General features: G+C 69.5%; 60 protein-coding genes, 1 pseudogene and 2 riboswitches (2 of these 63 running past the window's edge). Of the genes and pseudogenes, 23 read left to right on the top strand and 38 right to left on the bottom strand.

The genetic code is table 11. From position 1 onward, the window contains the following. Together FVO59_RS10990 and FVO59_RS10985 are read right to left on the bottom strand one after the other, a co-directional pair. Positions 1-296, bottom strand: partial view of a DUF4870 domain-containing protein gene (locus tag FVO59_RS10990; protein ID WP_182252674.1) — the 5' portion only. It extends 112 nt beyond the left edge of the window; 296 of the gene's 408 nt are visible here — the first part of the coding sequence; its start codon is at positions 294-296; its stop codon lies off the left edge, out of view. After that, complete coding sequence (locus FVO59_RS10985; protein WP_259363173.1) at positions 293-1,102, bottom strand: YflT domain-containing protein; 810 nt, start codon at positions 1,100-1,102, stop codon at positions 293-295. Before FVO59_RS10985 ends, FVO59_RS10990 begins: the two co-directional genes overlap by 4 nt. Before the next feature lie 76 nt (positions 1,103-1,178). Between FVO59_RS10985 and FVO59_RS10980 the strand changes: the two genes are divergently transcribed. From FVO59_RS10980 to FVO59_RS10970, 3 genes are read left to right on the top strand one after another with little or no spacing between them, the layout of a single operon-like run. After that, entirely contained in the window at positions 1,179-2,438 is a 1,260-nt protein-coding gene (locus FVO59_RS10980) for a magnesium transporter MgtE N-terminal domain-containing protein (RefSeq protein ID WP_182252673.1), read from the top strand. Further along, a complete protein-coding gene (locus FVO59_RS10975; RefSeq protein WP_182256728.1) occupies positions 2,438-2,965 on the top strand; it encodes a DUF1003 domain-containing protein in 528 nt (175 codons plus the stop codon). Before FVO59_RS10980 ends, FVO59_RS10975 begins: the two co-directional genes overlap by 1 nt. Further along, positions 2,952-4,073, top strand: coding sequence for an Mrp/NBP35 family ATP-binding protein (locus FVO59_RS10970; RefSeq protein ID WP_182252672.1), 1,122 nt, complete (start codon positions 2,952-2,954; stop codon positions 4,071-4,073). Before FVO59_RS10975 ends, FVO59_RS10970 begins: the two co-directional genes overlap by 14 nt. A gap of 24 nt (positions 4,074-4,097) precedes the next feature. Here FVO59_RS10970 and FVO59_RS10965 read toward each other — a convergent pair whose 3' ends face one another. Then, positions 4,098-4,487 (bottom strand): twin-arginine translocase TatA/TatE family subunit, encoded by a 390-nt coding sequence (locus FVO59_RS10965; protein WP_182252671.1) that lies wholly within the window; start codon positions 4,485-4,487, stop codon positions 4,098-4,100. 87 nt (positions 4,488-4,574) lie between these two features. Between FVO59_RS10965 and FVO59_RS10960 the strand changes: the two genes are divergently transcribed. Beyond that, a complete protein-coding gene (locus FVO59_RS10960) occupies positions 4,575-5,207 on the top strand; it encodes an O-methyltransferase (RefSeq protein WP_182252670.1) in 633 nt (210 codons plus the stop codon). Positions 5,208-5,279: 72 nt separating this feature from the next. Here the strand turns inward: FVO59_RS10960 and FVO59_RS10955 are convergent, their stop codons facing one another. The 3 genes from FVO59_RS10955 to dapE form a co-directional block, all read right to left on the bottom strand. Continuing rightward, on the bottom strand, positions 5,280-5,450 hold the full coding sequence (locus FVO59_RS10955; protein ID WP_182252669.1) for a DUF3117 domain-containing protein: 171 nt from the start codon (positions 5,448-5,450) through the stop codon (positions 5,280-5,282). Positions 5,451-5,530: 80 nt separating this feature from the next. After that, positions 5,531-6,745: a putative hexosyltransferase gene (locus tag FVO59_RS10950; RefSeq protein ID WP_259363172.1), complete on the bottom strand. Its 1,215-nt coding sequence runs from the start codon at positions 6,743-6,745 to the stop codon at positions 5,531-5,533. After that, positions 6,727-7,800 (bottom strand): succinyl-diaminopimelate desuccinylase, encoded by a 1,074-nt coding sequence (gene dapE / locus FVO59_RS10945; protein ID WP_182252668.1) that lies wholly within the window; start codon positions 7,798-7,800, stop codon positions 6,727-6,729. The genes FVO59_RS10950 and dapE overlap by 19 nt, the downstream gene beginning before the upstream one ends. Positions 7,801-7,865: 65 nt before the next feature. Between dapE and dapD the strand changes: the two genes are divergently transcribed. Both dapD and FVO59_RS10935 read left to right on the top strand, forming a co-directional pair. Continuing rightward, positions 7,866-8,819, top strand: a complete 954-nt coding sequence (gene dapD, locus FVO59_RS10940) for a 2,3,4,5-tetrahydropyridine-2,6-dicarboxylate N-succinyltransferase (RefSeq protein WP_182252667.1) — start codon at positions 7,866-7,868, stop codon at positions 8,817-8,819. Between the two features lie 224 nt (positions 8,820-9,043). Then, entirely contained in the window at positions 9,044-10,582 is a 1,539-nt protein-coding gene (locus FVO59_RS10935) for a DEAD/DEAH box helicase (RefSeq protein WP_182252666.1), read from the top strand. Positions 10,583-10,683: 101 nt separating this feature from the next. Here the strand turns inward: FVO59_RS10935 and FVO59_RS10930 are convergent, their stop codons facing one another. The 6 genes from FVO59_RS10930 to FVO59_RS10905 all read right to left on the bottom strand — a co-directional run bounded on the left by FVO59_RS10930 (position 10,684) and on the right by FVO59_RS10905 (position 15,076). Further along, complete coding sequence (locus FVO59_RS10930; RefSeq protein ID WP_182252665.1) at positions 10,684-11,973, bottom strand: citrate synthase; 1,290 nt, start codon at positions 11,971-11,973, stop codon at positions 10,684-10,686. A 158-nt stretch (positions 11,974-12,131) separates the two neighbouring features. Next, the gene (dapC, locus tag FVO59_RS10925) at positions 12,132-13,241 is read right to left on the bottom strand and encodes a succinyldiaminopimelate transaminase (RefSeq protein ID WP_182252664.1); all 1,110 of its coding nucleotides are present in this window, start codon (positions 13,239-13,241) and stop codon (positions 12,132-12,134) included. Beyond that, positions 13,242-13,562, bottom strand: coding sequence for a ferredoxin (gene fdxA / locus FVO59_RS10920; protein WP_182252663.1), 321 nt, complete (start codon positions 13,560-13,562; stop codon positions 13,242-13,244). 4 nt (positions 13,563-13,566) lie between these two features. After that, complete coding sequence (locus FVO59_RS10915; RefSeq protein WP_259363544.1) at positions 13,567-13,974, bottom strand: histidinol dehydrogenase; 408 nt, start codon at positions 13,972-13,974, stop codon at positions 13,567-13,569. Between the two features lie 53 nt (positions 13,975-14,027). Then, positions 14,028-14,342 carry an AzlD domain-containing protein gene (locus tag FVO59_RS10910; RefSeq protein WP_182252661.1) on the bottom strand — a complete coding sequence of 105 codons (315 nt, stop codon included), beginning with the start codon at positions 14,340-14,342 and terminating at the stop codon, positions 14,028-14,030. Further along, positions 14,339-15,076, bottom strand: a complete 738-nt coding sequence (locus FVO59_RS10905; protein ID WP_182252660.1) for an AzlC family ABC transporter permease — start codon at positions 15,074-15,076, stop codon at positions 14,339-14,341. The genes FVO59_RS10910 and FVO59_RS10905 overlap by 4 nt, the downstream gene beginning before the upstream one ends. Before the next feature lie 65 nt (positions 15,077-15,141). Here FVO59_RS10905 and relB point away from each other — a divergent pair, with 65 nt between their 5' ends. Beyond that, complete coding sequence (gene relB, locus FVO59_RS10900) at positions 15,142-15,687, top strand: type II toxin-antitoxin system RelB family anti-toxin (protein ID WP_182252659.1); 546 nt, start codon at positions 15,142-15,144, stop codon at positions 15,685-15,687. A gap of 33 nt (positions 15,688-15,720) precedes the next feature. Here relB and FVO59_RS10895 read toward each other — a convergent pair whose 3' ends face one another. Together FVO59_RS10895 and typA are read right to left on the bottom strand one after the other, a co-directional pair. Continuing rightward, complete coding sequence (locus FVO59_RS10895; RefSeq protein WP_182252658.1) at positions 15,721-16,581, bottom strand: aggregation-promoting factor C-terminal-like domain-containing protein; 861 nt, start codon at positions 16,579-16,581, stop codon at positions 15,721-15,723. A gap of 264 nt (positions 16,582-16,845) precedes the next feature. Beyond that, positions 16,846-18,755, bottom strand: a pseudogene (gene typA, locus FVO59_RS10890) (translational GTPase TypA). A 124-nt stretch (positions 18,756-18,879) separates the two neighbouring features. On the opposite strand from typA, the gene FVO59_RS10885 reads away from it, so the two are divergent. Continuing rightward, complete coding sequence (locus FVO59_RS10885; RefSeq protein ID WP_182252657.1) at positions 18,880-19,638, top strand: CPBP family intramembrane glutamic endopeptidase; 759 nt, start codon at positions 18,880-18,882, stop codon at positions 19,636-19,638. Between the two features lie 3 nt (positions 19,639-19,641). Here FVO59_RS10885 and FVO59_RS10880 read toward each other — a convergent pair whose 3' ends face one another. From FVO59_RS10880 to FVO59_RS10835, 10 genes are all read right to left on the bottom strand, one after another. Further along, on the bottom strand, positions 19,642-19,962 hold the full coding sequence (locus FVO59_RS10880) for a TFIIB-type zinc ribbon-containing protein (protein ID WP_182252656.1): 321 nt from the start codon (positions 19,960-19,962) through the stop codon (positions 19,642-19,644). Between the two features lie 42 nt (positions 19,963-20,004). After that, entirely contained in the window at positions 20,005-20,517 is a 513-nt protein-coding gene (locus FVO59_RS10875; RefSeq protein WP_182252655.1) for a PH domain-containing protein, read from the bottom strand. Positions 20,518-20,573: 56 nt separating this feature from the next. After that, positions 20,574-22,223, bottom strand: coding sequence for a dipeptide ABC transporter ATP-binding protein (locus FVO59_RS10870; RefSeq protein ID WP_182252654.1), 1,650 nt, complete (start codon positions 22,221-22,223; stop codon positions 20,574-20,576). Then, positions 22,220-23,164 carry an ABC transporter permease gene (locus FVO59_RS10865; protein WP_182252653.1) on the bottom strand — a complete coding sequence of 315 codons (945 nt, stop codon included), beginning with the start codon at positions 23,162-23,164 and terminating at the stop codon, positions 22,220-22,222. Before FVO59_RS10865 ends, FVO59_RS10870 begins: the two co-directional genes overlap by 4 nt. Then, complete coding sequence (locus FVO59_RS10860) at positions 23,151-24,083, bottom strand: ABC transporter permease (RefSeq protein ID WP_182252652.1); 933 nt, start codon at positions 24,081-24,083, stop codon at positions 23,151-23,153. Before FVO59_RS10860 ends, FVO59_RS10865 begins: the two co-directional genes overlap by 14 nt. Before the next feature lie 96 nt (positions 24,084-24,179). After that, positions 24,180-25,817 carry a peptide ABC transporter substrate-binding protein gene (locus FVO59_RS10855; RefSeq protein ID WP_182252651.1) on the bottom strand — a complete coding sequence of 546 codons (1,638 nt, stop codon included), beginning with the start codon at positions 25,815-25,817 and terminating at the stop codon, positions 24,180-24,182. Between the two features lie 169 nt (positions 25,818-25,986). Continuing rightward, the gene (gcvP, locus tag FVO59_RS10850) at positions 25,987-28,833 is read right to left on the bottom strand and encodes an aminomethyl-transferring glycine dehydrogenase (RefSeq protein ID WP_430736350.1); all 2,847 of its coding nucleotides are present in this window, start codon (positions 28,831-28,833) and stop codon (positions 25,987-25,989) included. A gap of 56 nt (positions 28,834-28,889) precedes the next feature. Next, positions 28,890-29,267: a glycine cleavage system protein GcvH gene (gene gcvH / locus FVO59_RS10845; RefSeq protein WP_182252649.1), complete on the bottom strand. Its 378-nt coding sequence runs from the start codon at positions 29,265-29,267 to the stop codon at positions 28,890-28,892. Beyond that, positions 29,264-30,454: a glycine cleavage system aminomethyltransferase GcvT gene (locus FVO59_RS10840; protein WP_182252648.1), complete on the bottom strand. Its 1,191-nt coding sequence runs from the start codon at positions 30,452-30,454 to the stop codon at positions 29,264-29,266. Before FVO59_RS10840 ends, gcvH begins: the two co-directional genes overlap by 4 nt. Before the next feature lie 53 nt (positions 30,455-30,507). After that, positions 30,508-30,616: riboswitch (glycine riboswitch) on the bottom strand. A 1-nt stretch (position 30,617) separates the two neighbouring features. After that, positions 30,618-30,711: riboswitch (glycine riboswitch) on the bottom strand. A 78-nt stretch (positions 30,712-30,789) separates the two neighbouring features. Further along, positions 30,790-32,403, bottom strand: coding sequence for a response regulator transcription factor (locus tag FVO59_RS10835; protein ID WP_182252647.1), 1,614 nt, complete (start codon positions 32,401-32,403; stop codon positions 30,790-30,792). A gap of 297 nt (positions 32,404-32,700) precedes the next feature. Between FVO59_RS10835 and FVO59_RS16560 the strand changes: the two genes are divergently transcribed. The 8 genes from FVO59_RS16560 to FVO59_RS10800 all read left to right on the top strand — a co-directional run bounded on the left by FVO59_RS16560 (position 32,701) and on the right by FVO59_RS10800 (position 40,558). Continuing rightward, entirely contained in the window at positions 32,701-32,934 is a 234-nt protein-coding gene (locus tag FVO59_RS16560) for a hypothetical protein (RefSeq protein WP_259363171.1), read from the top strand. Between the two features lie 20 nt (positions 32,935-32,954). Next, a complete protein-coding gene (locus FVO59_RS10830) occupies positions 32,955-33,620 on the top strand; it encodes an NUDIX hydrolase (RefSeq protein ID WP_259363170.1) in 666 nt (221 codons plus the stop codon). A 214-nt stretch (positions 33,621-33,834) separates the two neighbouring features. Continuing rightward, positions 33,835-35,133 carry a quinolinate synthase NadA gene (gene nadA / locus FVO59_RS10825; RefSeq protein ID WP_182252645.1) on the top strand — a complete coding sequence of 433 codons (1,299 nt, stop codon included), beginning with the start codon at positions 33,835-33,837 and terminating at the stop codon, positions 35,131-35,133. Next, positions 35,130-36,608: an L-aspartate oxidase gene (gene nadB / locus FVO59_RS10820; protein ID WP_182252644.1), complete on the top strand. Its 1,479-nt coding sequence runs from the start codon at positions 35,130-35,132 to the stop codon at positions 36,606-36,608. Before nadA ends, nadB begins: the two co-directional genes overlap by 4 nt. Further along, positions 36,605-37,456 carry a carboxylating nicotinate-nucleotide diphosphorylase gene (gene nadC / locus FVO59_RS10815; protein ID WP_182252643.1) on the top strand — a complete coding sequence of 284 codons (852 nt, stop codon included), beginning with the start codon at positions 36,605-36,607 and terminating at the stop codon, positions 37,454-37,456. Before nadB ends, nadC begins: the two co-directional genes overlap by 4 nt. 1 nt (position 37,457) lies before the next feature. Then, entirely contained in the window at positions 37,458-38,606 is a 1,149-nt protein-coding gene (locus FVO59_RS10810; protein WP_182252642.1) for a cysteine desulfurase family protein, read from the top strand. A 182-nt stretch (positions 38,607-38,788) separates the two neighbouring features. Then, positions 38,789-39,727 (top strand): glycosyltransferase family 2 protein, encoded by a 939-nt coding sequence (locus tag FVO59_RS10805; RefSeq protein ID WP_259363169.1) that lies wholly within the window; start codon positions 38,789-38,791, stop codon positions 39,725-39,727. Between the two features lie 57 nt (positions 39,728-39,784). Continuing rightward, a complete protein-coding gene (locus FVO59_RS10800; protein WP_182252641.1) occupies positions 39,785-40,558 on the top strand; it encodes an SDR family NAD(P)-dependent oxidoreductase in 774 nt (257 codons plus the stop codon). 5 nt (positions 40,559-40,563) lie between these two features. Here the strand turns inward: FVO59_RS10800 and FVO59_RS10795 are convergent, their stop codons facing one another. Then, on the bottom strand, positions 40,564-42,447 hold the full coding sequence (locus FVO59_RS10795) for an ABC transporter ATP-binding protein (RefSeq protein ID WP_182256721.1): 1,884 nt from the start codon (positions 42,445-42,447) through the stop codon (positions 40,564-40,566). Positions 42,448-42,603: 156 nt separating this feature from the next. Between FVO59_RS10795 and FVO59_RS10790 the strand changes: the two genes are divergently transcribed. Together FVO59_RS10790 and FVO59_RS10785 are read left to right on the top strand one after the other, a co-directional pair. Continuing rightward, positions 42,604-44,079, top strand: coding sequence for an MDR family MFS transporter (locus FVO59_RS10790; protein WP_182252640.1), 1,476 nt, complete (start codon positions 42,604-42,606; stop codon positions 44,077-44,079). A 41-nt stretch (positions 44,080-44,120) separates the two neighbouring features. Beyond that, a complete protein-coding gene (locus FVO59_RS10785; RefSeq protein ID WP_182252639.1) occupies positions 44,121-44,789 on the top strand; it encodes a carboxymuconolactone decarboxylase family protein in 669 nt (222 codons plus the stop codon). Here FVO59_RS10785 and FVO59_RS10780 read toward each other — a convergent pair. Next, positions 44,711-44,905 carry a hypothetical protein gene (locus FVO59_RS10780; RefSeq protein ID WP_182252638.1) on the bottom strand — a complete coding sequence of 65 codons (195 nt, stop codon included), beginning with the start codon at positions 44,903-44,905 and terminating at the stop codon, positions 44,711-44,713. The genes FVO59_RS10785 and FVO59_RS10780 overlap by 79 nt on opposite strands. 106 nt (positions 44,906-45,011) lie before the next feature. Between FVO59_RS10780 and FVO59_RS10775 the strand changes: the two genes are divergently transcribed. After that, a complete protein-coding gene (locus FVO59_RS10775) occupies positions 45,012-45,497 on the top strand; it encodes a DUF6328 family protein (protein WP_182252637.1) in 486 nt (161 codons plus the stop codon). A gap of 147 nt (positions 45,498-45,644) precedes the next feature. Then, positions 45,645-45,935: a Fe-S cluster assembly protein HesB gene (locus FVO59_RS10770; RefSeq protein WP_182252636.1), complete on the top strand. Its 291-nt coding sequence runs from the start codon at positions 45,645-45,647 to the stop codon at positions 45,933-45,935. 63 nt (positions 45,936-45,998) lie between these two features. Here FVO59_RS10770 and FVO59_RS10765 read toward each other — a convergent pair whose 3' ends face one another. Further along, positions 45,999-46,553 (bottom strand): Dps family protein, encoded by a 555-nt coding sequence (locus tag FVO59_RS10765; RefSeq protein ID WP_182252635.1) that lies wholly within the window; start codon positions 46,551-46,553, stop codon positions 45,999-46,001. 129 nt (positions 46,554-46,682) lie between these two features. Here FVO59_RS10765 and FVO59_RS10760 point away from each other — a divergent pair, with 129 nt between their 5' ends. Both FVO59_RS10760 and FVO59_RS10755 read left to right on the top strand, forming a co-directional pair. Next, entirely contained in the window at positions 46,683-47,249 is a 567-nt protein-coding gene (locus FVO59_RS10760) for a 1-acyl-sn-glycerol-3-phosphate acyltransferase (protein WP_182252634.1), read from the top strand. A 7-nt stretch (positions 47,250-47,256) separates the two neighbouring features. Further along, on the top strand, positions 47,257-47,730 hold the full coding sequence (locus tag FVO59_RS10755) for a GNAT family N-acetyltransferase (RefSeq protein WP_182252633.1): 474 nt from the start codon (positions 47,257-47,259) through the stop codon (positions 47,728-47,730). A gap of 7 nt (positions 47,731-47,737) precedes the next feature. Here the strand turns inward: FVO59_RS10755 and FVO59_RS10750 are convergent, their stop codons facing one another. The 7 genes from FVO59_RS10750 to FVO59_RS10720 all read right to left on the bottom strand — a co-directional run bounded on the left by FVO59_RS10750 (position 47,738) and on the right by FVO59_RS10720 (position 51,651). Continuing rightward, the gene (locus FVO59_RS10750) at positions 47,738-48,307 is read right to left on the bottom strand and encodes an alpha/beta fold hydrolase (RefSeq protein WP_182252632.1); all 570 of its coding nucleotides are present in this window, start codon (positions 48,305-48,307) and stop codon (positions 47,738-47,740) included. 97 nt (positions 48,308-48,404) lie between these two features. Then, the gene (locus tag FVO59_RS10745; RefSeq protein ID WP_182252631.1) at positions 48,405-49,097 is read right to left on the bottom strand and encodes a cation efflux transmembrane domain-containing protein; all 693 of its coding nucleotides are present in this window, start codon (positions 49,095-49,097) and stop codon (positions 48,405-48,407) included. Further along, positions 49,094-49,453, bottom strand: a complete 360-nt coding sequence (gene cmtR, locus FVO59_RS10740; protein ID WP_182252630.1) for a Cd(II)/Pb(II)-sensing metalloregulatory transcriptional regulator CmtR — start codon at positions 49,451-49,453, stop codon at positions 49,094-49,096. Before cmtR ends, FVO59_RS10745 begins: the two co-directional genes overlap by 4 nt. Before the next feature lie 66 nt (positions 49,454-49,519). Then, complete coding sequence (locus FVO59_RS10735) at positions 49,520-50,122, bottom strand: dihydrofolate reductase family protein (protein ID WP_182252629.1); 603 nt, start codon at positions 50,120-50,122, stop codon at positions 49,520-49,522. 47 nt (positions 50,123-50,169) lie between these two features. Further along, positions 50,170-50,334, bottom strand: coding sequence for a hypothetical protein (locus FVO59_RS10730; protein ID WP_182252628.1), 165 nt, complete (start codon positions 50,332-50,334; stop codon positions 50,170-50,172). Between the two features lie 29 nt (positions 50,335-50,363). Beyond that, positions 50,364-50,807 carry a hemerythrin domain-containing protein gene (locus FVO59_RS10725; protein WP_259363168.1) on the bottom strand — a complete coding sequence of 148 codons (444 nt, stop codon included), beginning with the start codon at positions 50,805-50,807 and terminating at the stop codon, positions 50,364-50,366. A 19-nt stretch (positions 50,808-50,826) separates the two neighbouring features. Continuing rightward, positions 50,827-51,651: a DNA-formamidopyrimidine glycosylase family protein gene (locus FVO59_RS10720; protein ID WP_182252626.1), complete on the bottom strand. Its 825-nt coding sequence runs from the start codon at positions 51,649-51,651 to the stop codon at positions 50,827-50,829. A 147-nt stretch (positions 51,652-51,798) separates the two neighbouring features. Here FVO59_RS10720 and FVO59_RS10715 point away from each other — a divergent pair, with 147 nt between their 5' ends. Then, positions 51,799-52,188, top strand: a complete 390-nt coding sequence (locus FVO59_RS10715; RefSeq protein WP_182252625.1) for a barstar family protein — start codon at positions 51,799-51,801, stop codon at positions 52,186-52,188. Positions 52,189-52,260: 72 nt separating this feature from the next. Here the strand turns inward: FVO59_RS10715 and FVO59_RS10710 are convergent, their stop codons facing one another. The 4 genes from FVO59_RS10710 to ychF form a co-directional block, all read right to left on the bottom strand. Beyond that, positions 52,261-52,809, bottom strand: coding sequence for a GNAT family N-acetyltransferase (locus FVO59_RS10710; RefSeq protein ID WP_182252624.1), 549 nt, complete (start codon positions 52,807-52,809; stop codon positions 52,261-52,263). Between the two features lie 167 nt (positions 52,810-52,976). After that, entirely contained in the window at positions 52,977-53,507 is a 531-nt protein-coding gene (locus FVO59_RS10705; RefSeq protein WP_182252623.1) for a VOC family protein, read from the bottom strand. Positions 53,508-53,588: 81 nt separating this feature from the next. Further along, positions 53,589-54,113, bottom strand: coding sequence for an AraC family transcriptional regulator (locus tag FVO59_RS10700; RefSeq protein ID WP_259363167.1), 525 nt, complete (start codon positions 54,111-54,113; stop codon positions 53,589-53,591). Between the two features lie 204 nt (positions 54,114-54,317). Next, positions 54,318-54,740: the end of a redox-regulated ATPase YchF gene (gene ychF / locus FVO59_RS10695; protein ID WP_182252621.1), read on the bottom strand. 651 nt of this gene lie beyond the right edge of the window; the window shows 423 of its 1,074 coding nt (coding positions 652-1,074); its start codon lies beyond the right edge, outside the window; its stop codon occupies positions 54,318-54,320.

Below are 54,740 nucleotides of genomic sequence, written 5' to 3'. Positions count from 1 at the left end.
GGGATGCCCTGCGGGAAGAAGCCGGTGGCCGGAGCGCTCGGCTGCGTCATCCGCACCAGCCCCACCACCAGCTGCACCACGAGCAGAGCCGTCGAGACGAACAGGAACAGCCGACCCCAGGAGCGCGCCGCGGCGGCGTTCCGCTTCGCCAGCGGCCCCTGCCGTGACAGCGACCCGTAGGCGGCGATCATCCCGCCGCCGGCGGCGAGCGGGCCCAGAAGGGGGATCGGCAGCAGCACGAGCAGCCCCAGCGCCCAGGCCGACGCACCCGTCGCCGGAGCGCTCGTCGCGGTCATCGCGACTCGGTCGGCTCGTCGCCGTCGGCGTCGGATGCCGGCCCCGACTCTGTCGTCGGGTCGGACGGAGTTCGGGGTGCCGAAGGCTTTGCACCGGGGAGCGGCGGCTTCGGAGGGATCACCGGCCCGTCGTCGGAGCCAGGAGCCGGAGCCGGCCGCACCGGAGTCGGCGACGCCGGAGTCGGCGACGCCGGAGTCGGCGACGACGGAGCGGGCTCAGTCACCGACGGCTGCGACGCCGGGCTCTGCGGCGCGGGACCTCCGGTCTGTCCGGCCGGCGGAACGCGCTCGCCGTATCGGGGCGGCTCGCTGAGGTCGACGGGCGGGCGCACCGTCTGGGGGCGCTCGGGCCCGACGACGCCGCGAGCCTTCACCAGAGAGGCGGGCTGCACACGCACCTCGTAGTGGTCGGCGAGCATCTGCATCATGCTCGCGAAGTCACGACGGCGGCGCACGATCGAATACGTGACCAGGCTCATGATCATGCCGAGTGCGACGCCGATGAGCAGGAAGCCGAGGAACAGCGAGATCGGGGCGTCGGGCGTGCCGAAGAGCATGATCGCCGAGAGCAGCAGGCCGATCAGCACGCCGTTCGTGGCTCCCGAGCGCGCGGCGGCGGCGTAGCCGAGCTTGCCGGTGACCCTCTCCACCGTGCGGACGCCCTCGCCCACGATGGCGATGTCGCGGGCCGGCACCTCACCGGCGATCAGCTTCGACACGATCTTCTGGGCCGCCTCGTAGTCCTTCGTCGAGGCGATCACCTCACCGAGGTCGGTCCCGTTTCCCGGTCGATTCAGCATGCTCATCCGGCCATTGTCCCATCGTCGGCGATGAGCCGTCACCCGCCAGGACGACACGGGGCGTGCGGACTACGCTGGAACGGTGAGCACACAACGGGTCTTCGTCGCACGTCTGGCTGGTTGCGCCGTGTTCGATCCCGTGGGCGATCGTCTCGGCAAGGTCCGCGATGTCGTCATCGTCTATCGCAAGACGGCCTCACCGCGCGTTATCGGCCTGGTGATCGAGATCCCCGGTCGCCGCCACGTCTTCCTCTCGATCGGGCGCGTCACCTCCATCCGATCGGGTCAGGTCATCAGCACAGGCCTCATCAACGTGCGCCGGTTCCAGCCCCGGCCCGGTGAGGTCCGGGTGGTCGCCGAGTTCCTCGGCCGGCGGGTGAGCCTCACCGACGGCGGCGGAACCGCGGTCGTCGAGGACGTCGCGATCGAGCAGGACCGCCACGGCGAGTGGGGCATCACCCAGCTCTTCCTCCGCAAGGCCAAGACCAGCGCGTCGCCGTTCGCCAAGGGCCCGACCGCGTTCGCCGCGTGGAACGAGGTCGCCGAGCTGCGCGAGCCCGGCGAGTCGCAGTCCGCCGAGCAGCTGGTCGCCACATACTCCGAGATGCACGCCGCCGACCTCGCCACCACCCTGCTCGACCTTCCACAGGAGCGCCGCATCGAGGTGGCAGAGGAGCTCCCCGACGAGCGTCTCGCCGACGCGCTCGAGGAGATGCCCGAGGACGACCAGGTGGGCATCCTCGATCGGCTCGGCGACGAGCGCGCCGCCGACGTGCTCGACGAGATGGAACCCGACGATGCGGCCGACCTCCTCGCTCAGCTGCCCCCCGAGCGACTCGAGCACCTGCTCGCTCTCATGGACCCGGAAGAGGCCGAGGACGTCAGGATGCTGCTGCGCTACGGCGCCGACACCGCCGGCGGCCTGATGACGCCCGAGCCGATCATCCTGTCGGCGGATGCGACGGTCGCCGAGGCGCTCGCGCTGATCCGCCGCCACGAGCTGCATCCGGCGCTGGCAGCGGCCGTGTTCGTCACCCTCCCGCCGTTCGAGACCCCGACAGGACGGCTGCTGGGCGTCGTGCACTTCCAGAAGATGCTGCGCTATCCCCCGCACGAGCGGCTCGGCGCGATCCTCGACGACTCCGTGGAGCCGGTCGCCGTCACCGCATCCGCCGCCGAGGTGGCCCGCATGCTCGCCAGCTACGACCTCGTCTCGCTGCCCGTGATCGACAGCGCGCACCGCCTGGTCGGTGCCATCAGCGTCGACGACGTGCTCGACTACCTGCTGCCCGACGACTGGCGCACGCACGACGCCGACGAGCCGACGGCGAGCGCACGATGATGGCGCGCGCCTCGCGCACGGCGCGTCTGGACACCCCCGGCACCCGCGGCGCCACGCGCGCGCAGGCGCCGTCACGCGACAGGTTCGGTCGCTTCACCGAGTGGGTCGCCCGCGCCATGGGCACGCCCGCCTTCCTCGTCATCCTGACGCTGTTCTGCCTCGCGTGGATCGTCTGGAACACCCTGATGCCCCGTCATCTGCGCTTCGACGACGCGGCACTCGGCTTCACCGCGCTCACCCTCATGCTGTCGCTGCAGGCCTCGTACGCCGCCCCCCTGATCCTGCTCGCGCAGAACCGGCAGGACGACCGCGACCGGGTGCAGATCGAGCAGGACCGCCAGCGCGCGGAGCGCAACCTGGCCGACACCGAGTACCTCGCCAGGGAGATCGTGGCTCTGCGCATGGCTCTCGAGGAGCGCTCGAACCAGCAGGTCACCCGCGACGTGCTGCGCCAGGAGCTGAAGGCGCTGCTCGCCGAACGGGGCGACGACGAGGGCGCGCCAGAGAACAGCCATGACGCTCGCTGACCGGGTGCGTGTGGCGGTCTCGGCGGTCACCGACCCCGAGCTGCGGCGCCCGATCGGCGACCTCGACATGGTGCGTGACATCGCCGTCGAGGGCGACTTCGCGCAGGTGGGGATCGTGCTCACGATCGTCGGCTGTCCCGCCGCCCAGCGCATCGAGCAGGATGTGCGGGATGCCGCGGCATCCGTCCCCGGCATCGGCGAGGTCTCCGTCGAGGTGGGCGTCATGACCCCCGACGAGCGCCGAGCGCTCACCGAGAAGCTGCGCGAAGGGCGGCCCGCCCGACAGATGCCGTTCGGAGCCGACTCCCTCACCCGCGTCATCCTCGTCTCCAGCGGCAAGGGCGGCGTCGGGAAGTCGACCGTCACCGCGAACCTCGCCGTCGCGCTCGCCCGTCAGGGTCTGCGGGTCGGACTGGTGGATGCGGATGTGCACGGCTTCTCGATACCCGGGCTGCTCGGGATCGCTCCCGGCACCCAGCCGACGCGCATCGACGACCTCATGCTGCCGCCCGTCGCACACGATGTGAAGACCGTGTCGATCGGCATGTTCCTGCGTGACGGGGAAGCGGTTGTCGCATGGCGCGGGCCTATGCTGCACCGCACCGTGCAGCAGTTCCTCACCGACGTGTTCTTCGGCGACCTCGACGTGCTGCTGATCGACATGCCCCCGGGGACGGGAGACATCGCGATCTCGATCGGCCAGATCCTTCCGCACGCCGAAGTGCTCGTCGTGACCACACCGCAGCCGGCGGCGGCCGACGTGGCGATCCGCAGCGGGCTGGTCGCCAGGCAGACGGGTCAGCGGGTCATCGGCGTGATCGAGAACATGGCGGCATACGCCCTTCCGGACGGCACCCTCCTCGACCTGTTCGGCGAGGGCGGAGGAGCCGAGGTCGCCCAGGCGCTCAGTGCCGACGGCGATGAGGTGCCGCTGCTGGCATCCATCCCGCTCAGCCCTGCACTGCGCCGCGGCGGCGACGAGGGCGTGCCGGTCGTGCTCGGCGAACCCGACGATGCGGCGGCCCGCGCCATCACCGGGCTGGCCGAGCGCATCGCTCACCGCGGGCGGGGCCTCTCCGGCCGAGCTCTGCCGCTGCGCCTGCGCTGAGCGGCGCGACCGCGCGGCGCCGACTCAGGTGGCTTCGGCGTCGAACGGCGGCGGTGTCTGCCGCGAGAAGTGCGTGCGGGTCATGGGCGGCCGCGCCGGGGCGACAGGATCGGTGGCCACAGCGGTGGCCGCGGGAGCGGGCGCCGCATCGAACTCCGGCTCCTCGAACAGCGCATCGCGGATGATCCGCCGCGGGTCGTACTGCCGAGGATCGAGCTTGCGCCAGTCGACCTCGTCGATCTCGGGCCCGAGCTCGTCGCGCATCTTGCTCTTCGTCTCGCGCAGGTACTCCCCCGCACGGCGCACGAACCTCGCGAACGTCTCAGCCGCCTTCGGCAGTCGCTCAGGGCCGATGATGATGACAGCGACAAGACCGATCAGCAGCAGCTTGTCGAAGGTCAACCCCAGTTCCATCCCCCCAGGCTACCCGCCGCGCCTCCCCTTGTGATCCGCCATGGCCGCTTACGCTTGTGATCACGACCTTCTGCAAGGAGAGACCCCATGAGCGAGCACGACGCGAACGCCCGATTCGCGCGCGAGACCATCGTGGAACCCGCCGCGATCGCCCGAGCGCGCGCCCACGCGCTGGAACTCGGAGCCGCTCCGATCAGCCCCGCCGTCGGAGCCCAGTGCGCCGTGCTCGCTGCGGCGACCGCTGCCAGGTCGATCGTCGAGATCGGCACCGGCGCCGGCGTCTCGGGCCTGTGGCTTCTTCGCGGCGCGCCCCAGGCTGTGCTGACCACGATCGACAACGAGCCCGAGCACCTCGCCGCCGCGCGCCAGGCGTTCGCCGATGCGCGCATCCCCGCCGCACGCGGCCGGTTCATCACGGGTCGCGCTGCCGACGTGCTGCCTCGTATGAACGAGGGCGCCTACGACATCGTCCTGATCGACGCGGACGCAGAGAACGTCATCGAGTACGTCGAACACGGCCTGCGCCTCGTGCGCACCGGCGGGCTCGTGCTCGTGCCGCGCGTGCTGCACGGCGGCAAGGTGGCCGACCCCGTCCAGCGCGACGCGGTGACCACGGCCTATCGATCGCTGGTGCAGGAGACCCAGGAGTCCCAGGCGGTGCTCGCCGCGCTGTCGACCGTGGGCGAGGGGCTGCTGCAGCTGACCCGCATCGCCGAATAGGCGGGGCGCGGGCCCGAGAACGCAGAAGAGGGGCGGTGGATCCGAAGATCCACCGCCCCTCTTCTCAGCCGGTCAGGCGTTCACGACGGCTGCCAGCACGTCGTGAAGCTCCTTCGCCTCTGCGTCGTTCACGGAGACGACCAGTCGGCCGCCGCCCTCGAGCGGAACCCGCACGATGATGAGTCGCCCCTCCTTCACGGCCTCCATCGGTCCGTCGCCGGTCCTCGGCTTCATCGCTGCCATCGTGGCACCCTTTCCCTCGGTGGTATGGATCAAGTTTATCGGTAGGCTCCCAGGTTCGGCGTCCGCGCGTCATCGGGAGGTCACGGCACCTGCCAGTAGGTCTGCGCCGAGCCGTACATCGCAAGGATCCACAGCCACTGCAGCAGCAGGCACACGAGCAGCATCCCCCACCGGTACACCCGTGAGCGCGGCACGGCCAGCGCCCCGGTGAAGGGGGTGAGCGGGAGCAGCAGGCGGAACGTGCTCGACTGAGGGAAGAACACCGCGAGCAGGTACAGCACGTAGCTGGCGCCCCATAGCCGGATGTCCGCACCGAGCCTGCGCACGGGGCGCGCGCGCAGCAGGGCGAGGCCCGTGGCTACCACCAGCGCCGCCAGGATCACCCAGCCCGCCCAGGCCGGCATCCCCCACTGCGTCGCCCAGAACTCGGCGCCGCGCACGAATCCCTCGAACGGGATGAAATGAGCACCGGGCTCTGCCAGCCAGTTGCGGCGCCACGACAGCTCGGTCTCGAGGTAGGCCCCCGGATCGCCGGTGACGACCGCGGCGATCACCTGCCAGGAGAAGCCGACTGCGGTCGCCAGCCCTCCGAGCGCGACGATGTGCACGACGTGGGATGGGGGCAGCGGATCCCGGTGCCTCGCCACCCACCGGGAGATGCCGTGCAGCCCGAGGAACAGCGCGAAGGCCAGCACCCCGGGTCTGGTGAACCCCATCGCCGGGATCACCAGGCACAGCCAGCCGTAGCGATGCCTGGATGCCAAGTCGATGGCGACCAGCAGCAGCAGCACGAACAGGCTCTCGGCGTACCCCACCTGGAACAGCGCCGCCAAGGGGCCGCTTGCGAAGAACGCGACAGCCCACAGTGCCGCAGAGGCGCCTATCCGCGGCCTCAGCAGCCGATGCAGGGCGAGGCACGCGAGGAAACCGGCGACGAGCGACACGATCAGCGCCCCCGCACCCCAGTCGCCAAGACCGACGAACCGCGCGAGGTACGCGTACACCGGCATGAACGCCCAGGCGTTCTCGATCACCTGCCCCGCTTCGTTCACCGGGAGCACAGCGGGGTAGCCGAAGACGGCGACGGTCCAGTACCACTGCGCATCCCAGCCGAGCACGTAGTCGCCCAGGTCGGGCTGGGCGCCGAAACGCGAGCTCGCACTCGATCCGGCGGCGGCCAGGGCGAAGAACCCTGTCGTCACCAATCGCGAGAGCAGGTAGATGACCGCGATGCGGCCGGCGACCGGCATCCGCTGCCAGCCGCGAAGTCCTCGGATCAGGACGCGCTGAGCCACGCGCGCAGCCCGCGTTCGACGTCCTCGATCTGCGAGACGGGCACACGCTCCTCGTCGTGGTGCGCGAGGTGCGGGTCACCGGGACCGTAGTTCACGGCGGGAACCCCCATGGCCGAGAATCGCGCGACGTCGGTCCAGCCGTACTTCGCATGGGCCTCGCCTCCGACCGCCGAGAGGAACTGCTGCGCGATCGGCGCATCGAGACCGGGTCGCGCGCCACCGGCGGCGTCGACGATGTCGACCTCGAATCCTGCGAACACCGAGCGCACGTGCGCCTCGGCGTCCGCGACGCTCTTGTTCGGCGCGAAGCGGTAGTTCACGTCGACCTCGCACAGGTCGGGAATCACGTTGCCCGCGACGCCTCCCCGGATGCTCACGGCGTTCAGCCCCTCGCGGTAGCCCAGACCCTCGACCTCGACCTCTCTCGCACGATACTCGGCGAGACGCGAGAGGATCGGGGCCGCGGCGTGGATCGCATTCTCGCCGATCCACGAGCGTGCGCTGTGAGCCCGCACGCCGCGCACGCGCACGACGGCGCGCAGCGTGCCGTTGCAGCCGCCCTCGACGCGTCCGTCCGAGGGCTCGCCGAGGATGGCGAAGTCGGCGGCGAAGAGATCGGGGCGCGCCTGTGCGAGCAGGTTCAGGCCGTTCAGCGCGGCGTCGACCTCTTCGTTGTCGTACCACATCCACGTGATGTCGACCACGGGGTCGGTCAGCTCGGCGGCCAGCTTGAGCTGCACGGCGACGCCGGCCTTCATGTCGACGGTGCCGCGGCCCCACAGGTGCGGCACCCCGTCTATCTCGACGTCGCGGGTGGGCACGTTCGCATTGATCGGCACCGTGTCGATGTGACCGGCGATCACGACGCGCTGGGCCCTGCCGAGATCCGTGCGGGCGACGACCGTGTTGCCGTGCCGCACCACCTGCAGGTGCGGATACGCGCGCACCGCGGCCTCGATCTCGTCGGCCAGCAGCGCCTCACCGCCCGAGACGCTGGGGATGTCGCAGATGATGCGAGTGAGGTCGAGTGAGGATGCGGTCAGGTCGAGCGCCATGCCCCCAGCCTAGCCACGTCGTCACATCTTCCCGTGCCGGGTGTCGCGGCCCGTACGGTAGAGGCATGAGCACTGCACGTACGGTATGGGGCATCGGCCTGAGCACGATCGCATCGGACGGCACCGTCCTCGATGCCTGGTACCCCGAGCTCGGGCTCGGCACCCAGGAGGCGGACGACGCCGCGGCCGCGGCCGCCACGTGGGGAGCCTTCGCCGACGAGGACGAGCGCCGCGGTGTGACGATCGCGTTCGTGCAGCTCAGCATCGACCTCGACGCGCCGGTCGCATCGACTGCAGACGCGTATCTGCGTCTGCACGCCCTGTCGCGCCTGGTGGTGCGCCCGAACGAGCTCAACCTCGACGGCATCTTCGCCCACCTGCCGAACGTCGCGTGGACGAACGCCGGACCGATGCATCCCGCCGATGCCGCCAGGCTGCGTCCGCTGCTGCAGCGGCACGGCATCCAGGTGCAGGGGCTCGACAAGTTCCCCCGCCTCACCGACTATGTGCAGCCGGAGGGTGTGCGCATCGCCGACGCGTCGCGCGTGCGCCTCGGCGCCCACCTCTCCCCCGGCACGACCGTGATGCACGAGGGATTCGTGAACTTCAACGCAGGCACGCTCGGTCCTGCCATGGTCGAGGGGCGCATCTCGCAGGGTGTCGTGGTCGGCGCGAACAGCGACATCGGCGCCGGCGCCTCGATCATGGGCACGCTCTCCGGCGGCGGCAGCCACCGCGTGTCGATCGGCGAGCGTGCACTGCTCGGTGCCAACGCGGGCATCGGCATCTCGCTCGGCGACGACAGCGTGGTCGAGGCGGGCCTGTACGTGACCGCCGGCTCGAAGGTGGTGCTCGGCGACGGCCCGGTGGACGCCGACGGCCGCAAGCCCTCGGTGAAGGCGGCCGAGCTGTCCGGCCGGCCTGGCATCCTGTTCTGGCGCAACTCCCTCACCGGCGCCATCGAGGCGAAGGCGCGCGCCGGCCACGGAGTGACGCTCAACGAGGCCCTGCACGCCTGATCGGGCCCCGCCGGCGCACGGCGTCGTGGGGCGTTCGCACAGGACCGCCCCCGCGCGTGCTGTTAGGGTTGATCCGACGCCCCTCGCGAAGCGAGACGTCTGCGTCGTCGATACCCTTCCGCACCGGCATCCGGTCTGCGGTCACCTCGAGCGGCGAACCGATGCGTGAACCAGCGCCGTCGCCCATTCCGCAGCCCCGCTGCGCCTTTCCCGGAGATACTCCTATGCTTTCCTTCCTCGACCTCGGCGTGCCCGCGGCGCTTGCCGACGTGCTCGCCGCCGACGGCAAGACCGAGCCGTTCGCCATCCAGCGCGACACGCTTCCCGACTCCCTCGCCGGACGCGATCTGCTCGGACGCGGCCGCACCGGCAGCGGCAAGACCATCGCCTTCGCACTCCCCCTGGTCGCCCGCCTCTCGGCATCAGGCACCCGTCGCCAGCCCGGCCGCCCCCGCGGACTGGTGCTCGCGCCGACCCGCGAGCTGGCGACGCAGATCGCCGCGACCATCAAGCCGCTCGCCGAGGCCGTCGGCATGCGCGTCACGACCGTGTTCGGCGGCGTCAGCCAGCGTCCGCAGGAGCAGGCGCTCCGCGGCGGGGTCGACATCGTCGTGGCCTGCCCCGGCCGCCTCGAAGACCTCATGAAGCAGGGGATCGTCTCGCTCGGCGCGGTGGAGATCGCCGTGCTCGACGAGGCCGACCACATGGCCGATCTCGGCTTCCTGCCCGGCGTGACCCGTATCCTCGCCGCCACCCCGGCAGGCGGGCAGCGTCTGCTGTTCAGCGCCACGCTCGACCGCGGCATCGACGCGCTTGCCAAGCGCTTCCTCAGCAGCCCGGTCAGCCACGAGGTCGACGAGGCGAGCGTGCCTGTCGGCGAGATGACGCACCGCGTGCTGGTCGCCTCTGACGCGGATGCCAAGAAGAAGCTCGTCGAGGATCTCGCGTCGGGCACCGGACGCCGCATCCTGTTCACGCGCACCAAGCACCACGCCAAGAAGCTGGCCAAGCAGCTGACCGCTGCCGGCATCCCCTCGGTCGATCTGCACGGCAACCTCGGTCAGAACGCCCGCGAGCGCAACCTCGCCGCCTTCGGCGCCGACCCGGCGAACGGCGGCGTGCGCGTGCTCGTCGCCACCGATGTGGCCGCACGCGGAGTGCACGTCGATGACGTCGAGCTCGTCGTGCATGTCGACCCGCCCGTCGAGCACAAGGCGTACCTGCACCGGTCTGGCCGCACCGCCCGTGCCGGCGCCGCGGGAACCGTCGTCACGCTGATGCTGCCCGAGCAGCGCCGCGACGTGAAGGACATCCTGCGCAAGGCCCAGATCACCGTGGGCCTCGAGGACGTCACGCCGGCGATCGTCGACGAGCTCGTCGGCGATCGCGCCCCGAAGATCAAGACCGTCCCGGTGGCGCAGCAGCAGAACAAGCCGAAGGCGAAGCCGGCGGCCAGGGGCGGCGCAGCGGATGCCTCGCAGCCCGCATCGCGCGACGGCGGTCGCCGCCGCGGCCGCGGTAACGGCGGCGATGCCGCCCGCCGCACCGACAGCGCCCATCGAGGCGACGGCGGTCAGCGCCGCAGCGGCGGTCAGCGACACGAGGCCGGGCGGGCGGATGCCGCTCACTCCCGCTCACAGGGCAGCCAGACCCGCTACTCGACGCAGACCGGCGCCCCGTCGGCTCACTCGCGTCAGGGCGAGCAGGGTGCCGCCCGCGGGCGCGCCGGCTCGCGTCGCGCCAGCCGTCCGCAGGGACGGTGACCGGTCGTCGCTGATCGCAGACGCAGAACGGCCCCGGCATCCGAGAAGGATGCCGGGGCCGTTCACGTCAGGGCTCTTCGCGGCAGAGAGCCTCTCCCGGCTCAGCGCCCGGGGTACGAGCGCTCTGGCGAGCCGATGTACAGCTGCTGCGGGCGGCCGATCTTCGTCTGCGGGTCGAGGTTCAGCTCGCGCCACTGCGCCAGCCAGCCCGGCAGGCGACCGATCGCGAACAGCACGGTGAACATGCGTGTGGGGAAGCCCATCGCCTTGTAGATGACACCGGTGTAGAAGTCGACGTTCGGGTACAGGCGACGCTCGCGGAAGTAGTCGTCGGCGAGCGCGATCTCCTCGAGCTCCTTGGCGAGGTCGAGCAGCGGGTCGGTCACGCCGAGCTCGGCGAGCACCTCGTCAGCGGCCTCCTTCACGAGCTTGGCTCGCGGGTCGTAGTTCTTGTAGACGCGGTGTCCGAAGCCCATCAGCTTCACACCCGCCTCCTTGTTCTTGACGCTCTCGACGAAGCGCTGCACGCTCTGACCCGAGTCGCGGATCTGCCCGAGCATCGTCAGCACGGCCTCGTTGGCACCGCCGTGCAGCGGGCCGGAGAGGGCCTGGATGCCGGCGGAGATCGACGCGAACTGGTTGGCGCCGGTCGAGCCGACGAGGCGGACCGTCGAGGTCGACGCGTTCTGCTCGTGGTCCTCGTGCAGGATCAGCAGCAGCTCGAGCGCCTTCGACATCACCGGGTTGACCTCGTACGGCTCGCTGTGCACGCCGAAGTTGAGCTTGAGGAAGTTGTCGACGAAGCTCAGCGAGTTGTCGGGGTAGAGGAAGGCCTGGCCGACGCTCTTCTTGTGCGCGTACGCCGCGATCACCGGCAGCTTCGCGAGCATGCGCACCATGTTCAGCTCGACGTGCTCGGGGTTGTTGGGGTCGGTCTGGCCCTCGTAGTAGGTCGACAGCGCCGCCACCGCCGACGACAGCACGGCCATCGGGTGCGCGGTGTGCGGCAGCGCCGAGAAGAAGTGCTTGAGATCTTCGTGCAGCAGCGTGTGCCTGCGGATCTTCTCGTCGAACTCGGCCAGCTCCGTCGCCGTCGGCAGCTCCCCGTAGATCAGCAGCCACGCGACCTCGAGGTAGCTGCAGTTCTTCGCGATCTGCTCGATCGGATATCCGCGGTAGCGCAGGATGCCCTGATCGCCGTCGATGAATGTCACAGCCGACTTGGTCGACGCGGTGTTCACGAACCCGTAGTCGAGCCCCGTGTACCCGGTCTGACGCGTGAGCGTGGAGAAGTCGATGCTGTCGATGCCGCTCGTGCCGCGGACCACGGGGAATTCCGCTGTGGTGTCGCCGACCGAAAGAGTGGCCTTCTCGGGCTGAGCTGCGCTCACGCCTACCTCCTGCTGCGTTCGTATCGTCGTAGGCGATGTGAGACGCACGCAGCGCCGGGTCGCGTGGGACCCCATCGCCCCTACAGCCTAGTCGTGCTGTCGGCCTACTGTGACATCCGCCAAGAGATCAGCACCATCACAGCATGCTGTGCACAAAATCAGCTCGCGGCGGCCAGGCGATCGGCTGCCTGCTGCACGCGCTCGAGCGGCGCCGTCAGAGAGAGGCGCACGTGCTGGGCGGAGTGCTGTCCGTAGAAGTGTCCCGGTCCGGCCAGGATCCCGAGCGATGCCAGTCGATCCATCGACTCCCAGGCATCCCGCCCCTCAGTGGCCCACAGGTAGAGACCGGCCTCCGAGCCGTCGATGCGGAACCCGGCATCGATCAGCGCCGGCAGCAGCACCTCGCGCCTGCGGCGGTAGAGCTCCTTCTGTGCGGCGACGTGCTCGTCGTCGCACAGTGCGACCGCCATGGCATGCTGCACCGGCGCGGGCGGCATGAGCCCGAGATGCTTTCGTGCGGCCAGGATGTCGGCGATCAGGCGCGAGCAGCCGGCGATGAACGCGGCTCGGTATCCCGCGAGGTTCGACTGCTTGCTGAGCGAGTACACGCTGAGCAGACCTGCACGGCTGCCTCCTGTGACGCGGGGGTCGAGCACCGACGGGATCGTCTCATCGCGCCAGGGGCCGTCCCAGCCCAGCTCGGCGTAGCACTCGTCGCTGGCGAGGACCGCGCCGATCTCCCGCGCCCGGGCTGCTGCCGTGCGCAGGCTCTCGACGTCCCACGTGCGTCCGTCGGGATTGCCCGGCGTGTTGATCCAGATGAGCTTCGCGCCCTCGGGCCACTCTTCGGGGTCGTCGGCGGCGACGGCTGCGGCGCCGGCGACTGCGGCGCCCACCGCATAGGTCGGGTAGGCGACGCGAGGGTGCACGACGACGTCGCCGGGACCGAGGCCGAGCAGCAGCGGCAGCAGCGCCACGAGCTCCTTCGAGCCGATCGTGGGCATCACGTTCGCCTCGGTGAGGTCAGCAACCCCGCGTCGGCGGTCGTACCACTCGACGATGGCTCGCCGCACGTCGCTCGTTCCCACCGTCTGCGGGTACGCGTGGGCGTCGGTCGCCTCGGCCAGCGCGCGACGGATCACCTCGGGAGTCGGATCGACCGGCGAGCCGATCGAGAGATCGACGATCCCGTCGGGATGCTGGGCCGCCCGCTCGCGATAGGGCGCCACCGCGTCCCACGGATAGTCCGCGAGATCCTTGACTCCCACTCACTCCCCCTGCGGAGGAGCCGCGACGACGACCGGGTGGTCGAAGTCGTAGACCCCGACCTTGGAGGCGCCGCCCGGCGAGCCGATCTCGTCGAAGAACTCCACGTTGGCCTTGTAGTAGTCGGCCCACTCCTCGGGCAGGTCGTCTTCGTAATAGATCGCCTCGACGGGGCACACCGGCTCGCAGGCACCGCAGTCCACGCACTCGTCGGGGTGGATGTACAGCATCCGCTCACCTTCGTAGATGCAGTCCACGGGGCACTCGTCGATGCAGGCGCGGTCCTTGACATCGACGCAGGGAAGGGCGATCACGTACGTCACGTGATCAGTCTACGACCCCTCGGACCCCGTCGCCCCGAGGGCCGGCCGCCGTCGCCGACAGCTGCCGCAGCCGGGAGGTGTCGGGCCAGGCCACGATCAGCATGACGATGCCGGCGGCGACGTACATCCAGATGTTGCCGAGCGGCGTGTTCGGCACGACGATCGAGCCGCCGGGGCCTCGTTGCGAGATCACCAGCAGCAGCGCCATCATGCCCACACCCGCGGCGAGCGCGGCCCACCGATCACCGGTGAGGGCCCGCAGCGCGACGAGCAGCGCCGCGCACGCGACAGCGCCGAGGATCATGCCGACGGGGATCGGGCCGAGCGTGAAGCTGTGCGCGATCGTCGCGGCGACCCCGTACACGGCGCCGACGAAGGCGGCAGCCAGCCACGAGAGACCGCGAGAGAGCATTCTGCGCACCGGCTCAGCCTAGTGCGCGCCGGTCGCCGGCGGCTGCGCGCGTCTCACGAGGCGAGCCCCGCCAGCCGCAGGAGCGCGGCGACCGCGGCGGCGGAGAAGACGACGACGAGGAACGACTGCCGCATCCACAGCAGTCCCGCCGCGACCAGCACGGCCGGCACCCTGGCATCCACCATCACCGCCTGGCCGGCACCCAGTGTCTGCACCGCGACAAGCGCGCCCAGCAGCGCGACGGTCAGCAGGTCCGAGATCCGCGCCGGCCGCGGCGCCTCCAGCAGCCGCGCCGGCACGAGGTATCCGGCTGCCTTGAGGCCCACGCAGATGCACGCGGCGAGCAGCACCGCACTCCACACCGTCATCGCCGTGCCTCCCCGCCCGCGTCATGACCTGCATCGCGCCCCAGCCAGTTGAACCAGCCGACGACGATCGCCACCAGAGCCGCGACCAGCACGGGCAGGCCCGGCATCAGGAACGGCGTGAGCGCAGCCGCGACCACTGCCGCGGCGACACCGACGGCGATCGCCTGCCGCTGCTTGAGCCGCGGCCACAGCAGGGCGAGGAACGCCGCAGCAGCGGCCGCATCGAGTCCCCAGGTCTTCGGATCGCCGAGCACGTCGCCCAGCAGCGCGCCGGCCAGGGTGGTGAGATTCCAGCCGATGAAGACACCGAGCCCGGTCAGCCAGAAGCCGAGGCGCCGCAGCTGAGGATGCTCCTGGGCGATCGCGACGGCGGTCGACTCGTCGATCGTCACCTGGGCCGCCGCTGCGCGTCGCCAGAATCCGTCGCCGATGATCGACGACATCCGCATCCCGTAGGCCACGTTGCGCACACCGAGCAGCGCGGCGGATGCGATCGCCGACGGCAGGGCGGCGATCCCGCCCGCGCCGAAGACTCCGATGAAGGCGAACTGCGATCCGCCGGTGAACATCAGCAGGCTGAGCACGCAGGTCTGCCAGACGTCGAGTCCGGATGCCACCGACAGCGCGCCGAAGGAGACTCCGTACGCGCTGGTCGCGATGGCCACGCCCAGGCCTTCGCGCCATACCTCGCGCGTGGCGTGACCCTGACCGGTTGTTCGTTCTGATGAACGCATGATCATCATCATGAACACCGAACGACTGTTGGTCAAGTCGAACGATCGTTTGCAATACTGAACGCATGGAACTGCGCGAACGCCTCGCCGCATCCCTCCGCCGCGAGCGGGAGGGTGCCGGCCTGTCGGTGTCGGAGCTCGCGCGCCGCGCCGGCATCTCGAAGGCGACCGTCTCGCAGCTCGAGAGCGGGGCGGGCAATCCGAGCGTGGAGACGCTGTGGGCGATCGGCGACGCGCTCGGCATCCCCTTCGCGACGCTCGTCGAGGATCGGGCGCCCGCGTCGCGGCTCATCCGGTTGGGCGATCACGCCGGAGTGCCGTCTGCAGCGGCTCCGTACCTGGCGACGCTGCTGTCGGCAGCTGCGCCGGCGACGAGACGCGACATCTACCTCATCCAGGCCGAACCCGGCGCGCCGAGACGATCGCTGCCTCACCGATCGGGCACGACCGAGCATGTCGTCCTGATCAGCGGGGAGGCGATGGTCGGCCCGGCAGACGCCGCCGAGCTGCTGCATCCGGGCGACTACCTGTCGTACGCGGGAGATGCGGCTCACATCTTCGAGGCGCGCAGCCCGGGCACCAGCGCGGTGCTGGTGTCAGAGCTGCGCTGATCGCCTCCGGGTCACGACCGGGTGCGGATCACGTCAGTACCAGTTGACCGCCTGCGAGTGACCCCACGCCGAGCACGGCGAACCGTACGCGCGATCGATGTAGCCGAGGCCCCACGCGATCTGCGTGGTCGCGTTCGTGCGCCAGTCAGCGCCGGCCGTGGCCATCTTGCTTCCCGGCAGAGCCTGCGGGATGCCCGTGGCGCCGCCGTTCGAGTTGTAGGCCTTGTAGTTCCAGCCCGATTCCTTCGTCCACAGCTTCACGAGGCACGAGAACTGACCCTCGCCCCAGCCGTAGAGTTCGGCAGCCATGGCACGCGCGGTGGCCTTGGCGCCCTCCGGGGTGTTCGCCGCTGCGAGAGCGGCCTCGGCGCGACGCTTCTCCTCTGCGGCCTTCTCGGCGGCGATCCGCTCGGCCTCGATGCGGATGCGCTCAGCCTCGGCCTGCTTCGCCGCCGTGAGTGCATCCTGCAGATCGGCGGTCTTCGACTGCACGATGACGGTGCCGAGCACGACCTCCGCGGTCAGGTCTGCGACCTCCTCCGACGACAGCTCGGCGGCACGACTCAGGCTCTTCACGTCGGCGGTGAGGTCGTTCAGGTCGACCTGGGTCTGCGCGGTCTGCATCGGGAAGTCGACGCCGGCGACGACGTTGTTCAGCGACTCGGCGTTGACCAGGGCGATCTTTCCGTCGTCTGTCGCATCCGCGGCCTGCTCGAGCGCCTGCTCCGACGGGATGGCGCCGAGCGCGGCAGGGGCGAAGACGGCGCCGGCGGCGGTGGTGGCGGCGAGCGCCGCGACGACGGCCACGGCGATGAGGGGACGGCGCATCCGCGAGTGCGCGGATGCCACGTGCGCGACGCGCTTGGACGCACGGGTGTGAAGGGTATCGATCATGGGTGGGTTCGACTTTCGGGTGGTCGACGGCCCGGACCCTCGCGGGGCGCGCTCATCGGGAGCGCCGTTTCCCGGGCACGAGCAACCAGCCTGACGCCTCGACCTGGACGCGACCCGGCCCTGACCTGGACGCGACGTGATCGGTTGCCGGGAATCAGACGCGATCGCACTCGGGAAAGTATGTTATGAGTTCGTTATTTTCACCCGGAGACGGGACGACGAAGACCCCGGCTCCTGCCGGGGTCTTCGTTCCGTTCACGCGGCTCAGGCGTTGGCATCCTGACGCTTCAGGCGCGACGCCTCGCGACCGCGGGTGGTCTGATCGAGGATCACCTTGCGGATGCGCACGGCCTCGGGTGTCACCTCGACGCACTCGTCCTCGCGGGCGAACTCGAGCGACTCCTCCAGCGAGAGGATGCGCGGGGGCGTCATCGACTCGAAGGAGTCAGCCGTGGAGGAGCGCATGTTGGTGAGCTTCTTCTCCTTGGTGATGTTGACGTCCATGTCGTCGGCGCGCGAGTTCTCGCCGATGACCATGCCCTCGTAGACCTCTTCGGTGGGCTTGACGAAGAACGACATGCGCTCCTGCAGGGCGATCATCGCGAACGGGGTCACCACGCCGGCACGGTCGGCGACGATCGAACCGTTCTGGCGCGCGACGATGGAGCCGGCCCACTCGTCGTATCCGTGCGAGATCGCGTTCGCGATGCCGGTTCCGCGGGTGATCGAGAGGAACTCGGTGCGGAAGCCGATCAGACCGCGCGAGGGCACGATGAACTCCATGCGGATCCAGCCGGTGCCGTGGTTGATCATGTTGTCCATGCGGCCGCGGCGGTTCGCCATCAGCTGCGTCACGGCGCCGAGGTGCTCCTCGGGGACATCGACGGTGAGGTGCTCGTAGGGCTCGTGCACCTTGCCGTCGACCTTGCGCGTGACGACCTGGGGCTTGCCGACGGTGAGCTCGAAGCCCTCGCGGCGCATGTTCTCGACGAGGATCGCGAGCTGCAGCTCACCGCGGCCCTGCACCTCCCATGCGTCCGGGCGGCCGATCTCGTTGACGCGGATCGACACGTTTCCGATGAGCTCGCGGTCGAGGCGGTCCTTCACCATGCGGGCCGTCAGCTTGTGCCCCTTGACCTTGCCGACCAGCGGCGAGGTGTTCGTGCCGATGGTCATCGAGATCGAGGGCTCGTCGACCGAGATCTGCGGCAGCGGGCGCACGTCCTCGGGGTCGGCGATGGTCTCGCCGATCATGATGTCGGAGAAGCCTGCGATCACGGCGATGTCACCGGGCCCGGCGGACTCGGCCGGGTAGCGCTCCAGCGCCTTGGTCATCAGGAGCTCGGTGATACGGGCGTTCTGGGTCGTGCCGTCCTGGCGCACCCAGGCCACGGTCTGGCCCTTCTTCAGGGTGCCGTTGAAGATGCGCAGCAGCGCGAGGCGACCGAGGAAGGCGGAGGAGTCGAGGTTGGTGACCCATGCCTGCAGCGGTGCCTCGTCGTCGTACGAGGGGGCGGGCACGTGCTCGAGGATCGCCTGGAACAGGGGCTCGAGGTCGTCGTTGTCGGGCAGCTCGCCGTTCGCGGGCGGTTGCGCGACGCGGCTCCCGCACGACCGGAGGCGTAGACGACGGGCACGTCGAGCAGCGCGTCGACGTCGAGGTCGGGCACGTCGTCCTGCAGGTCGCTTGCGAGACCGAGCAGCAGGTCGTGCGCCTCCTCCTCGACCTCGGCGATGCGGGCGTCGCCTCGGTCGGTCTTGTTGACCAGCAGGATGACGGGGAGCTTGGCCTCGAGAGCCTTGCGGAGTACGAATCGGGTCTGCGGCAGCGGCCCCTCGGAGGAGTCGACGAGCAGCACGACGCCGTCGACCATCGACAGGGCGCGCTCGACCTCGCCGCCGAAGTCGGCGTGGCCGGGGGTGTCGACGACGTTGATCGTCACCGGCACATCGGTGTGCGCGCCGTTGTAGGTGATCGCCGTGTTCTTGGCGAGGATCGTGATGCCCTTCTCGCGCTCGAGGTCGTTCGAGTCCATCGCGCGCTCTTCGACATGGGCGTGCTCGCCGAATGAGCCGGTCTGACGGAGCATGGCATCGACGAGAGTGGTCTTGCCGTGGTCGACGTGTGCGACGATCGCGACGTTTCGGAGGTCAGAGCGGAGGGCGTGCGCCATTCAAGGAGTCCTAAGCGGATTGGGGTGAGATGGAGTGCCGCTAGTACTGAGCGAGCGTCAGCGACGTTCCAGGATAACGTATGGCCGCGGATGCCGCCTGGGAGCAGGCCATAGCATCGAAGGCGTGAACCGGACTCGTGTGTGGTGGGAGATCGCGATCGTGCTCGCGCTCGGCCTCGGCCAGTCGGCCGTCTACGCGATCGTGCAGCTCGCCTACCGGCTCACCGACTCCACTCCCCTGGCGGATCAGACGGCGACGCTGAACCCGTCGCGCAGCGACCGGGAGGTCTTCGACCTCGTCTATCAGCTTCTGTCGATCGGCTTCGGCATCGTGCCCGCGCTCCTCGTGTGCTTCCTGCTGTGGAGCTCGCGTCGGCCGCATCTCGGGATGCTGGGGCTGGACGGCACGCGGCCGGGGCGCGATGCCGCCTGGGGCATCGGCCTGGTGGCGGCCATCGGCATCCCCGGCATCGCCCTGTATCTCGCGGGGCGCGCTCTCGGATGGTTCGTCGCGGTCGACCCTGCCGGCCTTGACGCGCACTGGTGGACCGTGCCGGTCCTGCTGCTCTCGGCGGCGAGAGCGTCCGTCCAGGAGGAGTTCGTCGTGCTCGGCTACCTCTTCACCCGCCTCCGGCAGCTGGGCTGGGGCGCGTGGCCGATCATCATCTCGACCAGCGTGCTGCGCGCGAGCTACCACCTCTACCAGGGGCCCGGCGCCTTCGTGGGCAATCTCGCGATGGGCCTGCTCTTCGGCTGGCTGTTCGCACGCACCGGGCGCCTGCTGCCGTTCCTCGTCGCGCACTTCGCCATCGACGCGGTGGCCTTCGTCGGCTACCCCTGGGCGGCCGCCGCCTGGCCCTCGCTCTTCGGTCTGCCGGGCTGACGGTCAGTCGAACAGCTCGCTGAGCCAGCTCTCGCGCTTGCGGCGGTGCGGACGCTGACCGCGATCGTCGTACCGGCGATCACCGTCGTACCGGCGATCGTCGTATCCGCCGCGGTCGTCGTGACGCGGCTGCTCGTACGCCGGCGGTGCGAATCGATCAGGGGCGGCCGGTGCAGTGGGCTGAGGCGCCGCGACGCTGCGGTCGATGATCTTGTCGAGCTCACCGCGATCCAGCCAGACACCCCGGCACTGCGGGCAGTAGTCGATCTCGATGCCGCTTCGCTCGCTCATGACCAGGGTGGAACCGTCTGCAGGACACTTCATGACCCCAGCCAACCAGCGCGCCCTGTGAATCGGCTCCGGACGTCAGCCGCGCGTCACCATCACGGCGACCACGGCCCAGGCCAGGATCAGCAGCAGGGCGACGATGGCGGGGATGTCCCACCCGCGCCGGATCGGCGGGACGGGCGTCACGTGAGCGGCTCCGGCCTTCGCCCTGCGCAGTGCCGCGACCGCGTCGTCTGCGTCGCCGTTGGCGTCCTCCTTCGTGCGACCGGGACCAAGCCGCTGCGGGCGACGAGTCGCCGGGCCTCCGAAGCAGGTCAGCCGCGAGCCGTCGTCGAGCTCGACTTCGATCTGCCAGCGCATCCGAATCTGCTCCACCCTGGCCCATGGCGCCAGCGTCGTGCGCAGCAGATTCTGCACGAACAGGCCGTCGCGTCCGGCACGCACGCGGGATGCGACACCGAATACGTACACGGCCCACAGACCGAGCAGCAGCCACGGCGCCAGAAGCAACGCGGTCACGATGTCGGCGCGCACGGCGGCATCGACCAGCATCACCGCCGACAGCACCGCGCAGATCACCAGCAGCGCCACCCCGCCCCGATTCCGGAGCGAGGCGGCGCTGGCAGGTGCAGCGGAATGCTCGGGCGTCACAGACCCACGCCGCCCAGCGGCAGCGAGGCGCCGGGGATCGCGTCGAGCAGACGGCGGGTGTACTCCTCCTGCGGGTCGCTGAAGATGGCATCCACCGAGCCCTGCTCGACGATCCGGCCCTTCTCCATGACGCAGACGAGGTCGGCCGCGACACGCACCACCGCGAGGTCGTGCGTGATGAACAGGTACGTCAGGCCGAGATCGTTCTGCAGGTCCGACAGCAGGTGCAGGATCTGATCCTGCACGAGCACGTCGAGCGCCGAGACCGCCTCGTCGAGCACGACGATGTCGGGCTTGAGCGCCAGCGCACGGGCGATCGCCACGCGCTGACGCTGACCGCCGGACAGCTCGTTCGGGTACCGCTCGGCCAGCTCGCGCGGCAGCGCGACCTGGTCGAGCAGCTCGAGCGACCGCTTGTGCTGCTCGTCGCGCGTGCCGATGCCGTGCACCTGCAGCGGCTCGCTGATCAGGTTGCCGATGCTGCGCAGCGGATCGAGCGATCCGTACGGATCCTGGAAGACCGGCTGCATGCGCCGACGCAGCTTGAAGACCTCGGCGCGCGACATCGTGCTCGTCGCCGCACCATCGATGAGGATCTCACCGCCGGTGGGCTTCTCGAGCTGCAGCAGCATCTTGGCGACGGTGGACTTCCCAGAGCCCGATTCCCCCACCAGGGCGAGCGTCTTACCTCGAGGGATCGAGAACGAGACGCCGTCCACGGCGAGGAACTTCTCGCTGCGCAGGCCACCGGTGCGGATCGAGTACTCCTTGACCAGATCGCGCACCTCGACCACTGCGGGTGCCGTGCTCTGCGGCTCCTCCTCGCGGGTCGTCGCGGAACCGATCCGCTTCGACGCGAGGCTCGGGGCCGCGGCCACCAGTCGCTGGGTGTACGGGTGCTGCGGACGCGAGAGGATCTCGGCGCTCGGCCCCGCCTCGACGATCTCGCCCTTGTTCATCACGATGATGCGGTCGGCTCTGTCGCCCGCGAGACCCAGGTCGTGGGTGATCAGCAGCACCGACGTACCGCGCTCGCTGGTGAGGCGGGCGAGGTGATCGAGGATCACCCGCTGCACGGTCACGTCGAGCGCGCTGGTCGGCTCGTCGGCGATGAGCAGCTGCGGATCGGCCGCGAGGCCGATGCCGATCAGCGCACGCTGACGCATGCCGCCCGAGAACTGGTGCGGGAACTGGTGCATGCGGCGTGCGGCGTCGCTGAGACCCGCCTGCTGCAGCACCTCGACGGCACGATCGTGCACCTCGGTGCGCCCCTGTGCCAGCCCGTTCGCGCGCACGGCCTCCTTGACCTGGAAGCCGATCGACCACACCGGGTTGAGGTTCGACATCGGGTCCTGGGGGACGTAGCCGATCTCGCGTCCGCGGATGTGCTCCAGCTCCGCCCGCTTCGCGGTGGTGAGCTCGCGCCCGTCGAGCGTGACGCTGCCGCCGGTCACGTGACCGGTGCCCGGCAGCAGGCCGATGATGGCCGCCGCCGTCGTGGACTTGCCCGATCCGGACTCCCCCACGATCGCCAGCGTCTCGCCGGCCATCATGTCGAAGCTCACACCGTGCAGCACCTCGCGGATCTTCTTGCCGCTGCGGAACGCGACGCGCAGGTCGCGCACTCTGAGCAGTGGTTCGGTCATCGCTGTGCCCTCGCCTTCGGGTCGACGGCGTCGCGCATGAGCTCACCGAGCGTGACGAACGCCAGCACGGTGAGGGTCAGGGCAAGCGACGGCCAGAACAGCGCCATCGGCGCGGTGCGGATGTTGGTCTGCGCCTGGCTGATGTCCAGGCCCCACGACATGGTGCCGCTGCCGAGGCCGACGCCCAGGAACGACAGGGTCGCCTCGGCCACGATCGCACCGGCCAGGGCGAGCGTGGCGACGACGATGACGGGCGCCATCGCGTTGGGCAGCACGTGCACGAGCAGGATCTTGAACTTCGACATGCCGATGGACTCGGCGCCCATCACGAAGTCGGCCTGTTTCACGCGCAGCACTTCGGCGCGCATGATCCGGGCCGTCGACGCCCACGCGAAGCCGCCGATGGCGAAGGCGAGCACCAGCTCGTTGCGCTCCGGCAGCACCGACATCACGACGATGCCCGCGATGATGTAGGGGATCGTGAAGAAGATGTCGCCGACCCGCGAGAGCACGGAGTCGAGCCAGCCGCCGTAGAAGCCGGCCAGGGCGCCCATCACGATGCCGAGGACCGTGCTGATGATCGTCGCCAGCGCTCCGACGATGAGCGAGGTGCGGGTTCCCCAGATGATCCGGGAGTACACATCGCAGCCCTGACGGGTGAATCCGAGTGGATGCCCGTCCTCCGGCCCTCTGTTGCTCTTCGCCAGCTGGCATCCGTCGGCCGGCGCGACCTGGGTGAACAGTCCCGGGGCCAGGGCGACGATGATGACCAGCAGCACGAAGGCGGCCGAGATCCAGAACAGCGGGCGGCGACGCAGGTCGCGCCACGCGTCGAGCCACAGGTTGCTGGGCTTGGCGTCGATGTGCACGACATCGACGGGCACCGACGTGGTGTCCGCCGGGGCGACGTAGTGGCCGCGGTCGAGGTCAGGTCGTGACATAGCGGATCCTCGGGTCGAGCAGGCCGTAGATGAGATCCACGACCAGGTTGATGAGCACGTACACGACGACGAACACGGTCACGAACGAGACGACCGTCGGGTTCTCACCTCGGATAATCGCCTGATACAGGGTGTTGCCGACGCCTGGGACGTTGAAGATGCCCTCGGTCACGGTCGCGCCGACCATCAGGACGCCGAACACGGTGCCGAGGTCGGTGACCATCGGGATGAGCGAGTTGCGCAGGACGTGCACGGGAATGACACGGCCGCGCGAGAGGCCCTTGCTGTACGCGGTGCGCACCCAGTCCTGGCCGAGCGTCTCGATGGTGGAGGCGCGGGTGAGGCGCATGCTCGTCGCGTAGACGCTGAAGCCGAGCACCCATGCGGGAAGCCAGAGATCACCCCAGTCGTTGCGCGCTCCCACTGTCGGTCTGAACCAGCCGAGCTGGACGGCGAGGAAGTATTGCGCCAGGAACGACAGCACGAAGATCGGCACAGCGATGAAGATCAGCGCCAGCACGAGCATCGAGTTGTCGAAGACGCCGCCCTTGTCGAGGGCGGAGAACAGGCCGATGACGATGGCGAGCACGAACGCGATGGCGACAGCCATCACGGCGAGGCGCAGCGTCACCGGGAAGGTCCTCGCGAGGATGTCGGCGACAGCCTGGCCCGAGAAGCTCGTGCCGAAGTCGAGCCGGAAGATGCCGGCGATGTAGTACCCGTACTGCACGAGGAACGGTTCGTCGAGGTGGTACTCGGCTCGGAGCCTCGCCAGCAGGGCGGGGTTGGGCTGGCGGTCGCCGAACAGCGCGGCGATCGGGTCGCCCGGCATGGCGAACACCATGAAATAGATCAGCAGGGTCGCACCGAAGAAGACGGGGATCGCCTGCAGGATTCGTCTGAGGATGTAAAAGGCCACCCTCGACCTCCCTTCGGGTGAGAGACGCGGATCGCGCGCCTCAGGGCAAAGAGAACGAGGCGGTGGTGTGGTGCACCACCGCCTCGTCGCGAAGGGTTACTCCGCCGTCTTCTTCTCGATGTCGGAGAAGAGCGGAACCGAGTTCCAGCCGAACTGCACGTTGTCGACGTTCTCGCCGTAGCCACCGACCACGTTCGAGTACCACAGCGGCACGACGGGCAGGTCCTTCAGCAGCACCGACTGAGCCTCCTGGTACAGCTTGTTGGCTGCCTCCGGGTCGGTCTCCGAGATGCCGTCCGACAGCAGCTTGTCGAACTCAGCGCTGGAGTAGTCGCCGTCGTTCGAACCCGCGTTGGTCGCGTAGAGCGGTCCGAGGAAGTTGTACAGACCGGGGTAGTCGGCCTGCCATCCGGTGCGGAACGCGGTCTCGATGGTGCGGTCGGTGACCTTGCCGCGCAGCTCGGCGAACGTCGGGTACGGTGCACCCGAGGCGTCGATGCCGAGCGTGTTCTTGATCGAGTTCACGGTCGCGTCGACCCAGGCCTGGTGGCCGCCGTCTGCGTTGTACGCGATCTGGAACGAACCGGTCCAGGGCTGGATCTTGTCGGCCTCGGCCCACAGCTCCTTGGCCTTGTCCTCGTTGAACTCGAGAACCTCGGAGCCCTCGAGGGAGTCGGTCCAGCCATCGATGACCGGCGAGGTGAAGTCGCTGGCCGGGGTGCGGGTGCCCTGGAAGATCACCTCGGTGATCTCCTGGCGGTTGATCGCCATCGAGATCGCCTGGCGACGCAGGTTGCCCTCTTCGCCGCTGAAGTGCTTGAGGCGCTCAGGGATGGTGAAGGACTGGAAGATGGCCGCGGGCTGGTTGACCGCGCGGTCGCCCAGGTCGGACTCGTAGTTGCCGAAGGCCGAGTCCGGGATGGCGTCCAGGACATCGAGCTCGTTGGCGAGAAGGTCGTTGTACGCCGCGTCCTGCGTGGCGTAGAAGACGATCTCCAGACCGCCGTTGGCAGCCTTGCTCGGGCCGTCGTAGTCGGGGTTGGCGACGAGGTTGATGCCCACGTCGTGCTTCCACGCGCCCTCACCGTCGAGCATGTAGGGGCCGTTGCCGATCGGGTTCTCGCCGAAGGCCTCCATGTCCTCGAACGCGACGTCCGGGAGCGGGTAGTAGGCCGAGTAGCCGAGGCGCTGGGCGAAGTCGGAGGCCGGCTTGTTCAGCGTGATCGTGAAGGTGTGGTCGTCGACCTGCTTCAGACCGGTCAGCTCGGAGTCCTCGTCGTAGCTGAAGCCCTCGATGTCCTCGAAGAAGTAGCTGGAGAGCTGCTCGTTCGAAGCCAGGGCGCCGTAGTTCCACGCCTTGATGAAGTTGTCGGCGGTGACCTCTTCGCCGTCGGTGAACTTCAGGCCCTTGCGGAGCTTGACCGTGAGGTTCTGCGGGTCATCGACGGTGATCTCCTCGGCCACCTCGTTGAACACCGCACCATCGGCCTCGTAGCCGATGAGTCCGGCGAAGATCGCGTCGAGGATCTTGCCGCCACCGGTCTCGTTGGTGTTAGTCGGGATCAGCGGGTTCTGCGGTTCAGAGCCGTTGACCTTGATGATCGCGGATGCATCGGTGCTCGAGGAGCCCTTGTCTGCATCTGGCGTATCGCCGCCGCCTGCGCAGCCGGAGAGTGCCAGGGCACCCGCCGCGAGCAGCGCGACGCCCGCGAGTGTGATCTTGTTGTGCTTCACAGTGTCCTCCTGTGGACCGGGACAAGCGCGCGCTCGTCATCAAGCGCGCTCAGGTCTGATCCTAGGTCCCCTCGGCGATGTCACCAGCACCCCCGGACAACTGTTATGGACCCTTAACCGAATCACCCCCGGCGCTGGCGCGACGGGGGTGATCACCGGTGACCCGATGTCAGGCGAAAGCCTCGATCGGCGGGCAGGCGCACACGAGGTTGCGGTCGCCGTACGCCTGGTCGATGCGACGCACCGGCGGCCAGTACTTCGACGCGATCAGCGCATGCACCGGGTACGCCGCGACCTCACGGGAGTATGCATGCTGCCACTCCCCCGCGATGAGCGACGCAGCGGTGTGCGGCGCGTTCACCAGAGGGTTGTCGTCTGTCGGCCAGGTGCCTGCCGCGACGGCATCCGCCTCGGCCTTGATCTGGATCATCGCCTCGATGAAGCGGTCGACCTCGGCGAGGTCCTCGGATTCCGTCGGCTCGACCATCAGGGTTCCCGCCACGGGGAACGACATGGTCGGGGCGTGGAAGCCGTAGTCGATCAGGCGCTTGGCCACGTCGTCGACGGAGATGCCGGTGGCCTCCTTCAGCGGACGCAGGTCGAGGATGCACTCGTGCGCGACGCGACCGTTCTCCCCGGTGTACAGCACCGGGTAGTGATCGCGAAGGCGCTGCGCGATGTAGTTCGCAGAGAGCACCGCCGCCGCCGTGGCGTCGCGCAGGCCCTCGGCGCCCATCATGCGCACGTACGCCCACGAGATCGGCAGGACACCCGCCGATCCGTACGGGGCACCCGAGACGGGACCGCCGTCGAACACGAAGCCGCCGGCGTGCTCGCTCTTCTGCGCCTGCGGGTGGCCAGGCAGGTACGGCGCGAGGTGTGCCTTGGCCGCCACCGGGCCGATGCCGGGACCGCCGCCGCCGTGCGGGATGGCGAAGGTCTTGTGCAGGTTCAGGTGCGACACGTCGCCGCCGAGGTCGCCGAAGCGGGCGTAGCCGAGCAGGGCGTTGAGGTTCGCGCCGTCGACGTAGACCTGGCCTCCCGCCTCGTGCACGGCCGAGGTGATGTCGACCACCTGCTGCTCGTACACACCGTGCGTCGACGGGTAGGTGATCATCAGCGCCGACAGGGCGTCGGCGTGCTGGGCGATCTTCGCGCGCAGGTCATCGAGATCGACGTTGCCGAGCTCGTCGGTGGCGACGACGACGACCTTCATGCCCGCGAGCACGGCCGATGCCGCGTTCGTGCCGTGCGCTGAGCTCGGGATGAGGCACACATCGCGGTGCGTGTCGCCATTGGCCAGGTGGTACCCGCGGATCGCGAGCAGACCCGCCAGCTCGCCCTGAGAACCGGCGTTCGGCTGCAGCGAGACCGCGTCGTAGCCGGTGACCTCTGCGAGCCACGCCTCGAGCTGGTCGATCATGGCCAGAGAGCCCTCGACGTCTTCGACAGGGGCGAAGGGGTGCAGCTGAGCGAACTCCGGCCAGGTGACCGCCGCCATCTCGGTCGCCGCGTTGAGCTTCATCGTGCACGAGCCGAGCGGGATCATGCCGCGATCGAGCGCATAGTCGCGGTCGGCGAGCTGCTTCAGGTAGCGCATCATGGCGGTCTCTGAGCGGTGTGCGTGGAAGACCGGGTGCGTGAGGTACTCGTCCTCGCGGAGCAGCGTCTCGGGCAGAGCGCCGGTGGAGCCCGCTCCGAAGAAGCCGAAGACCCGCTCCTCCTTGCCGCCGAACAGCACCGCGACGCGGTGCAGGTCGGTGAAGGTGGTGGTCTCGTCGACCGAGATGCCGACGGTGTCGGCGTCGACAGGACGCAGCAGGATGCCCTCGGCGTGGGCCCTGGCGACCAGGGCATCCGCTCCTCCGGCGACACGGACGTTGACGGTGTCGAAGAACGAGTCGTGCACGATCTCGGCATCCGCTTCGACCAGCCAGTCGCGCAGCAGCGCGGCCTTCCCCGCGACCTCGGCCGCGATCGCCCGCAGGCCGTCAGGACCGTGATAGACCGCGTACATCGAGGCCATCACCGCCAGCAGCACCTGCGCGGTGCAGATGTTCGAGGTCGCCTTCTCGCGGCGGATGTGCTGCTCGCGGGTCTGCAGCGACAGACGGTAGGCGGGATAGCCCACGGCGTCGACCGAGACGCCGACCAGGCGCCCGGGCAGCTGGCGCTCGAGACCCGCGCGAACGGCCATGTAGCCGGCGTGCGGACCGCCGAACGCCATCGGCACTCCGAAGCGCTGCGTCGTGCCGACGCCGACGTCGGCGCCGAGCGAGCCGGGCGAGCGCAGCAGCGTGAGGGCGAGCAGGTCGGCGGCGGCGACCGCGATGCCGTTCGCGACGTGCGCGGCGTCGATGACCGCGCTCGGGTCCCACACGCGGCCGGAGGCGCCCGGGTACTGCACGAGCACGCCGAAGAGCTCGTCAGGAAGCTGCTCGCTGCCGGCGAGGTCGCGCTCGACGAGCTCGATGCCGACGGCATCCGCACGAGTGCGCAGCAGCGCCTTGGTCTGCGGGAGGGCGTCGGCGTCGACGACGAACACGTTCGACTTCGACTTCGAGGCACGCCGAGCCAGCAGCATTCCCTCGGCGACAGCCGTCGACTCGTCGAGCATCGACGCGTTCGCGGTCGACAGCCCCGTGAGGTCGGAGACCATCGTCTGGAAGTTGATCAGCGCCTCGAGGCGTCCCTGTGAGATCTCGGGCTGGTACGGCGTGTATGCCGTGTACCAGGACGGGTTCTCGAGCACGTTGCGCTGGATGACCGACGGCGTGAGCGTGCCGTAGTAGCCGAGGCCGATCATCGCGCGGTTGACGGTGTTGCGGCTCGCCAGAGCGCGCAGCTCGGCGAGCGCCTCGGCCTCGCTGGCCGCAGACGGGATGACCGTCTCCTCGGAGGGCCCGGTGAAGATCGATGCGGGCACGGCCTGGCGCATCAGCGCCTCGATGGGCGCCTCAGCCGTCGGGTCATCGGATGCCTCGGCGGCCGCGGAGATCCCGAGGGCGGCGAGCATCCGCTCGCGCGCCTCAGCGGTGATGCCGATGTGACGATCTGCGAATGAGGTCACTCTCACGCCTCCGTGTGCGCCACGTAGGCGTCGCGGTCGAGCAGTCCGTCAAGCGCGCCATCGGCGACCTCGACCTTGATCAGCCATGCGTCGCCGAAGGGCGATGAGTTCAGCAGCGCGGGGTCGTCGACGACCGCGTCGTTGATCTCGACGACGGTGCCGGTGACCGGCGCGTACAGCTCAGAGACCGACTTGGTCGACTCGGCCTCGCCGAACACGTCGCCGCGGGTGAACTCGGCGCCCACCTCGGGCAGTTCGACGAACACGATGTCGCCGAGTGCATCGGCGGCGAAGTCGGTGATTCCGATCGTCGCGGTGGCGCCCTCCAGGGCGACCCACTCGTGCTCTTCGCTGTACTTGAGGTTGCTGAGATCGGTCATTTCTTCCTCCGGTAGAAAGGCAGGGCGGTGCGGGTGGCGGGGATCTTCGTCCCCCGGACGTCGAGGAACAGGTCGGTGCCCTCTTCGGCAGACGAGGGGTCGACGTAGGCCATCGCGATCGGGTGGCCGAGTGTGGGGCTGAGGGCGCCGCTGGTGATCTCGCCGACGACGGTGCCGTCCTCGAGCACGACGGCGTACCCGGCTCGGCCGGCGCGGCGTCCCTCGGCGGTCAGGCCGATCAGGGTCCGACCAGCCTGAGCTCCGGCTCCCGTGGAGCCGCCTGCGAGGGCGTCCTTGCCGACGAAGCGCTCCTTGTCGGCGACGACCACGCGGCCGAGACCGGCCTGCGCGGGGACGGTGTCCAGGCTCAGCTCATTGCCGTACAGCGGCATCCCCGCCTCCAGGCGCAGGGTGTCGCGGGCCGCGAGTCCGGCGGGCACGAGGCCGTGATCGGCTCCGGCGGCGAGCGCGGCGTCCCACAGCTCCGCCGCGTCAGCGGCGTCGACCAGCAGCTCGAAGCCGTCTTCGCCGGTGTAGCCGGTGCGAGCCAGCAGCAGCGGCTTGCCACGGTACCGGGCGCTCGCCCAGGCGTAGTACTTCTGCTCGTCCCACGGGACGCTGACCTCGTCGATGCCGTCGATCGCGGCGACGATCTCGGCCGCCTTCGGGCCCTGCACCGCGATCAGGGCGTAATCGTCGGAGACATCGTCGACCGCCACGTCGCCGGACGAGCCGGCGATGAACCCGAACGAGCCGTCGGCGGATGGGGGCACCGGCGCTCCTGCCGCGAACGATCCGGTGCGAGCCGTGAGGGCTTCGCGCACGGCATCTCGATTGCCGGCATTGGAGATGATGAGGAAACGCTGCTCCCCCATCCGGTAGACGATGACGTCGTCGATGATGCCGCCGTCCTCGGCGAGCAGGAGCGAGTACTTCGCCTTGCCGACGGCCATGACAGACAGCCGACCGGCCAGGGCGTAGTCGAGGTATTCGGCTGCCCGGGCGCCGTCGACGATGAACTCGGCCATGTGCGAGATGTCGAAGATGCCCGCGGCCTCGCGCACCGCGTGGTGCTCGGCCAGGTCGGACGTGTAGCGGACGGGCATCTGCCAGCCGCCGAAGTCGGTGAAGGAGGCGCCCAGCGCCTCGTGTCGGTCGCGGAGTGGGGTGTAGCGGGGTTCTGTCACGGAGTTCTCCCGGTCGGAGTCGGGCAGGACGACGTCATCGGCATCCTTGGAACTCCCCCTCTGTCATCGTGCCTGAGAGCTTCGCCCTGCCACGGACTCGAGGAGCCAGTGCACGAGGGCTTTCACCGTCGGCGGATGCGTGCGCATCTCTTTTCAGAGCGGCCGGACCGGGGCGGTAGGGATACCTGAGAGATTGGCGGGGAGGCTTGCTCCTTCGGTGCCCGACCGCGATCATCGGGCTCTCCCGCACAGGTCATGCGGCCAGTGTTCGATTAGGCCTCCAGCATAGCGGGATGCGGGCGGTGCACGGAGTCACTCCCGGACGCTCGCCGGACTCAGTCGTGCGGGTCCTGCTCGGCATCCGCCTCGTCGCTCGGCGACAGCAGCTGGCGCTCCACGGCGATCATGATCGCCTCCTGCCTGCTGGCCGCGCCGAGCTTGCGATAGATGCTGCGCAACTGCGATTTCACCGTGTTCGGCGACACGTACAGCTGCCGCGCGATGTCGGCGGCCGAGCCGCTGTCCATCAGGGCGGAGAGCACGGTCCGCTCCCGCGCGGTCAGCGCCTCCGCCGACACCAGATCGGGAAGCACCGAGCGCGCCGGCAGCCCGGCGAGGAGAGCGCCGTGCCCGGCCGCGTGCAGCCCCGCCACCACGCGATCGAAATCCGCGTGGGGAAGGAACGCCAGAGGCATCCTCAGCCCCGTGCGAAGGAGGAGTGCACCGAGGTAGTCGATCGCGGCATCGGCGCGGGTAGAGCCGCGCCGGCGCAGCAGGGCGGCCGTCTCGATCGCGGATGCCTCTGCCGCTGTGCGCAGCGGCAGAGGATCCGTCGACAGCTCGGCCAGCCTCCGGAAGGCGGATCCGGGATGCCCGCGGACCAGCTCGATGCGTGCTCTGGCCACCTCGCGGGTCGGCCCGACCGCGAAGTCGCTTTCGACGATGGCCGATGCCACGCGCACGTTGCCGAGGCTCAGCTGCAGCATCGACCGGGTGAACGCGACCGAGCTGGGGGGCACACTGCGTCCGCTGTGCAGTTCGATCGATCTCATCTGAGCCTCGAGCCCGGCGAGCGCCGTGGCCGGATCGCCGGACACCATGCGCGCCATGGCGGCCACGATGTCGAGGGCGAGACGCTGCTCGAAGGGGACCTCCGTGTCTATCGACTCGAGCCTGGCGAGCACCCCGTCGCCGTCGAAGCGCTCCAGCTCGATCATCGACGCCGCCACCCAGTCGTTGACCGCCCCCGCCGGCGTCAGCGCGCGGCCGGCCCCTGCTGCGCGCGCATGGTCGAGGTAGCGTGCGGCGAGGGCGATGTCCCCCTCGTAGGCGAACACGGCGGCGAGCCCCGCGATCTCGGTCGCATCCACCGGACCGGGCGTCGTCGGCGCGACAGCCTGCCCGGCCGAGAACGCCTCGAGGGCGAGATCGACCTCGCCCGTGTAGTGCAGCGCCACACCGATCTGGGTGAACAGGTCCGACAGCGGGACCGAGCGGAGCCGTGTCGTGGCCTCACGGGCGTGCGCGAGCGCCGCACGCGCCACGTCGTTCGCCTCGTCCAACCTGCCGTGGCGCTGGTGTCGTGCGCTCTCGGCCGAGAGGATGAGTGCACGGTCGATCGCCATGACCCCGCGACGGTCGTCCTGCGCGGCCTCGACGGCCCTCGCGATCCGGAGCAGTGCGCCTTCGGATTCGCGGCCGGCCTCGAGCTCGCAGAGGCCGGCGAGCATGCTCAGCAGGGGGCTCTCCTCGAGCGAGGCGTCGTCCAGCCTGCGCAGAGCCTCACCGGTCGGGGTCGCGCATCGCCCCGCGAGCTCGAACCACGCCAGGCGTGCGGCGGCCTCGGCGGCGCGGGGATCGCCCTCGGCGATCGCGTCGAGGAAGGCTGCAGGCAGATCGGGCGCGACCGAGCCTGCTGCGCCCGGTGCGGACGCGTGTTCGTCAGTCACCGGCTTCTCCGCTCACTCGGCGCCGTCGGCGCAGGACATCGCCCGTCGTGGCGATGTAACCCACTACGCTACGCGGATGCCGGACCGAGGCGTCCACGATTTCACACCGGGTTTCACCCCTGCCGCTCTCCCCCGGCGCCGGAGCGCCGAACAGAATAGAGGGCGGACGACGCGCCGTGGCGACCCCAGCGCCCGCGCCGAGGAGCGGCCCCGCTCCTCCGCGCCCTCCCGTGCGCGCGTCCGAACGGAAGGCAATCAGTGTGCGTCGAATCTGAGTCGTCGCGCGTCGGGCGCTCGATGGATCCCCTCCACGAGCCCGTGCACGCGACGAGCGAGGGACGGGACATCGCGCCCCTCCCAGAATCGGCCGACGCCATGGAATGCCCCTGTCCGGCGGATGGTCCCCCTCACCGTCCGCCGGACGCCGTTCGCGGCATCGTGTTCGCGGTGCCACTGGCGCTGCTGATGTGGGCCGTGATCATCGGCGCCGGCTTCGCCGTCTGGCAGGCCGTCGCCGCGTGGATCTCCTGACGCCGTCTAGGCTCGTCGATGTGAGTGGCACGACCAGTGGAAGCGACGCGATCGGCGTCGCGGTCTCGACGGTGATCTTCTCGCTGCGCACTGCGGACGACGGCGAGCGCCTCATGCTCCCTCTCGTGCGCCGCACACGCGAGCCGCATCGCGGGTCGTGGGCGCTGCCAGGCGGATGGCTGGACGCCGCGGAGGACCTGGATGCCGCGGCATCCCGCACGCTCGCCGAGACGACGGCGCTCGAGCCGAGCTATCTCGAGCAGCTGTACACGTTCGGCGCGGTCGACCGGGCGCCGTCGCGCACGATATCGATCGTCTACTGGGCGCTGCTGCGCTCGGATCTCGTCGACCGCCAGCGAGCGCGCGTGGGGGCGCCGGAGAACGTGGAGTGGTTCGACGTCGACGCGCTGCCTCCTCTGGCCTTCGATCACAACCGCATCGCCGACTACGCACTGTGGCGGCTGCGCAACAAGGTCGGCTACAGCCGCATCGCCGCGGGGCTGCTGCCCGACGAGTTCACCCTCACCGAGCTGCGCGAGGTGTACGAGGCCGTGCTCGGTCAGCGGCTCGACCCGTCGAACTTCCGTCGCCTTCTCGAGGGGTCCGACGAGCTGGTGCCGACCGAGTCGTTCCGCACAGGCAAGCACCGCCCCGCGCGCCTGTACCGCTACATCGCGCACGCCTGACCGACGTCCCCGCCTTCGACGGGCGGCCGACGCCGCCACGCGTCGCGCACGGATGCAGGTCTGAAACACGGATGTCGGCGGAAACGCCGCCCCCGCGCCGGCATCCGTGCATCCGACCTGCATGTGTGCGGCAGCCGCGCCCGATTGCACTTCTGGTCAGATAGACCTAATCTGTTCGCAGGCAGTAAATGTCATAGCGACCAGAAGGCGGCTCATGTCCATTCCCCGCACCATCGATCCGTCGGTCGACCATGCCCTCCAGGCGATCGTCGCCGGCACGTCGCTCGACGCGACGTGCACCACCGACCTCGCCGCGGACCCGTGGGACTTCGACACCCGGCCCGGCTACGGCCCGGGCTCGTCGATGGGCGATGTCATCCCGGTCGGCTCACCTCGGCAGGGCGAGCTGCCTGCAGAGTACCGCGAGGCCGGCGAAGACGAGCTCGACGCCCGCATCCGCGCGGCCAAGCAGACCCTCGGCGATCGCGTCGTGGTGCTCGGGCACTTCTATCAGCGCGAGGAGGTCGTGCGCCATGCCGATTACGTGGGCGACTCCTTCCAGCTCGCGAACGCCGCGCTCGAGCATCCGGATGCCGAGGCGATCGTGTTCTGCGGCGTGCACTTCATGGCCGAGACCGCCGACCTGCTCTCCGGCCCCGACCAGTCGGTGATCCTGCCCAACCTCGCCGCCGGGTGCTCGATGGCCGACATGGCCGACATCGACCAGGTCGAGGACTGCTGGGAGCAGCTGGCAGACGTGCTCGGCCCGCTCGACCAGCCGGATGCAGACGGACTGCTGCCGGTGATCCCGGTCACCTACATGAACTCCTCCGCCGCGATCAAGGGCTTCGTCGGCCGGCACGGCGGAATCGTGTGCACCTCGTCGAATGCGGCGACGGTGCTCGAGTGGGCGTTCGCGCGCGGCCGCCGCGTGCTCTTCTTCCCGGATCAGCACCTGGGCCGCAACACCGCCAAGGCGATGGGTGTGCCGCTGAAGAGGATGCCGATGTGGAACCCTCGCCGCCCGCTCGGCGGATCGAGCGAGACCGAGCTGCAGGAGAGCAGGGTCATCCTCTGGCACGGCTTCTGCTCGGTTCACCGCCGTTTCACCGTCGAGCAGATCGAGAAGGCGCGCGCCGAGCATCCCGGCGTGCGGGTGATCGTGCATCCGGAGTGTCCGATGGAGGTCGTCGACGCGGCCGACGAGGCGGGCTCGACCGACCACATCCGCCGAGCGATCGCGGCGGCGACGACACCGTCGACCTTCGCGGTCGGCACCGAGATCAACCTCGTCAGACGCCTCGCCGCCCAGCATCCTCAGCACGAGATCTTCTGCCTCGACCCGGTCGTCTGCCCGTGCTCGACCATGTACCGCATCCACCCCGGATATCTCGCCTGGGTGCTGGAGGATCTCGTCGCCGGCCGGGTGCGCAACCGCATCCGCGTCGCCGACGAGGTCGCGCAGCCCGCCAGGGTCGCGCTCGAGCGGATGCTGGCGGCGAAGCCGCGATGAACGTGATCGTCGTGGGCGGCGGCATCGCCGGACTCACCGCGGCTCTGCGGGCGGACGCACTCGGCCATGACGTCACGCTGCTCGTCAAGCACACGCTGGGCGACGGCTGCACCGCACACGCACAGGGCGGGATCGCCGGCGTGTACGGGCCTGGCGACTCCCCCGCTCTGCACGCCCTCGACACGCTGCAGGCGGGCGACGGCCACGGCGACGCGTTCGCGATCACCGCTCTGGTCGACGGTGCCGAAGCGGCGATCGATGAGCTGATCGACGCCGGCGTGCCGTTCGACCGACTGGCCGACGGCGCGATCGCCCGCGGACTCGAGGCCGCGCACAGCCGCCCGCGCATCGCGCACGCCGGAGGCGACGCCACGGGAGCCGCCATCTCGGCAGCCCTGACCGCCCGGGTGCGGGCGTCGTCGGTCGACGTTCGCGAGGGAGCCCTCGTCACCGGCCTCGTCGTGCAGGGCGGGCGGGCGCGCGGCATCCGAACCAGCTGCGGCGAGGAGATGCCCGCCGACGCCGTGGTGCTCGCCACCGGCGGCGCCGGGCAGCTCTACACGCACACGACCAATCCCGCCGGAACCACCGGAGACGGGATCGCCCTGGCGCTGCGCGCCGGCGTGGCGGTCGCGGATCTGGAGTTCGTGCAGTTCCATCCGACCGTGCTCCCGGGCGACGAGCCCTTCCTCGTCTCCGAGGCGGTTCGCGGCGCGGGCGCGGTGCTGCGGGACGCAGCGGGCCGCCGATTCATGCTCGACGAGCACCCGGATGCGGACCTCGCGCCGCGCGATGTGGTTGCGAGGGCCGTCGCGCGCCGCGCCGCGGAGCAGGCGGCTCCCGTCGTGCTCGATGCCACGGCGCTCGGTGCGTCGATGCTCGCCGAGCACTTCCCCACCATCGACGCGGAGCTGCGCCGCCGCGGGATCGACTGGTCGCGGCAGCCGGTGCCTGTGACCCCCGCCGCGCACTACCTGATGGGCGGGGTCGTCACCGATGTCGACGGGCGGACCTCTCTCCCCGGCCTCTGGGCCGTGGGCGAGACCGCGCGCACCGGCGTGCACGGCGCTAATCGCCTCGCATCGAACTCGCTGCTCGAGGGGGCCGTCTTCGCGGCGCGAGCTGCTGGATCTCTCACACGTCCGGCGTCGCCGTCCGCCGGGCCCGTCGCGCCGCATCATCCGGCGCGCGGAGACGCCCCCGGCCGCGCGAGCACAGACGTGGAGCCCTTCTCCCGCGCGGCGCTGCAGCGACTCATGTGGGAGCAGGTGGGCCTGATCCGCACCGAGGAGGGACTGCGGGATGCCGTCGCCCGGCTGCACGCATGGAACGCGCCTCCCGCCAGCACACCCGAATCCCACGAGGATGCGAACCTCCTCACGGTGGCACGCGCTGTGGCATCCGCCGCCCTCGCCCGCACCGATTCGCTCGGCGCGCACTTCCTGCTCTCCCCCGCCCTGATCGGAGCCGCATGATCACTCCCGCCACGCTGAACCGCACCGTCGCGGCGGCCCTGGAGGAGGACGCCCCGTGGGGCGATCTGACCAGCACCACGCTGCTGCCCGCATCGGCGCGCGCGACCGCCGACCTCATCGCCCGGGAACCAGGTGTCTTCAGCGGCGGCGAGGTGCTCACGGCGGCGTTCGCCCTCACCGACCCCGCGACACGGATCGACCTGCACGTCGCCGACGGAGACCGCTTCGACGCCGGTGACGCACTCGCCTCGGTCAGCGGTGCCGCCCGCAGCATCCTCACCGCCGAGCGCGTGGCGCTCAACTTCGCGCAGCGGATGAGCGGCATCGCGACTCTCACCGCGGCATACGTCGATGCCGTCGCCGGCACCGGGGTGCGCATAGCAGACACCCGCAAGACCACGCCGGGCCTGCGCGAGCTCGAGCGGCACGCGGTCGTCTCTGGCGGTGGCGTCAATCACCGCCGGTCGCTGTCCGATGCCGTGATGGCGAAGGACAACCACCTCGCCGTGCTGCGCCAGGGAGGACACGACCTCGCCGTCGCTCTGCGGGATGCCCTGAGCCGTCTGCCGCACACGACGCATGTCGTCGTGGAGGTCGACCGCCTCGACCAGATTCCGGCCGTCCTCGACGGAGGAGCGCACACCGTGCTGCTCGACAACTTCTCTCTCGACGACCTGCGCGCGGGAGTCGCGCTGATCGCGGGCCGTGCAACGGTCGAGGCCTCGGGCGGGGTGAGCCTCGACACCGTGCGCGCAATCGCCGAGACCGGCGTGCAGGTGATCTCGGTGGGCGCGCTCACGCACTCGGCGCGGGCGCTCGACCTCGGACTCGATCTGCAGATCGGCTGACGTGCTGTACCTCGACCACGCCGCCACCTCCCCCGTGCGACCCGAGGTGCTCGAGGCGATGCAGCCCTACCTCAGCGGCGTGTACGGCAATCCTTCGAGCCGTCATACCGTCGGCGAGGCGGCGGCCGGGGCGCTGGAGTGGGCGCGCGGGCGCGTGGCGGCCGCCCTCGGCATGCGAGCGGCCGAGGTGGTCTTCACCTCGGGCGGCACCGAGGCGAACAACCTCGCGGTGAAGGGCATCGTCCTCGGCGGACTGCAGCAGGATCGGGCACGACGCGGTCTGATCACGACGCTCATCGAGCACGAGTCGATCCTGCGATCGGCCGACCACCTGCGGCGTCTGCACGATGTGCCGGTGACGCTGCTGCCGGTCGACGAGCACGGCGCGGTGACCTCCGATGCGCTGCGCCGGGCGCTGGAGCCCGGGGATGCGGCGCTGATCAGCGTCGGCCACGCGAACAACGAGATCGGCACCGTGCAGGACGCCGCCGGACTGATCGCGATCGCGAACGAGCACCGGGTGCCCGTGCACGTCGACGCCGTGCAGTCGGCTGGTTGGCTCGACCTGCGCGGACTCGGCGCCGACGCCGTCTCGATCGCCGGCCACAAGCTGGGCGCGCCGAAGGGCATCGGGGCGGTGGGCGTGCGCTCTCGGATTCCCCTGGAGCCGGTGCTGCATGGCGGCGGGCAGGAGCGGGGACGCCGCAGCGGCACCGAGAACGTCGCCGGAGCCGTCGGCCTGGCCGCCGCGCTCGACCTCAGCGAGGCCGAACGGGAGCAGAGCGCCACCGCGGTGGCCGCGCAGACGGCGGAGTTCGTCGCCGCGGTGCTGGATGCCGTGCCGCAGGCCTCCCTGACCGGCTCGCCCGTTCGCCGGCTGCCCGGCCTCGCCGGCTTCACGTTCGCCGGAACCAGCGGCGAGGCCGTGCTGCTCGAACTCGAACGTCGCGGTGTCGTCTCCTCCAGCGGCTCCGCGTGCGCCGCCGGCAGCGACGAGCCGTCGCCCGTGCTGCTGGCCATCGGCATCCCGGCAGAGCTCGCGCAGACCTCCGTGCGCTTCACCTTCCCCCGCACGCCGATGCCGGCGGGGTCACCGCAGCGGCTCGCGGCGCTCGTCGCCGCGTCCGTCGCGGCAGTCGCGGCCCCATGAGGGGCACCGGTTGACCCGAGCACGCACGTCGTGGCGCACAGCCGCCGCGGAGATGTGCGCTTCGCGCGGACGGATGCCCGGATCCGGTCCGCGCGACGCGCACGATCACGCGCGAAGCGCACGGGCTCCGGGGGTCTGTGCGCCGCGTCTCGCGCCGCTGCCCGCGACGTAGACTCGGCTTCGTGAACCCGCTCGTGACGATGATCGTGCCAGGACGCGACGTCGCCGCATTCGCCCCCGCCGCCGTCGCCTCGCTGCAGGCGCAGACCGATGCACGCTGGCGCGCTCTGCTCATCGACGACGGGTCCCGCGACGAGACGGGCGCGGTGTTCGCCGACGCCGCCGCCGGTGATGCGCGTTTCGAGGTGCTCAGCCACGACGAGGCGCGGGGCCTGGGCGCTGCGCGCAACATCGCACTCGATCGCCTCGACACCCCGTTCGTCGGCTTCCTCGACGGCGATGATGAGCTCACGCCGCGGGCGATCGAGACGTGGCTGCGCACGCTCGACGAGTCGGGCAGTGATTTCGTCGCCGCCGCGTACGTGCGCTCGCGGCTCGTCGACGGCGCGTATCGTCCTGGCCGGGTGCAGCCATGGGTCGCCGCCGCCACCGCACCGCGGCGTCTCGGGGTCACCCTCGCCGAGCATCCCGAGGCGTCGGGGAACATCGTCGCGTGGTCGAAGCTCAGTCGTGCGTCCGTCTGGGAGCGGCTGCGCTTCCCCGAGAACGTGGCCTACGAGGACCAGGTGGTCGCGCAGCGCATGTACACCGAGGCGCGTGCGTTCGATGTGATCCCCGAGGTGGCCGTGCACTGGCGGCTGCGCGCCGACGGCACGTCGATCACGCAGGGCAAGGCGCACCTGCCTGTTCTTCACGACTACCTCGCCGCCCTCCTCGGCGGCATCGACGTGCTCGCCGCCGCAGGGCACAGCGAGGCCGTCCGCGCTCGGATCGCGCTCATCCTCGCGATGGACCTCCCGTCGCTGCGGACGATCGCAGCCGGGCATCCGGATCCCGCCTACCGCGCCTCGCTCGAGTCGTTCGAGGCGTCGCTGCGCGCACTGCCCGAGTACGCTCGCGCCGCACCCGACCACACGCACGCCGCAGCACTGGCCTGGTGAGACGCGCACGGCTTCTTCGCGCATGCTCATCCGCCCGGACGTCGATACGGTGAGAGGGTGAACGCGTACCTCGACGCCCTCTTCTCGCTCTCTGGACGAACCGCTCTCGTCACCGGAGGATCATCCGGCATCGGCCGAGGGATCGCGACGGCCCTGGCCGGCGCAGGCGCGTCGGTCGTGATCGTGGCACGAGGACGGGATCGCGTCGAGCAGACGGCACGCGAGCTGATCGACGCAGGCGGCCGAGCGGCCGGGGTGGTGGGCGACCTGGGAACGCGGGACGGGATCGACGCCGTCGCCCGCTCCGCCTGCGAGCCGTTCGGCGAGCCCGACATCGTCGTGCACTCCGCCGGGATCAACATCAGGCCCCCCTTCGGCGAGATCACCCAGGACGACTGGGATGCCACCATGACCGTGAACGCAGTCGCGCCGTTCCTGCTCGGTCAGCGCTTCGCACCGCGCATGGTCGAGCGCGGGTTCGGCCGGCTCATCCACATCAGCTCGCAGCAGGCGCACCGCGCGTTCGTCACGAGCGGCGTCTACGGCGTCTCGAAGGGCGCCGTCGAATCACTGGTGCGCTCCGAGGCCGAGGCGTGGGGCGGCACAGGGGTGACGAGCAATGCGCTCGTCCCCGGATTCGTGCTCACCCCGCTGAACGCCCGGCTTCGAGAGGATCCGGACAAGGTCGCCGAGCTCGCCGCCCGCACGATGATCGGGCGCAACGGCGTGCCGGAGGACTTCGCCGGGGCCGCGGTGTTCCTCGCCTCGCCCTCATCGGGCTACGTCACCGGGCAGCACCTCTTCATCGACGGCGGCATGTCGGTTCACTGATCCGGTCAGCGCTGCCCGTCCTCGAGCAGCCGCGTCGACGCCATCTGCTGCGCCGCGAGCGTCGCGTAGAGTCCGCCGCCGGCGAGCAGCTGGGCGTGTGTGCCCGACTCCACGATGCGGCCGGCCTCGACGACGTGGATCATGTCGGCATCGATCACGGTCGACAGCCGGTGAGCGATCGACAGCGTGGTGCGGCCCTGCGCCGCGGCGTCCAGAGCCTCCTGGACGACCCGCTCCGAGACCGTGTCGAGGGCCGAGGTCGCCTCGTCGAGCAGCAGCACCGGCGGGTCCTTCAGCAGCACCCGCGCGATCGCGATGCGCTGCTTCTCACCACCGGAGAGACGGTAGCCGCGCTCTCCGACCACCGTGTCGTAGCCCTTGTCGAACGACGCGATCACGTGATGGATGTTCGCCGCGCGGCAGGCGCGCTCGAGCTGCTCATCGGTGGCATCCGGTTTCGCGTATCGCAGGTTCTCGCGGATCGTGGCGTGGAACAGGTACGTCTCCTGCGAGACGATGCCGATCTGATCGATGATCGACTCCTGCGTGAGCGACTGCACATCGGCGCCTGAGAACTCGACCGTTCCGCCAGACGCCTCGTAGAGGCGGGGCGCCAAGTAGAGGATGGTGGTCTTGCCCGCTCCGGAAGGGCCGACGAAGGCGACGTGCGTGCCGGGCTCGGCGACGAACGACACCCCGTCCAGTGTCGGGCGGGCGTCGGCGGAGGCATCCGGATACCGGAACACGACGTCGCGGAACTCGATCCGTCCACGCGGGCCGGGGGCATCGGCGACGTCCATGGCACCGGGCGCGTCCTGGATCTGGGGCACCATGTCGAGGTACTCGAAGATGCGCGCGAACAGGGCGGCCGAGGTCTGCAGGTCGAGCGCCACCCGCATCAGCCCCATCAGCGGCATGAGCAGGCGCGCCTGCACCGTGGTGAACGCGACGATCGCCCCGGCGGTGATCCCCGGTGCATCCCCTGTGAGGAAGAAGCCCGCGACGAGGTAGATGATCGCGGGCACGCTGGCCATGATGACCTGCACGACGGCGAAGAACCCCTGGCCGCTCATCGCCCGCCGCACCTGGAGCCGAACCTGGTTGCGGTTCTCGTTCTGGTACCGCACCGACTCGGTTCGCTGGCGATTGAACGACTTCGACAGCAGGATGCCCGAGACGCTCAGCGTCTCCTGCGTGATGCTCGTCAGCTCGGACAGCGACTCCTGGGTCTCGCCTGCGATCCGCGCTCGGACCTGCCCCACGCGGCGCTGCACGAGCACGAGGATCGGCATCAGGATCACGGCGATGAGGGTCAGGCGCCAGTCGATCAGGATCATCGCCACCAGCGAGGCGATCACCGTGACGGTGTTGCCGAGCACGCTCGTGACGGTGTTCGTCAGCACGCCCGACACCCCGCCGACATCGTTCTGCAGCCGCGACTGTATGACTCCGGTCTTGGTGCGGGTGAAGAAGCCGAGCTCCATCGCCTGCAGGTGCTCGAACAGCCGCACGCGAAGGTCGCCCGTCACCTCGTTGCCGACGGTGGAGGTGAGCCAGGTCTGCACGACCCCGAGCACCGCCGACAGCAGGAACAGTCCGATCGTGATGCTCACCAGCATCGCGAGCAGCGGGATGTGCGGGCCGCCTCCGTCGAGCGGGAAGAGCGCGTCGTCGAAGATGCGCTGCACCAGCAGCGGCGGGATCACGGCGAGGCCGGCGCCCACGATGACGAGCAGCGCGGTGAGTGCGAGTCGCCCGCGGTAGGGACGGAACAGCGCTACCACCCGACGACCGAGACCCGACACCTTCGGTGCCGCCGCATTGAGGCGTCGCTGCGCCGCCTCGTCGACGCCGCGGAACGCTCCGCCGCGGCCTGCGCCGCCACCCATGCTCATGACTTCAGGCTAGTCCGCGCAGCACGCGGGAATACCGCCGCGACGACAGGGGTTAGGATGGACGGCTGATCTTTCTGCCCGGTCCGCCGACCGGCCGCGCTCGCGCTCTGCCGAGTGCATCCGCTCTCACCATCACTCTCGAGGAGACCCATGTCTGCCGTCCACACCGGGTCGACTCCCGTCGCACCTCCCGCTTCCGGCATCATCCCGCCCAAGGACATGGCGGTCATCTGGGTGCTGCTCACCGCCGCCTTCGTCGCGATCCTCAACGAGACGACGATGGGCATGGCCATCCCCCACCTGATCAGCGACCTCGGCATCACGCCGATCGCCGCACAGTGGGTGACCAGCGCCTTCATGCTGACCATGGCCGTCGTGATCCCGATCACCGGCTTCCTGCTGCGCCGCTTCACGACGCGGCAGATGTTCATCGGCGCGATCGCGCTGTTCTCCGCAGGCACCCTGATCGCCGCTCTCGCACCCGGCTTCGAGGTGCTGCTCGTCGCACGCGTGGTGCAGGCGTCGGGCACCGCCGTCATGATGCCGCTCCTGATGACGACGATCATGAATCTCGTTCCCGCGTCGTCGCGCGGACGGATGATGGGCCGTGTCAGCATCGTGATGTCGCTCGCCCCTGCCATCGGGCCGACCATGTCGGGCTTCCTGCTCGATCACTTCGGGTGGCGGGCGATCTTCGTCGTCGTGCTGCCGATCGCCCTGGTCGCGATGTTCATCGGCTGGCGCTGGCTGACGAACGTCGGCGAGACGATGCACGCTCCGATCGACCTGATCTCGGTCGTCCTCTCCGCCTTCGGCTTCGGCGGCCTGGTATTCGGGCTGAGCCAGATCGGCAGCCTCGGCAAGGGAGCCAGCTGGGCTCCGATGGCGATCGCCCTCGCGGTCGGCGTCATCGGCCTCGCTCTGTTCCTGGTTCGCCAGGTGCGCCTCCAGCGCGATGACGACGCACTGCTCGACCTGCGGGTGTTCGCGTCGAAGGACTTCTCCCTGTCGATGATCCAGATGTTCCTGCTGTCGCTCGCGTTCTTCGGCAGCATCACCGTGATCCCGCTCTTCCTGCAGGACGCCCTGCAGCTGAAGGCGCTCGACGCGGGACTGGTCGTGCTGCCCGGCGCGCTGGCGATGGGTCTGCTCGGCCCGGTGATCGGTCGCATCTACGACAGCCACGGCACGCGCATCCTGCTCATCCCCGGTTCGATCCTCGCGGCGTCCATGCTGTGGCTGTTCACCACGCTGTCCGTCTCCAGCTCGATCTGGCTCGTGCTGGCCGCCCAGACGCTGCTCTCCGTCGGCCTCGCGCTGTCGTTCACGCCGCTGTTCACGGCATCCCTCGCGTCGCTGAAGCCCAAGTTCTACTCGTACGGCAGTGCCGTGATCGGCACGATCCAGCAGGTCGCGGGCGCGGCGGGCATCGCGGTCATGATGGCCGTCTTCACGGCGGTGGCCAACTCCGGAGGGGGAACCGGGGTGCCTGAGGCCGTCGCAGCCGGAACCCGCACGGCGGTCACGATCGGAGCGGTCATCGCGACCGTGACGATCGTCGGCGCCTTGCTCATCCGCAAGCCCGAGGACGACGGCGAGGGCGCACCAGCGCACGGCGGTCACTGACCCTCTTCCGCCGCGGTTCGCGGCGGAGTACCGTCCGCCTCATGATCATCACCACCCCCGCGCCCGAAGGCGCCAGCGGAGCCGTCGCGGCGATGTACCGGGAGGACCTCGCCGCCGACGGCTTCGTGCATTCCTACACCGCCGCGATGGCGGTGAACCCCGAGGCGCACGAGGCCTTCGTCGCGCTGGTCAAGGCCGTGCTGCCCTCGATCGGCATCCGGGTCTACGAGGCGGCCACGCTGGGCGCCGCGCGCGCGATCGGCTCATCGCACTGTCTCATCGCGCACGCGCGGAAGTCGATGAAGGCAGGAGTCGCCGATGAGGCGGGGCTTCGGGTCTTCGCCGAGGACGAGGACTCCGCATTCACCGACTCCGAGCGTGCGGTCATCCGCTTCGCGGAACGACTCTCGACATCACCGCATGAGATGACGGATGCCGATGCGGCGGATCTGCGCGAGCACGGCTTCAGCGATCGGCAGATCGTGGACATCACGCTCGCGGCCGGGCTCCGCAATCACTTCAGTCGGTCGCTGCTCGCCCTGGCCGTACCGCTGGACGAAGACCCGCTGATCGCCCCGGAGCTCGCCTCAGCGCTCCGGCATTGCACCGAGCGAGCGGACGCGCAGTCGGGTCAGTCTCGGTCGGAGTCGGATGCCTCGGCCTCGGGCTCCGAATCCTCCGCCGCCGCTGCGGCGGGGAGCACGCAGTAGCCGTCCGCGCACATCCCGGCGGCATCCGCGCCGAGCAGCCGGAGCCCCGGCGGAGCCGCGAAGGTGCGCGGCGAGTTCTCGGAGGCCTGGTTCTCGAAGGCCTGGTTCTCTGGCATCCCTCGATCGTACGCCCGCTCCAGGCGATGGGCGCCGAGACCGACCGCGCCCATCGCCCGCAAGCCCCTCTTCGTGTTCGCGCCCGGCCGTGTAGCGTCCGATGTCATGAACGACCCGTATGCCGACGCGCAGGACGATGGACGCGACGAGACCGCGACGGAGCGCGCCGACCGCAACTGGGAGGAGCTGATGCAGGAGCTGCGCGTCATGCAGACGGGCACGCAGATCCTCACCGGATTCCTGCTGGCGGTGGCCTTCCAGCCTCTGTTCCGCGATCTGAGCGATCCGCAGAGGATCCTGTACATCGTGCTGGTGCTGCTCGCCGCCACCGCCACGATCCTCGCCCTGGCCCCGGTGGGCATGCACCGGATCCTCTTCGCCAAGGGGCGAAAGCCCGAGCTGGTGCGTGTCGCGCACCGTATCGTCAAGGCCGACATGGTGGTCATCGCGGCGCTCACGGTCGGCGTCACCGTGCTCATCATCGATTTCACGTTCGACCATGTCTTCGCCTTCGTCGCAGGCGGTATCGGCTTGGTGGTCATCCTGCTGCTGTGGCTGGGTCTGCCGCTTGTGCTGCGCCGTGAGCGCTGACCGGCTCCCTGTCTGTGAGGCGTGCAAGCGCCCGGTGTGAAACCCCTCAGAGTGACCACGCTCGGCTTGAACCACCGGGGCAGGTGCGGAATCGTGGCACGGACATCGCGCCGAACGGTGCGGTGTCCGCAACCGGAAGGAGAGCTGATGCTCACCCTGACCGAGAACGCAAACACGATCGCGGCGACCATCGTCGCCCAGCAGAGCACGACGCCGGATGCCGGACTCCGCATCCACTCGTCGGGCACCGAGGCCGAACCGCGCTTCGCGGTGACGGTCGCCCCCACGCCCGAGCCGGGCGACTCCATCATCGGCGACGAGGACATCCGCGTGTTCCTCGAGAAGGCCGCCGCCGACGCCCTCGACGACAAGGTGCTCGACGCCTCGGTCGACGAGCAGGGCGCGGTGTCGTTCAGCCTGCTGCCCCAGCCCGCCTGAGCACCGCCCACGACGAGGGCCGTCACCCACCGGGTGACGGCCCTCGTTCTGTGTTCTGGCGCGTCACCTCGCGGGCGTGCGGTTCTCGGCGCTCACCATCCAGGCGAACTGCTCGAGCTTCTCGATGATGCCGTGCAGGATGTCGGCCGACGTGGGGTCCTCTTCGTCGACCTGGTCGTGCACGTCGCGCATGGTGGCCACCGTGGCATCCAGTCGTTCGGTGATCAGGTCGATCGTGTCGGTGGTCGACACCTCCCCCGTCGGGAAGGCGGGCAGGGTGGTCGCCTTCGCGACCGTCGCGGTGCGCCCGTCGGGCACGGCGTGCAGGGCGCGCATCCGCTCCGCGACCTCATCGCTGAACTCTCGGCTCGCCTCGATGATCTCGTCGAGCTGCCGGTGCGTATCGCGGAAGTTCCGGCCGACGACGTTCCAGTGCGCCTGCTTGCCCTGAAGCGAGAGCTCGATCAGGTCGACCAGCACCGCCTGCATGTTCTTCGTCAGCTCCGCTGAGGCGGTGAATCCGCTCTCGGCGTTCTGGCGCGGTGTCGTGGTCACGGCGGCGGACTTCTTGCCGCCTGTGCTCTTCTTCGTCGACGTGCTGCTTCGCTTCTCTGCCATGCGTATCACCTCATCCGTTCTGCGCCCGCGCTGTGGACGCGTCGCGAACGTAGCACCGCGGCGCGAGGCCCGCCGAGGGGGTTGATTTGCATGCCGTGCTGAGTATGGTCGCTCCCTTAGCGTTGAGGGATGCTTCGACGTGTCATCGCGGGTGTGTTCTGGACGTTCAGCCGCTGGACCCTGCGCTCGGAGCCGGCGCCGCAGCGCCCGACCGTGCTGATCGGCGCCCCGCACACCTCCAACTGGGACTTCGTGCTCATGCTCGCTATCGCCTGGCGCCTCGGCATCGAGGTGCGCTGGCTGGGCAAGAAGAGCCTGTTCGACGGCTGGCGACGACCCGTCATGCGCGCGCTGGGCGGCATCCCGGTCGACCGCGCCGACCCGGGGCGCGTGGTCGACGACGTCGTCGGAATGGTGCGCAAGGGCGAGGTCTTCGGCCTCGTGGTCACGCCGGACGGCACCCGACGCGGGCATTCGCACTGGAAGTCGGGCTTCTACCGCATCGCCCGTGAGACCGGGATGCCCGTGACCCTGGGCTACGTCGACCGCACCACGCAGACGACCGGTCTGGGACCGACCTTCGAGCTGTCCGGCGACATCCCGGCCGACATGGACCGCATCCGCGCGTTCTACGCCGACAAGGCCGGTCTTCGGCCGGAGCACAGGGTCGAGCCGCGCCTGCGCGAAGAGGGATGATTGGGGCATGGCATCCCCCGACGTGCAGTACGCCCCTATCTCGACCGACGATGCCGGCGAGGTGCTGACCCTGCAGCGGGCTGCCTTCGTGTCGGAGGCGCAGATCTACGGCAGCGTCGACATGCCTCCTCTCACGCAGACCCTCGACGCGGTGCGGGCCGAGCTCGCCGACTGCTACGGCTGGACGGCGCGCCTCGACGGCAGGCTCGTCGGGGCGCTGCGCGGGCGGATCGACGGCGAGCTGCTGCTCGTAGGCAGGATCGCGATCGCACCCGACATGCAGGGCGAGGGCATCGGCCGCGGCCTGCTCGACGCGGCCGAACGCGGCAGCGGCGCATCTCACTCTGAGCTGTTCACGGGCAGTCTGAGCGAAGCCAACATCCGTCTGTACGAGAGCTGCGGCTACGAGATCAGCGAACGCGTGCCGCAGGACGGCGGAACAGAACAGGTGTTCATGCGCAAGCGCCTGCGCACGGGCTGACCGCCCGTCAGTCCCAGTCGAGGTACTCCTCGATCACCACGGCTGTCTCGATCGGGTGCGTGGCGACGAAGAAGTGGTCGGCCCCGGGGATGCGGGTGATCGTCGCGCGCTCGGGCGCGGTCGCCCGCAGTGCCTCGGCGTTGGCGGCGGGAGTGACGTCGTCCTTCTCGGCCTGGATGATCAGCACCGGGATGCCGGGGGCGAGGTCGATCTGCTCGTCTTCGACGCCCAGCATCAGCAGTCCGTTGACCCGCTCGGGATGCTCGACGGCGAAGGTGCGTGCAATGGTGCTGCCGGCCCCGTGTCCGCCGATCCAGGTGTCGGCGATGCCGAGGTCCTCGATCACTGCGGCCGCGTCCGCTGCCCGGTCACCGGCGGTGATGCCTTCGGCAGCAGCGCGGGAGCCGATGCGCACGACGCGGAATCCCGCTTCTTCGGCCAGGTAGTGCGAGATGACCCCGAGGCCATCGGCCTCGAGACTGCGATTCGTGACCAGCACGAGCGTGACGGGTCCTTCACCCTCGTCGACGAAGGGGACGGCGCGGCCTTCGGGCTCGAAGATGCTGGGCTGGGTCACGATGCGTGCTCACTTCCGTTCTGCGGTCGGCTCGAAGCGGCCGTCTTCCAGATTACCGGGGCGCGCCTTGGCACCGCATCCGAGCCGACGCCCGTCCTCATCGCCCGGGTGCGGCGCAGCATCCGTCGTCGCAGCCGTGCGGCGCCCGCTCTCCGGTCAGCACCGAGACGGGCGCCGCGCAGCAGTTCTCGCCGCGCCATGCCTCAAGGCCTTCGCGCACGGCGACGACCGCGATCACCAGAGCCGCCACCGAGTCGGCCCACGCCCAGCCGAGCAGGCTGTTCAACAGCAGACCGGCGAGCAGCGCAGCCGAGAGGTAGGTGCAGATGAGAGTCTGCTTCGAGTCCGCGACCGCCGACGCCGAGCCCAGTTCACGACCTGTGCGTCGCTCGAACCAGCTGAGCAGCGGCATGACGACGAGGCTCAGCGCGGCGAGCACGATGCCGACCGGCGAATGCTCGGGCTCGCGCAGCCCCACCAGAGACAGCACGGCATCGACGCTGACGTAGGCGGCGAGCGCGAAGAAAGACACGGCGATGACGCGCAGCGCCACCTTCTCGCGGCGCTCGGGGTCTGGCGCGGCGAACTGCCAGGCGACCGCCGCGGCCGACAGCACCTCGACGATCGAGTCGAGTCCGAATCCGATCAACGCCGTCGACGACGCGACGCCGCCTGCGATGAGCGCCACGACGGCCTCGACGAGGTTCCAGGCGATCGTGATCGCGACGACGATGCGCACCCGTCGGCGCAGCACGTCTCTGCGTGATGGGGCGACCAGTTCGAGCGTCATGACACCGTCTTGTCGTCGCAGCATCCGGGAATCGGACACGTCGGGTCGATGCAGGTGGCGCTCTCGTCGACGGCGAGCGTGGTCTCGACGAGTGCCGTGAGGCCTGCGGCGAGATGAGGATCGCTGATCTCGTAGCGTGTCTGCCGCCCCTCGGGCTCGGCGACGACGATGCCGCAGTCGCGAAGGCAGGCGAGGTGGTTCGACACGTTGGAGCGCGTCAGCCCGAGGTCTCGTGCCAGCGCGGCCGGATAGCCGGGCGCGTCGAGGAGCGAGATGAGGATGCGTGAGCGAGTCGGGTCGGCCATCGCGCGGCCCAGCCGGTTCATGGCCTCCAGTCGGGATGCGATGGTCAGCATACGCTGACTATACAGCACCCGATGAACCGTTGCACCTCGGGCTGGGGTGCGCGGCAGCTCACCTGATCATCTGTCCCGCGTGGCGCTGCTTCGCTGCGCCGTCGATCCGCCGGCTGTGTAGTGCAGCATGGTGAAGCCGTTCTCGAAGACGCGACTCGCGACCAGCTGCAGGTCGAGAGTCACCTCTTCGGGGAGAGCGCGCAGGCCACCGCCGAGGATCACAGGCACGATGAAGAAGCGGAAGTCGCGCACGAGACCGGCGCGGATCGCCGGTGCCGCCGTCGTGGGACCGAAGATCTCGACCTCACCGGGTGCGGCGTCCGCTGTCCGCGCGATCTCGTCTACGGTGAGGTCGGATACCAGCCTGTGGTTCTCCAGCGTCAGGTCCCCGGGTGTCAGCGTCGATGAGGCCGCGATGATGTCGAGCGCCTGCCACCGTCTGGCGAACTCGCTCTCGTCGTCACCCCAGTCCTCGCCCGCGGGTTCCGACTCCCAGTAGTGCATGAGCTCATAGGTGCGGCGCCCGAGGATCTCGGTCGAGATGGCCGCCATGCGCTCGACGTGGAACCGGAACACCTGTTCGCTCGGCGCGCCGAACTGGAAGTCGCCATCGGGTCCGGCGGCGTAGCCGTCCAGCGAGACGGTGGCAGTGAAGCTCAGGGTTCCCATGCCTCATGGTCGCGCCGCTGCACCGAATGCGCAATCGTCCTCGCGGATCAGGGGCGGTGCTCCCTGTGGTCCGACACGTCGGGCTCGGCGCGCAGTGCGTCGGCGATCTCCTCCTCGGGGCGCGGAGCGATCGTCTCGTCGTCTTCCAGCGTCGGCACACTCGATTCGTCGGGCTCAGGGACGTGCGGAGTGCGCGGGTCGTTCTCGGTCATAGTCGCTCCCTCTGGCGACGGGCGGGCGCTCATAGCGGCCCGAGCATCTGGCGTGAATCGGCGTCGAGTTCGAGCGTGTCCAGCACGTGAAGCAGCTGACGCTCCTCGTACCGGAAGTGGCTCTCCATGATCGCGGCGAGTCCCTCGAGGTGCCGTGCAAGGTCCGCCGGCGCGGCGTGAGAGTCGACCGCGGTCTGCAGGCCGGCGATCAGGTGCGACATCATCGCATGATCCTGTTCGAGCTTGCGCAGGGTCTCACCCAGCTGCGGATGCTCGGCCACGATCGCCGGGAAGAGCTCACGGTCCTCGGCGAGATGATGCCCACTGAGCGCGGCGCAGAACCCGTGGCAGAACAGCAGCAGATCACGGCTGGCCGCCCGCGTCGGCTCGCCATCGGCGAGCGCCTGCCGCGTGAGAGCCAGGGCCTGGCGCAGCCGCGCGTGCACCGCCTTCAGCTCCTCGCTCCAGGCCACGATGCGTTCCGTCTCCCCCTCAGCCATCGACGCCCTCGGACTGGCAGCGCGGACACGACTGCGCAGACGCCCCGGCGAACGTCTGGTCGACGATGATGGTGCCGCACACAGGACAGGGCTCTCCTCCGCGACCGTGCACGGCCATGGCATCCACTTTCGCCTGCTTGAGGTGCTCTGGTGAAAGGCCACGCCGTTGTTCGACCGCTCCGCGCATGACGTCGAGCGTGGCGTCGAAGAGACGCGCCCTGGCGTCCGCGCCGAGTGCCGCGGCATGCACGGCGAGCGGCAGCCGCGCTCTATGGAGGATCTCGTCGGAGTAGGCGTTGCCGATGCCCGCGAGCGATGCCTGCTCCTGCAGCAGGGCCTTGATCTGCTTGCGGCGGGTGCCGAGAGCGCGCTCCAGGTCGTCGCGGGTGAACTGTGGGGCGAGCGGATCGGGGCCGAGCGCGGCGATGCCCGGGACGTCGGGCGGCGAGTCGACGATCGAGATGGTGACGCCGAGGAAGTCACCCCGGTCGATGATCTGCGCCACCGCCCCATCATCGAGTGCGATCCGAGCGACCTCCGGAACGGGCCCCTGTGCGTGGGCATCCCCCGCCGACTGCCACCGTATCCACCCGTTGCGCCCGAACCCGATCATCAGCCAGCCGGCGCTCGTCTCGATGCCGACGTGCTTCCCGAAGCGACGTGCCCCGCTGACAGTCGCGTCGATCAGCGTCTCCGGCGGCCGGGCTCGCGTCTTGACGACTCGGAACTCGGCGATGTCGACCGCAGCGATGACGCGGCCGATGATCCGCTCGTCGATGAACTCCACGAGCGCCTGGACCTCCGGAGACTCGGGCATGCATCGATCCTCGCACCGAGAGCCGAGTTCAGCCATCCCCGATGGGCTCACCGCGATCGCCCGCTGTGTCCTGCAGGCAGAATGGTGGAATGAGCCTGTGCCTGCGGCGGGCCGCAGCAGATCCGTCGCGTCTACTGAGGAGAGCGGATGGTCGACGACGCATCCCGGGTCTTCCGCATCGAAGGAGACCGCATCGACACGATCGACGACCTGTACGCACAGCTCAACGCTCTCCTGATGGCGGATGAGGACTGGACGCTGGGATCGAGTCTGGACGCGCTCGATGACGTGCTTTATCAGTTCGACACGAATGGCGCGGTCTTCGTGTGGGCAGATCACGAGCACAGTCGCGAGAGCCTCGGGCTCGCGACGACGCGGCGCTGGCTGGAGGACAAACTCTCCCGACCCGATATCTTCAATGCGCAGGGCATCCGGCATCAACGGGATGCCCTGCTGCGCGGCGAGGGCAAGACCTACTTCGAGATCGTCCAGGAGATCTTCGCCTCGCACCGGAACGTTCGACTGGAACTGCGCTGAGACGACTCCGATGCGTGCGCGGGAGCGCGATGAAGCGGAAATCCACCACACTCCATCAACGTCGGTGTGACGTCACCATGCTCGCCCGCGAAGATCGATCTCCCCGTCCGGCCATTCCATCGACGCACTCAGCGGGAAGACGAGGAGCGGCTGCCCCGGTGGGTCCGCCACAGGCAGTCCGGCCCGATCGATCGAACGCTCAGCAGCGAACACACGCGTCCAACCGCAGGACTCGTAGAACGGCACGACCTCTTCACGGCATCCGAGATAGCCGAAGTCGATGCCACCGGCAAGGCGCATCGACTCCACCGCTCGGCTCATCAGCCGCTCGCCGAGGCGCACGCCACGTGCGCTTTCCGAGACCAGCACTCCGCCAACGCCGGCGACCACCACGATGCGCTCCCCTACGGTGATCTCCCGCCGAGCCCAGCCGACGTGCCCGACGATGACATCGCCAGCACACGCCATCACGTGCACGTCGTGCGGCGCGTACCCGTATGGCTGCTCCGGATGCCACATGCCGAAGTCCTGCGCGTACTCGCCATCGAACAGCCTGCGAACGCGCGTCACGTCGTCGAACGTGAGCTCCGAGTGCGGCACGACGCGGATCAGTGGACTCATCGGCTCCATCCTGCGGTGGGAGCGCGTTTCGGCTCGCTCCGCTCGCTCAACGACCGGGCTTCGGATCACACGTTGAACCGGAACTCCACGACGTCGCCGCACGGACCAACCTCCCGCAGGGAAGGCGTCCCGGCGACGACTTCTCCGCGACACCTGCGACGCGCCCCTCAGGCCTTCGGGTCGCGCAGGGCGGTCATCGCCTCGAGCAGCGTGTCATGGATGTAGGCGAGCTCGGGTGAGATCTCACCCCACCCCTGATCACCGCCCTCTGCCGTCCACTCGCTCTCACTGTCATCGGCGTCCCGGACCGCATCGCCGTGCTGCCAGATCCACCAGAGGTTTGCACTCGAATCCTGCACCCGAGCGAACTGCGTGCCGAAGAAGTCGGTGGGTGTGGTGACCAGGCGGCCCCCGCGCGCGAGAGCCCGCTCCAGCACAGCGTCGAGGTCATCGACATAGACCTGAAGCAGGCTCGGAGTGAAGGGCCAGTTCGGCTTGCGCTCCGCGAGCATGATGGTGGTGGTGCCCACTCTCACCTCGGCCTGAAGCAGAAGGCCGTCGTCATCGACGGTGCGTGCCTCCGCACGCTCCTCGCCGCCGAAGACTTCGATGACGAACCGGGTCACATCCTCGGCGCCCGTCGTGATGATGAATGGGTTGACGGTGGCGTAGCCCTCGGGGGCGGCGGGAATGGGCATCGTCTGCTCCTCTGCTGATCGTGAATGCGATGCCCTCAGTTCACCACCGGATGACTGCCTCGGTATTGAATATTTCCGCCATCATCGACCGGACAACACCTGGGCCGGTGTCTGGCCGTGGAAGGCCCTCAGCGAACGAGTCAGGTGAGCCTGGTCGGCGAAACCGCAGCGCGCAGCGCACTCCGTCGGCGGGACGCCCTGCAACAGCAGGGCAAACGCTTCACGCGCTCGCGACAACTGCTCTATCTGCTTGCGCGTGAGCCCTGTCGCGGCGCGGACTCGGCGCTGACGGTGTCTTTCCGAGTAGCCCGCGTCTTCGCCGGTGAGCATCCGCCTGACCTGTTCGTCATCGCGCAGCACATCGAGCTCAAGAAGACGATCAGTGAAGCTCTCGAGGTCCTCGAACTCCGGGAATCGTATTGCATGCTGCCCGATTGTGACCTTTCCCGCTCGGACGAGGAGGCGCTGCTCGCCGCCGCGCAGGAGCAGCTTGCTCACTCCTGGCAGGACCGCGTGAGCCTTCAGCTGGATGCCCCAGCTGTGCTCGCCGACCGTAGAGCGGATCCAGCGGTGCCCCAGGGTCGGACCTGTCAGGCCGGCGAGCACCTCACCATCCGACTCGCGGGCGAACCACAGATCCCAGTACTCGACGGCCGGAACGAGGTAGCGCTCATCTCGCGACGCCCGCGCCTGCCACACACACTCCAGCACACGCGAGTCGGGGTGACGTTCCTCGTACATGCGTTCCGCTCGCAATCGATCACTGCGAAACCAATGTAGTCGCTGCGAGTCGGTGCGCCGCCAGAGTGCTCAGTTGTTGAAGCGGAACTCCACCACGTCGCCATCTTGCATGACGTAGTCCTTGCCCTCGAGGCGAGCCTTGCCCTTCGCACGAGCCTCTGCGACCGACCCGGTCTCGACGAGGTCCTCGAACGAGATGACCTCGGCCTTGATGAAGCCCTTCTCGAAGTCGGTGTGGATCACACCAGCCGCCTGCGGCGCCTTCGCCCCCTGGGGGATCGTCCATGCCCGCGATTCCTTGGGCCCGGCGGTGAGGTAGGTCTGAAGGCCGAGGGTGGCGAAGCCGATGCGCGCGAGCTGGTCGAGACCCGATTCGCTCTGACCCGTCGCCTCAAGCAGCTCCTGCGCGTCTTCCGGGTCGAGGCCGATCAGCTCGGACTCGATCTTGGCGTCGAGGAACACAGCCTGCGCCGGCGCGACGAGAGCCTCGAG

Source organism: Microbacterium esteraromaticum (assembly GCF_014084045.1).
In the GTDB taxonomy this organism is placed as follows: domain Bacteria; phylum Actinomycetota; class Actinomycetes; order Actinomycetales; family Microbacteriaceae; genus Microbacterium; species Microbacterium esteraromaticum_D.
The sequence above is the reverse complement of the archived record's forward strand: the minus strand, read 5'-3'. Positions and strand labels throughout refer to the sequence as shown.

Bases quoted from the DNA above. Each gene is read 5' to 3' on its own strand.
- FVO59_RS10985 (WP_259363173.1), bottom strand. From the start codon at position 1,102: ATGAGCATGCTGAATCGACCGGGAAACGGGACCGACCTCGGTGAGGTG.
- FVO59_RS10975 (WP_182256728.1), top strand. From the start codon at position 2,438: ATGGCGCGCGCCTCGCGCACGGCGCGTCTGGACACCCCCGGCACCCGC.
- FVO59_RS10970 (WP_182252672.1), top strand. From the start codon at position 2,952: ATGACGCTCGCTGACCGGGTGCGTGTGGCGGTCTCGGCGGTCACCGAC.
- FVO59_RS10965 (WP_182252671.1), bottom strand. From the start codon at position 4,487: ATGGAACTGGGGTTGACCTTCGACAAGCTGCTGCTGATCGGTCTTGTC.
- FVO59_RS10960 (WP_182252670.1), top strand. From the start codon at position 4,575: ATGAGCGAGCACGACGCGAACGCCCGATTCGCGCGCGAGACCATCGTG.
- FVO59_RS10955 (WP_182252669.1), bottom strand. From the start codon at position 5,450: ATGGCAGCGATGAAGCCGAGGACCGGCGACGGACCGATGGAGGCCGTG.
- dapE (WP_182252668.1), bottom strand. From the start codon at position 7,800: ATGGCGCTCGACCTGACCGCATCCTCACTCGACCTCACTCGCATCATC.
- dapD (WP_182252667.1), top strand. From the start codon at position 7,866: ATGAGCACTGCACGTACGGTATGGGGCATCGGCCTGAGCACGATCGCA.
- FVO59_RS10935 (WP_182252666.1), top strand. From the start codon at position 9,044: ATGCTTTCCTTCCTCGACCTCGGCGTGCCCGCGGCGCTTGCCGACGTG.
- FVO59_RS10915 (WP_259363544.1), bottom strand. From the start codon at position 13,974: ATGCTCTCTCGCGGTCTCTCGTGGCTGGCTGCCGCCTTCGTCGGCGCC.
- FVO59_RS10910 (WP_182252661.1), bottom strand. From the start codon at position 14,342: ATGACGGTGTGGAGTGCGGTGCTGCTCGCCGCGTGCATCTGCGTGGGC.
- FVO59_RS10905 (WP_182252660.1), bottom strand. From the start codon at position 15,076: ATGCGTTCATCAGAACGAACAACCGGTCAGGGTCACGCCACGCGCGAG.
- relB (WP_182252659.1), top strand. From the start codon at position 15,142: ATGGAACTGCGCGAACGCCTCGCCGCATCCCTCCGCCGCGAGCGGGAG.
- FVO59_RS10895 (WP_182252658.1), bottom strand. From the start codon at position 16,581: ATGATCGATACCCTTCACACCCGTGCGTCCAAGCGCGTCGCGCACGTG.
- FVO59_RS10880 (WP_182252656.1), bottom strand. From the start codon at position 19,962: ATGAAGTGTCCTGCAGACGGTTCCACCCTGGTCATGAGCGAGCGAAGC.
- FVO59_RS10870 (WP_182252654.1), bottom strand. From the start codon at position 22,223: ATGACCGAACCACTGCTCAGAGTGCGCGACCTGCGCGTCGCGTTCCGC.
- FVO59_RS10865 (WP_182252653.1), bottom strand. From the start codon at position 23,164: ATGTCACGACCTGACCTCGACCGCGGCCACTACGTCGCCCCGGCGGAC.
- gcvP (WP_430736350.1), bottom strand. From the start codon at position 28,833: ATGCTCGCCGCCCTCGGGATCTCCGCGGCCGCCGAGGCATCCGATGAC.
- gcvH (WP_182252649.1), bottom strand. From the start codon at position 29,267: ATGACCGATCTCAGCAACCTCAAGTACAGCGAAGAGCACGAGTGGGTC.
- FVO59_RS16560 (WP_259363171.1), top strand. From the start codon at position 32,701: ATGGATCCCCTCCACGAGCCCGTGCACGCGACGAGCGAGGGACGGGAC.
- nadA (WP_182252645.1), top strand. From the start codon at position 33,835: ATGTCCATTCCCCGCACCATCGATCCGTCGGTCGACCATGCCCTCCAG.
- nadB (WP_182252644.1), top strand. From the start codon at position 35,130: ATGAACGTGATCGTCGTGGGCGGCGGCATCGCCGGACTCACCGCGGCT.
- nadC (WP_182252643.1), top strand. From the start codon at position 36,605: ATGATCACTCCCGCCACGCTGAACCGCACCGTCGCGGCGGCCCTGGAG.
- FVO59_RS10795 (WP_182256721.1), bottom strand. From the start codon at position 42,447: ATGGGTGGCGGCGCAGGCCGCGGCGGAGCGTTCCGCGGCGTCGACGAG.
- FVO59_RS10790 (WP_182252640.1), top strand. From the start codon at position 42,604: ATGTCTGCCGTCCACACCGGGTCGACTCCCGTCGCACCTCCCGCTTCC.
- FVO59_RS10785 (WP_182252639.1), top strand. From the start codon at position 44,121: ATGATCATCACCACCCCCGCGCCCGAAGGCGCCAGCGGAGCCGTCGCG.
- FVO59_RS10780 (WP_182252638.1), bottom strand. From the start codon at position 44,905: ATGCCAGAGAACCAGGCCTTCGAGAACCAGGCCTCCGAGAACTCGCCG.
- FVO59_RS10775 (WP_182252637.1), top strand. From the start codon at position 45,012: ATGAACGACCCGTATGCCGACGCGCAGGACGATGGACGCGACGAGACC.
- FVO59_RS10770 (WP_182252636.1), top strand. From the start codon at position 45,645: ATGCTCACCCTGACCGAGAACGCAAACACGATCGCGGCGACCATCGTC.
- FVO59_RS10765 (WP_182252635.1), bottom strand. From the start codon at position 46,553: ATGGCAGAGAAGCGAAGCAGCACGTCGACGAAGAAGAGCACAGGCGGC.
- FVO59_RS10760 (WP_182252634.1), top strand. From the start codon at position 46,683: ATGCTTCGACGTGTCATCGCGGGTGTGTTCTGGACGTTCAGCCGCTGG.
- FVO59_RS10755 (WP_182252633.1), top strand. From the start codon at position 47,257: ATGGCATCCCCCGACGTGCAGTACGCCCCTATCTCGACCGACGATGCC.
- FVO59_RS10745 (WP_182252631.1), bottom strand. From the start codon at position 49,097: ATGACGCTCGAACTGGTCGCCCCATCACGCAGAGACGTGCTGCGCCGA.
- cmtR (WP_182252630.1), bottom strand. From the start codon at position 49,453: ATGCTGACCATCGCATCCCGACTGGAGGCCATGAACCGGCTGGGCCGC.
- FVO59_RS10735 (WP_182252629.1), bottom strand. From the start codon at position 50,122: ATGGGAACCCTGAGCTTCACTGCCACCGTCTCGCTGGACGGCTACGCC.
- FVO59_RS10730 (WP_182252628.1), bottom strand. From the start codon at position 50,334: ATGACCGAGAACGACCCGCGCACTCCGCACGTCCCTGAGCCCGACGAA.
- FVO59_RS10720 (WP_182252626.1), bottom strand. From the start codon at position 51,651: ATGCCCGAGTCTCCGGAGGTCCAGGCGCTCGTGGAGTTCATCGACGAG.
- FVO59_RS10715 (WP_182252625.1), top strand. From the start codon at position 51,799: ATGGTCGACGACGCATCCCGGGTCTTCCGCATCGAAGGAGACCGCATC.
- FVO59_RS10710 (WP_182252624.1), bottom strand. From the start codon at position 52,809: ATGAGTCCACTGATCCGCGTCGTGCCGCACTCGGAGCTCACGTTCGAC.
- FVO59_RS10705 (WP_182252623.1), bottom strand. From the start codon at position 53,507: ATGCCCATTCCCGCCGCCCCCGAGGGCTACGCCACCGTCAACCCATTC.